Origin of the sequence: Streptomyces sp. NPDC032161 (assembly GCF_040636995.1) — a bacterium.
GTDB lineage: Bacteria > Actinomycetota > Actinomycetes > Streptomycetales > Streptomycetaceae > Streptomyces.
Window position 1 is genome coordinate 1 of sequence record NZ_JBEZVN010000027.1, and the last position, 57,671, is coordinate 57,671.

The window sequence follows — 57,671 nt, forward strand, 5'->3', positions numbered from 1 at the left end:
TCGTACTCACCCCGACCTTCCGGTCCAGGCTTTCCTCCGGGCTTTTCCCTTCGGTCTTGCGTTTCCGACTCTATCAGACTCTTTCGTGTCCGATTTCCCGGTCGAAGCGGGCTTCTGCAGGGCAGAAAAAGATTTCGCCTTCCAGATATACGCTTTCGCGCTTTTCCTTTCCGGCGGACCCGACTCTATCAGGCATTTTCCCTTTCCCTGACCGGCCCTCTGCGGACATGCAGGTGCCCATCCTGAAATGGAATCGTGCGTGAGGAGTCGTCACCGACCCCTCATCCATGTTGCACCGGGGTCAGGCGGAGGTATGACCATACAGGCGGGCCCTGGGCGAGGCAAATCGTTCCCGGTGACCGCTCAGGGTCTCGAACCGTCAACACTCGGGCGGAATCGGAACTTCCTATGACTTACGCTGCTGAGCAGCACGCCGTCGTCCGCCAGCCGTGACGACGCCACCCGAGCTCCACCCTGGGAGGTTCCCCATGACCGCTGTGACGTCGCCTCTTGCCGGACGTGCCATCGGGCTCGCCGCAGTACCGGACCCGGTTTTCGCCGGCGCGATGGTGGGCCCGGGGACCGCGATCGATCCCGTGCGTGAGCCGTCCGAGGTCGTGTCGCCGGTCGAGGGCATCGTCGTCTCCCTCCATCCGCACGCGTTCGTCGTCGTGGACGGGCAGGGGCACGGTGTGCTCGTCCACCTCGGTATCGACACCGTTCAGCTCAACGGCGAGGGCTTCGAACTCCTCGTGAACAAGGGGGACACGGTCGCGCGCGGCCAGGGGATCGTGAGGTGGGATCCCGCGGGTGTGGAGGCGGCGGGCAAGTCTCCCGTGTGCCCGGTCGTCGCACTCGAGGCCACGGCCGATTCCCTTGCCGACGTCCGAGAGGACGGGGACGTGAAGACCGGCGACACACTGTTCGGCTGGCAGTGACGGGCCCGGCGAAGTGACAGCGGACGGGATATCCACAGCGGGGGCAGGGCCCACCGCACGACCGGGGACGGGTGAGATGGAGACAACGCTGCGAGGCGTCGGCGTGAGCCACGGGGTGGCGATCGGCGAGGTGCGTCATATGGGTACGGCGGTGCTCGAACCGCCGGCCAAGCAGATCCCGGCCGAGGAGGCGGAGCGCGAACAGGGGCGCGCCCGCCAGGCGGTGGAGGCCGTGGCGGCGGACCTGATCGCGCGGGGCAACCTGGCCGGGGGCGAGGCGCAGCACGTCCTCGAGGCCCAGGCCATGATGGCGCAGGACCCGGAGCTGATGGCCGACGTGGAGCGGCGCATCGCCGTCGGCAGCTCCGCCGAACGGGGGGTCTACGACGCCTTCGCCTCCTACCGGGCGCTGCTCGCCAATGCCGGGGAGTACCTCGCGGGGCGGGTCGCCGACCTCGACGACGTGCGCAACCGGATCGTGGCCCGGCTGCTCGGTGTGCCGATGCCCGGCGTGCCGGACAGCGACCAGCCGTACGTGCTGATCGCGCGGGACCTGGCGCCCGCCGACACCGCGCTGCTCGACCCCGCGCTGGTGCTCGGTTTCGTCACCGAGGAGGGCGGGCCGACCAGTCACAGCGCGATCCTGGCCCGGGCGCTCGGTGTGCCCGCCGTGGTGGCCCTCCCCGGTGCCACCGAGCTGGCCGAGGGCGCTGTCGTCGCGGTGGACGGCAGCACCGGCGAGGTCTTCGTGGAGCCGGGCGCCGAGAAGCGCGCGGAACTGCGGAGCGCCGCCGCCTCGCGCAAGGCCGCGCTGGCCGCGTCGACCGGTCCGGGGGCGACCTCCGACGGTCACAAGGTCCCGCTGCTCGCCAATGTGGGGGGTCCGGGGGACGTGCCCGCGGCGGTCGAGGCCGGTGCGGAGGGCGTGGGTCTCTTCCGCACCGAGTTCCTGTTCCTGGACGACAGCGGTCGGGCGCCGTCGGAGGAGAAGCAGTTCGCGGCGTACCGGGCGGTGCTCGAGGCGTTTCCCGAAGGGCGTGTCGTGGTGCGGGTGCTGGACGCCGGTGCCGACAAGCCGCTCGCCTTCCTGACGCCCGCGGACGAACCGAACCCGGCGCTGGGTGTGCGCGGGCTGCGGAGCCTGCTGGAACACCCCGAGGTGCTGCGGACCCAGCTCGCCGCGCTGGCGAAGGCGGCCGAGGGTCTGCCCGTCCATCTCGAGGTCATGGCCCCGATGGTGGCGGACCGTACGGACGCGAGGGCCTTCGCCGACGCCTGCCGTGAGGCGGGGCTGGGGGCGAAGTTCGGGGCGATGGTGGAGATCCCGTCCGCCGCGCTGCGGGCACGCTCGATCCTGCAGGAGGTGGAGTTCCTGTCGCTAGGCACCAACGACCTGGCGCAGTACACCTTCGCCGCCGACCGGCAGGTGGGGGCGGTGTCCCGGCTCCAGGACCCCTGGCAGCCGGCGCTGCTCGACCTGGTGGCGCTCTCGGCGGAGGCGGCCCGGGCCGAGGGAAAGAGCTGTGGCGTCTGTGGTGAGGCGGCCTCCGATCCGCTGCTCGCCTGCGTTCTGACGGGTCTGGGCGTGACGTCGTTGTCGATGGGCGCGGCGTCCATTCCGTATGTGCGCGCCGCTCTGGCCAAGCACACGCTGGCGCAGTGCGAGCGCGCCGCCTCCGCCGCACGTGCGGCGGACTCCGCGGAGGAGGCCCGGACGGCCGCTCAGGCCGTGCTGTCGGGCGAGTAGCCCCGTACCGAGGTGAAGGGGCTCCCCGCCCGATGAGTGCGGGGAGCCCCTTCCGTGTCCTCGCGGGGTGTGTCCCCGTCCCGGTGCTCCCTCCGTTGTCAGTGGTGTTCTTCCGGCTCGTCGGCTCCGAGGTCGAAGCCCGCGCAGTAGTCCACATGCGGCTCGGGGGCGACGGGTTCGCCGGTGTCGGCGTCGGTGCAGTAGGCGCTGAAGACCTCGCCCGCGGTGAGCGGGACCAGGCGGGCGCGGTCCAGGCGCCAGCCGTGGACGCGGTCCCGGGCGCCGGGATTGCTGGTGCGGAGCACGACTCCCCCGGGCTTTTCGAGGGCGACGCCGACGGCGAGGACGGTGACGAACTCGACGCCCTCCGCCGATTCGAGGCGGGCGGGGCCCCCGGTGTCACGTTCGACGTGGAGGACCGAGAGCAGGTGCTCGCCCGCCGCGGGGGCCGAGCAGACGAGGTGGTGGGTGCCCGGACCCGCGGTCTCCAGCATGCGCAGCAGGAGATGGGAGGCCCGGTCGAAGGCGGCCCGGCCGATGTCCTGGCCGCAGTCCGCACACTCCCCGAGGCCGGCCAGGGTCATCGTGGCGTACTCCCAGGTGGCCTGGCGGACGGCCCGGTCGACCAGGAGCGGGATCAGATCCTCGATGCGTTGGCCGGTGTACGCGACGGTGGCTCCGGACGCGGCGATCTCCGCGGTGAAGCGGCTGCGGCTGGCGGGGGCGTCGGCCGCGATTCCGGACTCGGCGCAGAACTCCGCGTACTCCTCGGGGTCGAAGAGCGCGACCGTGGCGTGCCTGCCCTGTGCGGCGAGAGACTTGAGCAGGCCCTCGACCTGTTGGAGATAGACCGTGTGGTCATCGAAGGCGAAGGTGCGGTAGCGCCGCATCGCCGCGAAGTCCCGTTCGTCGGCCAGCAGGCCGATGGTGCTCGGGGCTTCGCGGCGCAGCGTGCGGCGCATGGACGTCCCGGTACGGCCGCGGCCGCGGGGCCGGGTGGTGGTGACGGTCCCCTCCCGCCCCGGCCCTTCCTTCGCGGCCCTTTCGCGCGTGGTCCTCCCGGGCTCGGTCCCGCCGGGCCCGGTCCGCCGGATGTTGCCGTGGTGCGCCATGTGACTCCCCCAGTGCGCTGACGATCATTGCTCACTCAGAGTAATAATGGGCACTGACAACGTGGCGCTCAGCGACGTCTGCGGGCGAGGTCCTCGAAGAAGTGGAGGAGTTCGAGGTTGTCGACGGAGCCGGGGTTGACCGCCTTGGCCAGGGCAGTTCCCTGCAGAAGGCGTTTGACCGGAACCTCGATGCGCTTGCCGGTGAGGGTGTGCGGGATGCCGGGGACCTCGATGACCTCGTCCGGGACATGACGCGGCGAGAGGTTCTCGCGGATGGTGCGCTTGATGCTGTCGCGGAGGTCGTCGTCGAGCACGGCGCCCTCGGCGAGGTGGACGAACAGCGGCATCCAGTAGCCGCCACCGGGTTCCTCGATGCCGATGACGAGGGATTCGCGGATCTCGGGAAGCCGCTCGACGGCCTCGTAGATGTCCGACGAGCCCATCCGCACGCCCTGGCGGTTGAGGGTGGAGTCGGATCGGCCGTGGATGACGACCGAGCCCCGTTCGGTGATCGTGATCCAGTCGCCGTGACGCCAGACGCCGGGGTACGTGTCGAAGTAGCTGTCGTGGTAGCGGCTGCCGTCGGGGTCGTTCCAGAAGCGGATCGGCATGGACGGCATGGGCGCGGTGACGACGAGTTCGCCGACCTCGCCGACGAGCGGCTTGCCCGCGGGGTCCCAGGACTGCAGGTCCGTGCCGAGGCACGGGGCCTGGAGCTCGCCGATGTGCACGGGGAGGGTGGGGACCGCACCGGCGAAGCAGCTGCACACGTCCGTTCCGCCGCTGACGGAGGCGATCCACAGGTCGTCGCCGACCTCGTCGTGCAGCCAGCGGAATCCGTCGGGCGGGAGCGGGGATCCGGTGGTGGCGACGCACTGGATCCGGGAGAGGTCGAGGTCGCGCCCGGGGTGGATGCCGGCCTTGCGACAGGCCATCACGTAGGAGGCGGAGGTGCCGAAGAGGGTGGCTCCGGTCTGTTCGGCGATCCGCCACTGGGCGCTGACGTCCGGAAAGCCGGGGCTTCCGTCGTACAGCACGAGCGCGGTGCCGGTGAGCAGGCCGGAGACGAGGAAGTTCCACATCATCCAGCCGGTGGAGGTGTACCAGAAGAACCGGTCCTCGGGGCCGAGGTCGCAGTGCAGGCCGATCTGCTTGAAGTGTTCGAGCAGGATGCCGCCCTGGGACTGGACGATGGCCTTGGGGAGTCCGGTCGTACCGGAGGAGTACAGCACCCACAGCGGATGGTCGAAGGGCACCGGCTCGAAGACGGGTTCCGTGTCCGCGGCGGTGAGGGCGGACCATTCGAGCGCGCCGTCCGGGGCGTCCGTGCCCAGGAGCGGGATGTGGACGACGGCGCGCAGGGTGGGGAGTTCGCGGCGCAGCTCCGCGACCGTGTCGGCGCGGTCGTACTCCTTGCCGCCGTAGCGGTAGCCGTCCACCGTGAACAGGACGACGGGTTCGACCTGTTGGAAGCGGTCGAGGACGCTGCGCGCGCCGAAGTCCGGGGCGCAGGACGTCCAGACCCCGCCGACGGCGGCGGTGGCGAGGAAGGCGACGACGGCCTGGGGAATGTTGGGGAGGTACGCACTGACCCGGTCGCCCGGCCGGACGCCGAGGGCGCGCAGTTCGGCGGCGAGGGAGCCGACCCTGCGGCGGAGTTCGGACCAGGAGACCGCGGCCTGGGTGTGGGTCTCGTCGACGTGGAGCAGCGCGGGGGCGTCCGCGCGCGAGGGGTCCTCGGCGGCGCGCAGGGCGTGTTCGGCGTAGTTGAGGGTGGCGCCCGGGAACCACTGGGCACCGGGCATGCTGCGGTCGCCCATGACGGACTCGTACGGGGTGGAGAACCGTACGTCGAACCAGTCGGCGACGGCCTTCCAGAAGGTGTCGAGTTCCTCGACGGACCAGCGGTGCAGTGCCGGGTAGCCGCCTTCGGCCGGGGCTCCGTAGCGCCCCGCCGCCCAGTTCTGGAAGCGGGTGACGGCCGCGGCGGCGACGCGGTCGGGGCCGGGCTGCCAGAGCGGGGGCTCGTCGGTTGCTGCGGTCATGGGGCTGCTCCCTGACTGTACGGATACGCGGGGTCGGCGTGGGACGCGCACACATGCCGGGGTGTGCGCGTGAGGCGGCCGTTACGGACGATGCCATGTGATCGTCGTTCGCACCAGGGTTCGCCGCCCATGGTCCGCTGTCCGCACATGTGGGCCGACCACGGGTACGCGCGGGCCGACCGTGGGTGAACGGAAGTTGAACGGGGCCCGCCCCCGGTCCGTCGGGTGGCAGGGTGAGCCGCATGGATGGTCGTGACCTGGTGCGCTCGGTGAAGTTGGTCGGTTCGGCGCGGGGGCTGCGCATGGTGCGCTCAGCCGTGCGCAGGCGGAACGCGGACGCGCGGGCGCTGCCGCGCCGTGGTGCGGAGCGGGCGCGGGTGCCGGGACTCGTGGTGGGGGCGGAGCCGGGGCCGGGCGGGGGCGTGGTGCGGTTCGCGCGGTCCGAGCTGCGGGTCCGGGTGACGGTGGGCGGCGCGGTGTTCTGGAGCTGGGACGGGGCCGACCCGCTGCCGTCGTACGCGCTGGCCGGTGCGGCGCCGGAGGCGGATCCGCGGGCCCGGCTGGAGCCGGACACGGCGGACGGCTGGCAGGTGGTCTCGGAGCGGCTGACCCTCGCGGTGTCGCGGCACGGGGCCGTGGAGCTGCGGACACCGGGCGGGGTGATGCTCCGGCGCGAGCTGCCGCCGCGCTGGTGGGAGCCGGTCGCGGGGGGCGCGGCCCGGTGGGTGCAACGGTCCGAGGTGCCCGCGGACGCCCGGTTCTTCGGGCTCGGCGGGCGGGCCTCGGGGCCTCGGCTGCGGGACGGGGTGTACCGGCTGTGGAACACCGATCCCGGGGGGCGGTTCGGGCCGGAGGACGATCCGTTGTCCCTGACCATGCCGGTGCAGCTGGTGGTGTCCGACGCGGGGACGCATCTGGTGTTCCACGACAACAGCTGGTCGGGGCGGGTGACGCTGCGCGAGGGCGAGGAGGGCGCGGGTTCCGGCCATGACCGTCCGGGCACGTGCGAGGTGCGGATGGACGGCGGGCCGCTGCGGTGCTGGGCGACGGCGGGTACGCCGGCCCGGGTGCTGCAGAGCTGGACCGCGCTCACTGGCGCCCCGGCGCTGCCGCCGTCATGGGCGCTCGGTCCGCAGCACGCCCGTTGGGGGTTCGGCGGCGAGCGGGAGGTGCGGCGGATCGTCGCCGGGTACCGGGAGCGGGAGCTGCCGCTGTCCGCTCTGCATCTGGACATCGATCACTTCGACGGAAACCGGGTCTTCACCGTCGACCGGGGGCGCTTCCCGGATCTTCCGGGGCTGGCGGAGGAGTTGCGGGAGAAGGGGGTCCGGCTGGTGTCGATCGTCGATCCCGCGGTGAAGGCGGAGCCCGGGTACGCGGTGTTCGACTCGGGCACGGAGGTCGGGAGTCGGGGGGCGTTCGTGCGGGACGCCCGGGGGCGGGCGGTGCGCGGGGAGGTGTGGCCGGGTGAGTGCGTGTACCCGGACTTCACCGATCCGCTGGTGCGGGAGTGGTGGGGCGGGCTGTACGAGGAACGGCTCGCGCAGGGGTTCTCCGGGGTGTGGCACGACATGAACGAGCCGGTGTCGTTCGCGGCGTTCGGGGATCCGACGCTGCCGCGGTCGGCGCGGCACTGTCTGGAGGGCCGCGGAGGGGATCACCGCGAGGCGCACAACGTGTACGGGCTCGCCATGGCGCGTGCCGGTCACGAGGCGCTGCGCCGGTTGCGGCCGCGGGAGCGTCCTTTCCTGTTCTCGCGTTCGGGCTGGGCGGGGATGCAGAGGTACGGGGGCACCTGGTCCGGTGACGTGGCGACCGGCTGGCCCGGATTGCGGGCGTCGCTGGCACTGGTGCTGGGGCTCGGGCTGTGCGGGGTGCCGTACTCGGGGCCGGACGTGGGCGGGTTCGACGGGTCCCCCTCGCCCGAGTTGTATCTGCGGTGGTTCCAGCTCGGCGCCTATCTGCCGTTGTTCCGGACGCACGCTGCGATCGACGCGGGTCGGCGGGAGCCGTGGGAGTTCGGGCCGCAAGCGCTGGAGCACGCGCGGGCCGCGCTGGTGGAGCGGGAGCGGCTGAGGCCGTACTTCGAGACGCTGGCGGGGCTGGCCGCGCTGACCGGCGCGCCCTACGTGCGGCCGCTGTGGTGGGGGGCGCCCGGGGAGCGGGCGTTGCGGGACTGCGAGGACGCGTTCCTGCTGGGGGACGCGCTGCTGGTGGCGCCGGTGCTGGAGCGGGGTGCGGACCGCCGGGCGGTGCGGCTGCCGCGGGGGCGGTGGTACGACACGGCGACGGGCGGGGTCCACGAGGGGCCGGGACAGGTGTTGCTGGACGCTCCGCTGTCCCGGGTGCCGGTGCTGGCGCGGGCCGGTTCGGTGCTGCCCGTGCGGGGCGCGGACGGGGAGGTGGAACTGGAGGTATGGGCTCCGGCGGCGGGCCACACCGGGGGCGGACTGGTGGTGCCGGACCCGGGCGACGGCCGGGAACGGGCGGAGGTCGAGCGGTACACGACGAGGCTGGTGGACGGAAAGGTCGTGGTGGAGCGGGAGGGGGCGGAGGGACCGGGCCGCCCGGTACGCGTGCGCGGCGCATAGGCCCGGGGCGTGCGACCGGGCGATCTCGCAGTGCCGGGTGCGCGGTCGCGGATGGGTGGTGACGGGGCGCGCGGCAGGACGGCTCGGAGTTGGAGCGCGCGGTCGCGGAAGCGTGGTGCTCGGACGCACGCCGGCGGACGCGGGGCACCGGCCGTGGTGGCGGGCCCGGGGCGCGCGGTGACCGGGCGCCCGCGTGGCCGTCCGGTCAGTGGTAGCCGCCCTCGAACCACGACCGGGCGGCGAGCGTGTGCAGGGGGAAGGCGAGTTCGGTGGGTGCGCCGAGCACGTGGAAGCCCGTGGTCTCGTCGGTCGGTACGGAGGGCGGGAGGGCGGCCGCGGGGCGTGCCGGGAGGAGCCCGAAGAGGAGCAGGTGTCCTTCCGGGTCGCTGAGGGCGTCGGCGAGCCGGACGTCCGCTTCGTCGGCCTCGATACCGGTCTCCTCACGGAGTTCGCGCACCACGGCGTGCTTCCAGTCCTCGTCGTGGTCGATGAAGCCGCCGGGGAGCGCGACCCCGCCGAACTGCGGCGCGATGGTCCGGTTGATCACGACGAGGCCGGTGCCGTCGCGGCCGGTGACGGGGAGCAGGGCCACGGCGACCGGCAACGGGTTGCGGTAGGCCGTGTCGCCGCAGACGGCGCAGGTGCGGGGCCAGCCGGCCGGGGCCGCCGGGACGGCGTAGGGTGCGCCGCACGTGGCGCAGTGGGAGCCCTTGACCGGCTTCTGCGGATGATTCGTGAACGCGGACACGCGCGGACTGTATCCGATCCCCTGTCGCGCTCTCCCCCGTTCCGGGATTATGTGCCCATGACAGGTATGGGTTCCGCCTTCCGTGTCCTGGTGACCGCTGCTGCCGCCCTGCTCGCCGTCACCGCCACCGCCCCGGCGGCCCGCGCCCGGCCCGAGCCGAAGGCCCCCGGCGGATTCGTCGCGCTCCGCTCGGTGGACCCGACGATCATCCAGGAGATGCGCTACCCCACCGCCCACACCTTCATGGGGGTGCCGGTGGACGGCTACCGCGAGCCGCTCTGCATCCTGACGCGCCCCGCGGCCCGGGCCCTCCACCGTGCGCAGACCCGGCTGCTGCGCCGGGGCTACTCCCTGAAGGTGTACGACTGCTACCGGCCGCAGCGGGCAGTCGACCACTTCGTGCGCTGGGCGAAGGACCTCGACGACCAGACGATGAAGGGCGAGTTCTACCCCCGGGTCGACAAGTCGCGGCTGTTCGCGGACGGGTACATCGCGGAGAAGTCCGGACACAGCCGGGGCAGCACAGTGGACCTGACGCTGGTCAAGCTGCCCGCTGCGCCGGCCGGACCGGACGACCCCGGCCGGTGGAACGTGCCCTGCTACGCACCGCAGGACGAGCGCTTCCCGGACAGCTCCGTGGACATGGGCACGGGTTTCGACTGCTTCGACACGCTCGCCCACACCGACGACCCACGGGTCCAGGGGGCGCAGCGGGCCAACCGGCAGTTCCTGAAGCGGACCCTCGCCGAGGCCGGATTCGTGAACCTGGCCGAGGAATGGTGGCACCACACCCTCCGGGCGGAGCCGTTCCCGGACACCTACTTCGACTTCCCGGTCGCGAGAAGGTCCGTGGCGGGGCACTGACACGCGGACGGGAGGGAGCGGCCGGGACCACCCCCGCGGGCTCCGGCCGCCCCTCCTCTCCGCTCCGACGCGTCCGGGCCGTTTCCGGTTGCCGTCCGAGCCATTACGGTGCCCGTATGCCACAACAGGAGTTCGATTCTTACGAGGAATTCTGGCCCTACTACGCCGCGATGCACTCCAGGGCCGCGACCCGCTGGGTCCATCTGACCGGGACCCTCACCGGTCTCGCGGTCGCCGCCTACGGCCTGGCGCGAGGACGCAAGAGGTACGCCGCCGCGCTGCCGCTGATCGGCTACGGGACCGCCTGGCCCGCCCATTTCCTGATCGAGAAGAACAACCCGGCCACGTTCGGCCACCCTGTCTGGTCGCTCCGCGGTGACGTGCGGATGATCCGGACGATGCTGGCGGGGCGCGACCACGAGCTGGCGGAGACCGCCGCCGAGTGGCTCGCCGTCAACCGTCGGCCGTGACCGCGTGCGGCGGTCGTCGCGGGGTACCGGACGCCGCCCGGCCCTCCGGCCGAAGCCCGGGTCACACGCCCAGGGGGGCGCCCCGCCCCCTGTCCACGACGATGCTCGAACCGGGCTTCACGACCACCGGGCAGGAGTTCCACAACTCCGCTCCGGCCGTGATCAGTTCCAGCACGGCGCCTTGCTCGTCGGGCGTCCACGCAGCGCACTCGCCTCCGATCAGCTTCTCGTAGGCGCTGTCATGCACCGCTCCCTGCCGTAGCCGGTGGACTTCGCGGAGCCCTCGGGCCAGATCCTCGAAGAAGTTCCACGCCTCCAGCACCGCACCCGTGGGGACGTATCGGCGCACCGGGTCCTCCAGCCAGTGCTGGACACGGCCGAGCTCCAGCGTGTCGGCCCCGGAAGCGGCCAGTTTCCGCCCCTGTCGGCTCACGTACATCCGCGCCTGCCGAACAGTCCTGAACACCGGCACCTGCCGGCGATCGGCCTGCGGCAACGTCAGCACCCGATCGGGTTCGTCACCTCTGCCACCGATCCACACCACCACCGCGCCACGGCCGAGCCCGCGCACCCGGTACGCGTGGAGACTCCCGCCTCCACCGCGGCGCTCGACCGCGCACACCTCTGCCGTCCCGGTCCTCGTCACGCCCTCACCCTGGCACGGCCTGCGGGAATCGTCGCGGGGATTCCCCGCACCGCCCGGCAGCAGCGGGGCCGCGACGGGGCAGAACACCCAGTGCCGCTCCCGGCACTAGGTCGTCGCGGGCTCGCGGGGGCGCTCCACCCGGTCCACCGCGTGCTCGACGACCGTCACCAGCACGTCCCGCGCGGAGGAGCGGTCCCGCGCGTCGCACATGAGCACGGGCACCTCGGGGTCGAGGTCGAGCGCCGCCCGGACGGTCGTGACGGGGAAGAGGTCGGCGCCCTCGAAGCAGTTCACGGCGACCACGAACGGGATCCGGCGCCGCTCGAAGTAGTCGACCGCCGCGAAACAGTCCTCCAGGCGTCTGGTGTCCGCGAGCACGACCGCCCCCAGCGCTCCCTGGGCCAGTTCGTCCCAGAGGAACCAGAACCGGTCCTGGCCGGGGGTGCCGAACAGGTACAGCACCAGGTCCTCGCGCAGGGTGATGCGGCCGAAGTCCATGGCCACCGTGGTGGTGGTCTTCGCCTCCACTCCCGCCACGTCGTCCACGGGACGGCCCGCCTCGCTGAGCCGTTCCTCCGTCCGCAGCGGCCGGATCTCGCTGACCGCGCCGACCAGAGTCGTCTTGCCCACGCCGAAGCCGCCCGCCACCAGGATTTTCAGGGTGACGGGATCGACGGGCCGCTTGCGGCGGCTAGAGCGCCCGAAGGCCATTGATCACCTCGCGAAGAATGCTCACGTCCGGCAGCTCGGCCGGCGGAACGGGACGGGTCACGTGCACGAGTTCGTCCTCGACGAGGTCCCCGACCAGGACCCGGACCACCCCCACGGGGAGGTCCAGGCCCGCCGCGAGCTCGGCGATCGACTGGGGCATGGCGCTGCACAGCTCGACGATCTCCACGTGTTCCGGGGAGAGCGTCTGGTCACGGACGGGGTCGTCGGCCGCGGGTTCGGGGACGACGACCGCGATCAGGTCGAGCCGATGACGGGAGGCGCTGCTGGTGCGCCCGCGGGTCATCGCGTACGGACGGACCACGGGTCCCGCCTCGGCGTCGTACCAGCGTGACGTCTGTGGGCCCGTGTGCGGTGCCGGGGATCCGGAGGGGGAATCAGCGCTCATGCCGTCCGCTCACCCCCCGGCGGTCTGACCGGTCGTCCGGGGCGCGTTGGCCAGGTGGGCGCCGACGCGCTTGACCATCAGCGTCATCTCGTACGCCACCAGGCCGACGTCGGAGTCGGCGTCGGCGAGCACGGCGAGGCAGCTGCCGTCGCCCGCCGCCGTGACGAAGAGGAACGCCTCGTCGAGTTCGACGACGGTCTGGCGGACCCCGCCGGCGTCGAAGTGGCGTCCGACGCCCTTGGCGAGGCTGTGGAATCCGGAGGCGACGGCTGCCAGGTGTTCGCTGTCCTCGCGGGTGAGTTCCTCGGACGTGCCGGTGGCGAGGCCGTCGCTGGAGAGCACCAGTGCCTTGCGGATGCTGGCGACGCGTCCGACGAGTTCGTCCAGGAGCCAGTTGAGCCGGCCGGAGCCCCGGCGCTCGGTGGTGGTTGCTACGGCGTTCGGTGCGGTCATCGACCGTCCCCTTCGGAAGTGGTTCCTCGTGCTGTGTCACCGGGACCGGTCATGTCCTCGGCGTTCTGCCTGCGGCCGCGCTGCCAGCCGCGTTGGAGCGAGGCCATGCGGTCGCGCACCTCGTCCGCGTCGCGTTCGAAGTCCCGTGCCGGTCCCGTCCGGGCCGGTTCGGCGTCGCGCCCGCCGGTCACCTCGCGCAGTTGGGGGGCGAGGCTCGCCTGTCGGATGCGGCGGGGCAGACCGCCCACGGTCTCGCGGGGCGGTCGGGGGGCCGTCGCGCCCTCGCCCCCGGCCGCTGCGGCCGGGGCGGGCCCGGCGGATTTCCGGGGGCCCGCGGGCTCCCGGGGTCCGGTGGTGTCGTGAGGCGCGGCGGAATCGTCGGCCCCGGCCTCGGGGGGCCACGGTCCGGCGGCGGCCGGCCTGGTCGCGCCGTCGGTACCCGGGCTCCTGACGCCCGGTGCCCCGGCGACCGGTGCGTCGGTGACCCGGCCGCGGTCCTCGCCCCGGCGGGGCGAGGAGCCGTGCTCGGCGGTGACGGGGTGGGCGCGCCCCGCCTCGTCGACCCGGCGCCCGTTGTCGGCGACCAGGGTCGGCGGTTTACGGCGGGGCAGCGGCACCGGTCCGGCGGGGCGCCCCGCCCGGCCGGCGCCCGCGGCGTCGCCGGGGCGTCCGGACGCCTGCCGGTGCGGCTCGCGGTCGCGCCCGAGGTCACGGGCGCGGAAGATGCCGCCGCGCTCGCTGTCGGCGTCGTCGAGGTCGGCCGCTCCGCTCAGCACCGGATCGAGCAGGGGGTCGTTCGCCAGGTCCGCCGTCTCCACCGGGCCCTCGATCTCGACCGGCCCGTCCAGCAGGACCGGGTCCGCGATGCCCGCGGGTACGGGTACGAGGCCCGGGGACCTTCCGGTGGCCCGGCGGTCCGGCGCCCCCTCCGACCGGTCCTTGCCGCCGCCCGGTCCCTGGCGGCCGGACGTCCTCGTGCCCGTGGCCGTCTGCTCGGAGCGCCGGTCGAGACGGAAGCCGGTGCCGTGCGTCTCGGGTGCGTCGGTGAGCAGCGCTCCCGGGATGAAGACGACCGCGGTCGTGCCCCCGTACGGGGAGGTCTGCAGCGAGACACGGACGTTCTGCCGCTGGGCGAGGCGGCTGACCACGAAGAGGCCGAGCCGGTCGGTGTCGGACAGCTCGAACTCGGGGGTCTCGGCGAGCCGCAGGTTCGCGTCGAGGAGGGCGTCGGGGGCCATGCCGAGGCCGCGGTCGTGGATCTCCAGCGTGAAGCCGTTGGAGACCCGTTCCCCCAGTACCTGGACCGCGGTGTGCGGGGGCGAGAACACGGTGGCGTTCTCCAGGAGTTCGGCGATCAGGTGGGTGAGGTCGGCCACGGCGGGGCCGCTCACACCGATGCGGGGCAGTCGGCGGACCTCGATCCGCTCGTAGTCCTCGACCTCGGCGACCGCCGCCCGTACCACGTCCATCAGCTGGATCGGTTTGCGCCACTGGCGGGACGGGGCGGCACCGGAGAGGATCACCAGGCCCTCGGCATGGCGGCGCATGCGCGTGGTCAGGTGGTCGAGGCGGAACAGGTCCGCGAGTTCGTCGGTGTCCTCGGTGCGGCGTTCCATGGCGTCCAGGAGCGTGAGCTGCCGGTGCAGCAGCACCTGGTTGCGGCGGGCGAGGTTGACGAAGACCTCGGACACGCCGCGCCGCATGTCCGCCTGCTTGACGGCGGCTTCGACGGCGGCGCGTTGCAGGGTGTTGAGTGCCTGCCCGACCTGGCCGATCTCGTCCCGCTCGTACTGGAGACGCGGTGCCTCGGTCTCGACGTCGATCTGTTCGCCGGCCGCGAGTCGGCGCATCACGCTCGGCAGCCGGATTCCGGAGACCTCGTGGGCGTCCTTGCGCAGCCGGGAGAGGTCGCGGATGAGCTCGCGGCCGATGCGCACGGAGACGAAAACCGAGGCCAGCAGGGCCAGGAAGCCGAGGACGCCGGCCACCCCGGCCTTGATCAGGACGCTGTAGCCCGCGGGCTTGCCCCGTTCCTGGAAGCGGTCGTTCATCTCGGTGGAGTCGGCGGCCAGTCGGGCCAGGACCGGTGTGGCCACCTCCTGCCAGCGCTCGGCGTCGACCACGCGCGGTTCGTCGGTGGGACCGGCGTCCAGGAGTGCCTTCTCGGCGGTTCGCAGCGCTTCGCTGTCCGGGCTCGCCCAGTACCGCACCACCCGCTGGCGTTCCGCCGACGGGAGCATCTCGGCGTTGATCTCGTAGAGCAGTCCGCGGTTGGCGACGAGATCGGAGACCTGGCGCAGTTCGGTGGCGGTGATCCGTCCGGCGATGAGCGACGAGGCGACCAGCGCGTCTTCGCGGGAGAGCATTTCGCGGGCCCGTGAGATACCGACCAGCGCGCGGACCTGCTTGTCCATCGACACGTTCTCCATCGTGCGAAGACCGGTCAGGAAGCGGTGGCAGGGATCGACGAGTCGCCCGTAGAACTCCATCGCCTTCGAACGGTCGATGGTGCGCCGGTCGACCGATTCGCGGAGCGCGCCGAGGCCCTCGACCGTCCCGAGGAGGGAGTTCAGCCGGGTCTCGTCGTCCGCCCGCAGCGCGTCACGGACGTCCTCGCGTCCCGCGCTGTCCCTGACCTCCGTCAGGGCGCGGTCGGTGGCCTCCCGTTGGCGTCGCAGCAGGGTCAGCCCGTCGGAGGTCCTGGGGTCGGCGAGGAGGACGAGTGTCTGACGGCGCTCCTCCTGGAGGGCGCGGACGGTGTTCTCCAGAGGATGGCCGACCCTTTCCACGACGGTGCTCGCGCGCATGAGATGGCCGGCTTCACGTCCTGTCAGAAACGTGGCGAAACCCCAGAGTCCGGTGAGGGAGAGGAGGGGCACCAGCAGCAGTGCCACGATCTTCCTGCGGATGGACTTCCCGCGAAAGCGCACGGCCTCCCCCAGCCCGACCCCACGGGGCGAGGGGTCGTGTTCCGTCAACAAACGGCGCGAGCCTACTACCGACGGGGAGGCAACTCGAAGGGATGTCTGGGATGTTTTTCAGCCGCGCCCCCGGCGTAGATCACAGGTTCTCCCGGTATTCCGGACCGTGAATTTCGCGAAAGCGGCAGAAGAGTCCCGTCGGGGCATCACACTGTCGAGGAGGGCAGTTGGCTGGAAATCTTCGCTCGATAGCGGATCGGGGGAATTTTCCCACCCTGTCACTCGTCTCCCTGTACGGGGCAGGGGAAACAACGGGAGCACTCGGGACAGGACGGTCCGTTCCACCCGCACATAGAGACAACGCATCCCGGGCAGAAACCCTGAAGTCGGACATCGGTGGGGAGTTGAGAGTTCTTGGATACGGAAGAACGCCGGGGCCGGGGGCCGTCGGCCCCGGCCGCGAGAACGGCCTCGACAGCCGCCCCCGGCGCGCCGCTCCCGCGTCAGCGACGCCGGCAGCTCTGGGTGGAGGAGCCGGCCACCCGTTGGCGGATGCCGGACCCCGTCCGCACGTCCGCCGTGCGTGCCGTGCTCATCATGTCGTTGACGATCATCCAGGCCGTGGTGGCCTTCCTGTGCACGCTGGCGGAGTCCTGGCTGGCCTTCCCGATGGTGCTGAGCAGTGTGGCCAGCACGGTGATCGCGACCTGGGCGGTGCTGGACGTCTGGGTCACCCGACAGGTCTGGAACCAGCGCCACGGCGTGGTGTCCGCGCCGAGCAGTTCGGCACGGCAGCTGCGCCGTGAGCGGCGCGGCGCGCGCCGCGCCGCACGGGCTGCCCGGCGGGAGGAGGCGCGCATACGCCGCCGGGGCGCGAGCGACCTCTCGCGGGCCTGACCGCCCCGTCCGCCCGGCGTCCCGGTCCACGGGGCCGTACGGCCCGTCCGGTCCGCCGGGCCGTACGGCCCCGTGGACCGGGACGCCGGGCGTCTACGCGCCGGACGGGGCCGAGGCCGCGGACCGGGCGGTGTCGGCCGGTGTCGTGGCGGTGCTGCGCCTGAACATGCGGGTGGCCGTGATCTCGCCGTGCACCGTCTCCCCGTTCGGGTCCTGCTGCGGCAGCCCCGGGCGCAGGTGCTCCTCCACGCTGATGTACTTCAGTCCCGCCCGCAGGTCCGCGTCGTTGCGCAACCGGATGACCAGCGGGAACTCGGCGAGCGCCGTGGTGTCGAACAACCCGGTGGTGTAGAGCAGCTGCACACCGAGCGCGTCGGAGACCGCGCGCTGGAGCTCCAGCAGATACGTGGCGTTGGCGCGGCCGATGGGATTGTCCAGGAACAGCGTGCCGGCGTGCCGGTGCTGGATCCGGTCCTGGCCCCGGTCGTTGCTGCGCAGGGCGGCCATCGTGCAGTACAGCGCGATGGCGGCGGTGAGCAGCTGCCCGCCGGAGAACACGTCGCCCATCTGCCCGACCGGGACCCGTTCGGCCCGCAGCACCGCGTCCGGCTTGAGGATCTCCACGGCGACGCCCCTGGGCTCCAGCGCCGCCTGCACCCCGCGCAGCAGGAGGGACATGCCGTCCCTGCGCAGGTCGGAGTTCTTCCTGAGCGCGGCGCGGGTGGCCTCGTCGACGACCTCGCCGAGCCGTTCGGTGAGGGTCGCCTGGTCGGGTTCCTCGAAACGGATCCGGAGGAACTCCTGGCCCGACCACTCCCCCAGCCCCTCGGGGAGCCGGGAGAGGCGCTGGGCGGAACGGAGCGTGGTCAGCGAGGACTCCACGAGTCCGCGCAGCCGGTCCACGATGGAGTCGCGGTTGCGCTCCAGCTGGGTCAGCTCGTCGGTGAGGACACGGAGCCTCGGGGCGAAAGCGGCGGCCCACTTCTCCGCGTGCTCGGGCAGCGCCGCGGCCGGCAGCTCCCGGATCTGCTGACGGGCCGGGGTGCGGACCTGCTCGTACCGGGTCGAGTTGGCGTGCCGGACGAGGATGTCGCTCGCCTCCCGGACCGCGCTCTCGGCGGCCGACAGGTCGGCGGCGCAGCCGCGCAGCGCTCGGCGTGCCTCGGTGGCCGACGTCCGTGCCTCGTCGAGCCCGCCGGGGTACGGCTCGGGGGCCTCGGGGTCGTCCTCCCCGCCGTGGTCCCGCAGCAGGTCGCGCAGGAGCGCCGCGGTCTCGTCGAAGCCGCCCGCCGACTCCTCGGCGATGCGGTGTGCGTGCAGCAGTTCGGCGTGGGCGGCGCGGGCGGTGTCCAGCGTGGCGGTGGCGGACGCCAGTTCGGCCGTGGCGATGCGCAGGAGGATCTGGGCCTGATCGGCGTCGGTGGGGACCAGTTCGGGGGAGAGTTCGGTGTGGTGGGGCTCGCCGTCGGCCGGGGCCAGGCGCTCGGCCTCGCCGCGCAGTCGGCCGAGCTGCTCGCTCGCGGCGGAGGCCCGGCTCTCCAGGGTCTGGACCAGGGATTCGGCGCGGGCGGCGGCGGCCTGCCGGGACGGGCCGTCGGCGCCGTCGGTGCCTTCGAGCAGCTGGGCGGCCCGGGTGCGGACCTTGTTGGTGAGCCGGTCGAGCTCGGCGAGGGCGGCGCTCTCGTCGCCCTCCGCGCGGGCCTGTTCGGCGCGCAGGTCGGCCCCGACACCCACCTTCTCGTACAGCTGCGACGCGGCCCGGTACGCCTCCCGCAGCGCGGGGAGGGCGGGGCGCGGGGCGTCGTCCTCCGGTTCCGGGAGGTGCTCGGGGGCGCCCGCGATCTCGGCGCGCTCGGCACGCAGCGCGCGGGCCGTGCGCCGGGCGTCGTCGGCGGCGCGCTGGGCGGCCCTGCGGTCCTCGTCGGCGGCGCGGGCCCGTTCCAGGCAGACCGTGGCGCGGGCCTCCGACTCGGCGGCCTCGTCGGTGAGTTCGCGCAGCTTCGTCTGCCAGGCGGCGCGTTCGCGGAGCCGGTGCGCGAGTCCCGCGAGGGCGTCGGCGGCGCGGCGGGCGCGCTGGGCGGCCTCCTGGCGTTCGTCGCGCACGCGGGCGGTGTCCGCGGCGGCCTCGTCCGCCTCGGCGCGCACGGTGCGGGCCTCGGCGAGCCCGGCCTCCGCGGTCTCGGCGGCGGTGCGGGCGGTTTCCGCGGCCTCGGCGAGCTCGGCGAGCATGCCGGGCGGGCAGTCGGCGCGCCAGGAGCCGATGCGGGCGGCGAGGGAGCGGTCGGCGGCGAGACGGGCGGCGAGGAAGCGGATGTCCTCGTCCCGGGCGGCGGCCCTGGCCCTGAGGGCCTGCCGTTCCTCGTCGGCCGCGTGTTCGTCGTGCATCGCCGGGTTCGGCGGGACGAGGAACACGCCTTCGGTGTCCGCGGTCGAGCCGGGGGCGGGGACCGGGGCGAGCAGCGCGGCGGCGGTGCCCACGGCGACGGCGGAGCGAGGCAGCAGGGCGGCGGCGCTCAGGACCTCGCGGGCGCGGGCGTGCGAGTCGGGGTCGGTGATGACGACGCCGTCGACGAGTTCGGGCCGGGCGGCGAGCACGGACGCGTGGTCGGCGGGGTCGACGGCCTGGGCGAGGTAGCGCCAGCCGGGCAGGGCCGGGATGCCGTGCTCGCCGAGGTACTCGACGGTGGCCAGGACGTCGGGGCCGGGCGGCAGCAGTCCGCCGTCGCCGAGCGCACCGAGGATCCGGGCGTCGTCGGCGGCGGCGGTGCGCAGGTCGAAGAGGCGCCGCTCGGCGGAGGCGATGGACTGGTCGAGCAGTTCCCGCAACTGGTCGGCGCCGCCGTCGAACTCCCCGACGGTGAGGGGCTGTTCTTGATCGGCGGACCGGTCGGTGCCGTGCGGCCCGCGGGCCGTGCGCTCCGCCGGGCCCGCTTGGCCGTTGTCCGGCCCGTCTCCGTCCGTGCCCCGCCGGGGACCGGGGACGCCGGTGTCCCGCACGGCGGGCAGGCCCAGCAGTTCCGCCAGGCGGGGGGACGCGGCGATGGACTCGGCGGCCCTGCGCTCGGCCTCGTAGGACTGTTCCGCGGCGCGCGCGGCGTCGGCGGCGCGCGCCGCGGCCAGTTCGGCGCGGCTCTCGGCCGCCGCGGCCTCCCTGGCCCGTTCGGACGCCGAGCGGGCGGCTTCCCTGGCCGTGTCCCAGGCGGCGACGGCGGACTTCTCGGCGTCGCTGGCGGCGAGGGCGGCGCGCGCGGGGTCGGCGTCCGGCGCGGTGTCGTCGAGCCAGCCCGCCCGTACCGCCTCGGCCGTCTCCTGCTCGACCTCGGCGAGGCGCTGGCGCAGGTGTCCGGATTCGCTGCGGGCCCGCTGGGCCTCGGTCGCGGCGATGGTGGCGTCGCGGTGGGCGGTCTCGCCCGCGGCCTGGAGGGCGTCCGAGCGGGCCTCCTCCTCGTTGGCCAGCGACTCTCCCGCCTCGGCCGCGGTGTGCAGGGCCCGTACGAGATCGGCGGCGGCCCGGGCGCGGGCGGCGAGCGCCGGTGCGGCGTCCCGCTCGGCCTCACGGATGGCCGCGGCGACGCGGGCCGAGCGGTCGGCGGCGGCGCGGTGGCGCAGGACGGCCTCGGCGGCCTGCCAGGCGGAGTGCAGGGTGCGGGCGTCGCCGAGTTCGCGGCGCTGGGCGGCCGCGCCCTTCTCCGCCGCGGTCAGCGCCAGGGAGGCGTGCCGGTAGGCCAGTTCGGCGGCGATGAGGGCGCTGCGGCCGCGGGACTCCTCGGCGGTGGTGACGGCGTGGGCGGCGGAGGTCACCTGCTGGGCCAGTTCGGCGGTGCGGCCGCGTTCCTCTCCGGCGCGGGCGGAGAGCCTGCGGGCGAGCGTGCGGGTGCGGCGTTCGGCGCCCGCGTGGATGTCGCGGGCGCGGGCGCGGGACTCGGTGGCCTCCACGATCCGTCCGAGCAGATCGACCGAGCCCGCCGTGAAGTCGCGCTCGGCGGTCAGCTCGGCCCGGCGGCCGAGCTTGTTGCCGAAGCCGCTCACCAGGTCGGCGAGGCCGTCCGTGTCCCGGGTGTCGGTGACGGCCCGCAGCAGCAGGTCGGTGAAGTCGGAGTCCTTCTTGACGGCGAAGAGTCCCGCCGCCTCGCCCTCGTCGGCGTTCATCTCGCGCTGGTAGCGGAAGAGTTCGGGGTCCAGGCCGAGTTCCCCGAGGTGTTCGTTCCACCGGTCGTGGATCTCCTCCCAGTGCACGTCGAGGTGCTGGTAGAACTTGCCCGCCTCCGTCAGGGCGTCGCGGAAGCCCTTCATCGTGCGCCGCCGGCCCTTCGCGCCGGAGGCGCCCTCGGCGGGGCGGTGCACGGTGGTGGATTCGGCGACCGGCAGGGAGTCCAGGCTGAGGCCGGGTCCGGGGTGGAAGGAGTACCAGGCCTCGGCGAACTTCCGCGGGTCGTTGGAGACCTGGCGCCCGCGCCACTCGCTGACCTTGCCGACCACCACGCATTCGCCGGTGAGGGTGTGCTGCCATTCGAGGGCGACATGGCCACAGTCGTCGGCGAGCAGGAACTTGCGCAGTACACCGGAGCTGGCGCCGCCGAGGGTGTTGCGGTGGCCGGGCAGCATCACCGAGAAGATCAGCTTCAGCAGCACCGACTTGCCGCCGCCGTTCTCCAGGAACAGCACCCCGGCGGGGGCGGGTCGGCGCGGCGGGCCGACCGGCTCCTCCTCGAAGAACTCCGCCTGGGCCGGGGCGGGGTCGGGCACGGGATCGCCCACTCCGCGCAGGTCGAGCACGGTGTCGGCGTAGCGCGCGCCGGCCGGCCCGATGGAGTAGAGGCGGACCCGGGACAGCTCGTACATTTCGGCGGACTCTCGTCGTTCAGGGAGCGGGAGGGGTTATCGGGAGAAAACGGGGTTTCGGGGAACGGGTGGGGACGTCCGGCGGCGGCAGGGCCGACGGTGCGTGCCGGTGGCGGCGTGTGCCGGTCAGGCGTGGAAGGGCAGTCCGGCGTCGGCGGCCAGCTCCAGGCCGTCCCCCTCGGGCGGCGGCAGCAGCGTCGCCGTTCCGTCGGTGACCGGTACGACGCCGAGTTCCAGGAGCTCGGCCATGGCGGCGCCGCCGGCCATGTCGCGGACCTGGAGCTGGTAGCGGGCGGTGGTGCGGAAGGCGCCCCCGGCGTCGTCGCCCGTGCGCTGGAGGAATCCGGAATCGGTGAGGAAGGCGACCGCCTTGCCGACGATGCCGGTCGTGGAGCCGGCCAGTCTCCGGGCGTCCTTGGTGGCTCCGGTGGCGCTGCGCCGGGCGTAGATCCGCCAGGCCGCCTCCAGTCCGGGGGCGTCGGTGGCCGGGTCGGTGTTGTCGCCGTGCTCCTCGGCGCGTTCCTCCAGGCGGCGGCACGCCTGGCGGACGAACGCGTCGACGCCGTTGACGGTGATCCGGCCGATGTACGCGTCGTCGGCGAGGTCCTCGGGCCGGGGGAAGGCCATCGCCGCGACGGCGAGGTGGGCGAGCCCGTGCAGGAAGCGGTCGGCGGAGTCGGACGAGGCGCGGCGGGCGTAGTCGCCCATGCGGACGGCGAAGACGGAGTCCTCACCGGCGGTGACGGCCATTCCGGCGCGCGGGGACACCTCCAGCACGACGAGGCCGAGGCCGGTCGCGACGGCGTCGGCGAGGCGGGCGAAGCCGGGCTCCTCCCGGTAGCGGCGGAGGAGGTCGGCGTAGGCGAGGTCGCGGGCGGGCAGCAGCTTGGGCTGGAGGCCGAAGGCGACGAGCCGGGCCGCGTCGGCCGCGTCGGCCGGGGTGAGGGAGGCGGGCGCGGGGGTGGCCGGTGCGGCCGGGGCCGTGCTCTCGGCGGCGTACGCGGCGGTCGGCTCGGTCCACGCGTCGGCGTGCTGTGCGTGGTGGTCGCTCACGACGGTCGCTCCTCGTTGCGGTGACTCTGGTGACTCTTCGGTACGGGTCGGTCGGTGCGAGGATTCGCGGCGTCCGCCCCGGGCGGTGCGGTCCGTGTGCCCGGATCCCGTCGGGCCGGCGGGCGGGTCGCGTCCGCTGCGGTCGGTACCGCGCCCGGCGCGGGGTGCACGGCCGGGGCGGACGCCTCTCCCCGGGGCCGGGCGGCGTCGGGGCGGCGGGGTCCGCGGCCGGTGCGCCCGGGGCGGGCCGTCGCCGTTCCCACCGGTGCGCAGGGGGCGCCGGTCATGACGCCTCCGAGCGGTCCGCGGCCATTCCGGCCGCGTCGAGGAGGGCCGTGCCCACTATCAGGTCCGCGCCGCCGAACTCCTGGTCGTCCAGCGGTGTGCCGTCGTCGACGGAGAACAACAGGCGCTCCTCGCCCTGCCGGTAGGCGGTGCCGACGGGCGGGCTCGCGGCGTGCACCGCGAGCAGGGCGACCAGGTAGGGCAGATCGGGGTCGCGGCGCCGGGCCTCCGCGAGGAGACCGGACAGCCGGCGCGGCGCGTCGTGCTCCAGGTCGAGCAGTTCCATGGCGCTCGCGAGCTGTTCCTCGCTGAACCTGCTGTCGTCCGGGGTGGCGATCAGGTCGGGTTCCGGCATCTCGGCACCCAGGTGCTCCCGCTCCTGGGGCGGGGTGAGCAGCATCCCGACGAGGTCGTCCACCCGGACCGCCACGGGTGTGCGCAGCCCGGTGCCGTGGGCGAAGAACGCGTCCGTGACCCTGATGGCCTGTTCGACGGGGAGCGGCAGCAGCGGCGCGACCAGCTGGCCGTACAGATCGAGGCCGGTGCGGACGGCGGGTGTGGCGAACGCCTGCCGGTCCTGCTCGGCACGGAACAGCGGCCCGGCCTCCAGGAGGCGGGACTGGAGCTGGGTGTGACGGCGGATGCAGTCCTTGACTATGTCGACGAGTTCGGCCGCGCGGCGCTTGTGCTCGGGGTCCTCGGCCTCGTCGCGCGCGCGGCGGATGTTGGTGAGGATCGCGTTCTCGTGGCGGTAGCGGTCGGCGACGTGGTCGAGCGCCTCGGCGATCATGTCCGGGACGGCGTTGAGCCAGTCGACCGCGCGGACGTTGCGCCGGGTCGCCTCCAGCGTCTTGCGGAGGGTCTCCGCGTACTGCACGGTGCGGTAGCGGGCCTGTTCGGCGGCGAGCTGGGCATCGGCGAGACGGCCCCGGCTGATGAGGACCTCCAGCTTCACCTCGGCGGCGATCTGGGCGCTGGTGACGTCCGTGTCGAGCGCTCCGACCAGGACGTTGACCGCTTCGTCCGTGGTGCGGAGGTAGACGGTGCCGCCATGCCCGGGAACCTCCTCGATGAGTTTGAAGTCGTAGTCGCGGCGGACGTACAGGCCGTCGGCCCCGAACGTGCCGTACACGGCGCGGAATCCGCGGTCGACGCTGCCGACGTTGATCAGGTTCTCCAGCACCCAGCGGGCGACCCGCTCGTGCTCGGCGACCGGGCGGTCGGGGGCCTGGGCGGCGACGCGGGGAAGGAGCCTGGCCACTATCTGGTCGTGGTCGGCGCCCGTGTCGAAGTCCATGTTGAGGGTGACGAGGTCGATCGCGGCGAGCGCGATCTCCGCCATCGCGTAGACCGTGTACTCGCCGGCCAGATTCGCCTTGCGCGCGTCCAGGTCGTGCAGCGGCGCCGTGCAGGCGAGTGCGCGCAGCCGCCGCGCGAGCCCCTCGTCGGCGGCCGGACCCGGGGCGGGCCGCGGCCCCGCGCCGGGGCGGGACGCGGCGTTGTCCGTGTTGGCAGGCGAAGTCACGGTGCACAGATTAGGTCCTCGCACTGACAACGGTCGAAACGACGCAGACGCGCCCCGTCTCCCGCGCGGCGGACGCCGGTGGTGTCAGGGCCGGTCCCGGGGCGGCCCGTCGCCGCGCCGGTCGCGGTCCTCGGGGCGGGTGCGGCCCGCGGGAGCGCCGGGACGCGGTTCCGGCGTGCCGTACCCGCCGCCGCCCGGCGTACGGATCACCAGGACGTCCCCGCTTTCCAGCTCCGCCGTGTCGCAGCCGCGCAGCGGGGTGACCGTCCGGCCGTCCGCGCGCTCGACGTGCTGTTCGCCCAGGGCGCCCGGTTCGCCGCCGGCCATGCCGTACGGCGGGACCCTGCGGTGCCCGGACAGCAGGGCCACGGTGACGGGTTCGAGGAAGCGGATGCGCCGTTCCACGCCGTTGCCGCCGTGCCGGCGTCCTCGGCCCCCGCTGCCGTCCCGCACCCGGAAGTCCTCCAGCAGCACGGGGTAGCGCCATTCGAGGATCTCGGGGTCGGTGAGGCGTGAGTTGGTCATGTGGGTCTGGACGGCGTCGGCACCGTCGAAGTCCTCACCGGCGCCGGAGCCGCTGGCCACGGTCTCGTAGTACTGCACGCGTTCATTGCCGAAGGTGAGGTTGTTCATGGTGCCCGAGCCCTCGGCCTGGACGCCGAGGGCGGCGTACAGGGCGCCGGTGACGGCCTGGGAGGTCTCCACGTTCCCCGCGACGGTGGCCGCCGGGTGGACGGGGGCCAGCATGGACCCCTCCGGGATCCTGACCTCCAGGGGTTCGAGGCAGCCGCTGTTGAGCGGGATGTCGTCGGCGACCAGGGTCCTGAAGACGTACAGGACGGCGGCCATGACCACGGATCTCGGGGCGTTGAAGTTCCCCGGCTGCTGGGGCGAGGTGCCGGTGAAGTCGACGACGGCGCTGCGGGTGGTCCGGTCCACGGTGAGGGCGACCTCGATGACCGCCCCGTTGTCGGTCTCGTACCGGTAGTGGCCGTCGCGCAGTCCGGCGATGATCCGGCGGACGGACTCCTCGGCGTTGTCCTTCACGTGCCGCATGTACGCGGCGACGGTCTCGGGCCCGAACCGGTCGACCATGCGCCGCAGTTCCGCGATGCCCTTCTCGTTCGCGGCGATCTGGGCGCGGAGGTCGGCGAGGTTGGTGTCCGGGTCGCGGGAGGGGTGGGCGGCGGTGGTGAGCAGTTCGCGCGTCTCCGTCTCGCGGAACCGGCCGTCGCGCACCAGCAGCCAGTTGTCGAACAGCACGCCCTCCTCGTCGACCGTGCGGCTGAAGGCGGGCATGGAGCCGGGCGTGATGCCGCCGATCTCGGCGTGGTGGCCGCGCGAGGCGACCAGGAAGCGGGGTTCGGGGCCGTCGGTCCCGGTCTCGTCGAACACGGGCGTCACCACGGTCACGTCGGGCAGATGCGTGCCGCCGTGGTACGGGTCGTTGATGGCGTACACGTCGCCGGGCCGCATCGTGTCCGTGTTGCGGCGCAGCACCTCCTTGATGGACTCCCCCATGGAGCCGAGGTGGACGGGGATGTGCGGGGCGTTGGCGATCAGGTCGCCGTCCGCGTCGAAGAGCGCGCAGGAGAAGTCGAGCCGTTCCTTGATGTTGACGGAGTGGGCGGTGTTCTCCAGGCGCACGCCCATCTGTTCGGCGATGGACATGAAGAGGTTGTTGAAGATCTCCAGCATCACTGGGTCGACTCGGGTCCCGACGGCCGTGCGCTCCGGGCGCGGGCGTGCCCGGGTCAGCAGCAGATGGCCGGTACCGGCGAGGACGGCCCGCCAGCCGGGGTCGACGACGGTGGTGGCGTCCGCCTCGGCGATGACGGCGGGGCCGGTGACGGTGTCGCCGGTGCGCAGGTCCTCGCGCCGGTGGAGCGGGGTGTCCTGCCACCGGCCCTCGGCGAACATCCGCACGGTGTCGTACGGCTGCGGCGGCTCTCCCGGGCGGGCGGCGCGACCGGCCGGGCGGGGGCGGTGCCTACCGGACGTTCCGGTCGCCTCGACCGACACCGCCTCGACGACGAGGGGCTTGTCCATGGTGAATCCGTAGCGTGCGCGGTGCCGGGCGGTGAACGCCCCGGTCATGGCGGGGACGTCGCCCAGATCGACGGGCAGGCTCGCGTCCGTGCCGGCGTAGCGCAGGAGTACCCGGGCGCGGGTGCCGATCGCGTCGTCGGGGATGCCGTCGGCGCGCAGTTCGGCGCGGGTGCGCCGGGCGAGGGCGTCGCAGAGCGCGCCGGCCTCGGTGCGGGTTCCCTCGTCGAGTTCCGCCTCGACGGACTGTTCGCGCATCGCGGTGGCGTCGGCGAGGCCGATGCCGTACGCCGACAGCACCCCGGCCAGCGGCGGTACGAGGACCGTGTCGACGCCCAGGGCGTCGGCGACGGCGCAGACGTGCTGGCCCCCGGCGCCGCCGAACCCGGTCAGGGCGTAGCGGGTGATGTCGTGGCCGCGCTCCACGGAGATCTTCTTGACCGCGTTCGCCATGTTGAGCACGGCGATCTCCAGGTACCCGGCGGCGACCTCGGCGGCCGTGGGCCGCGTCGAGGTGGCGTGCGCCACCTCCTCGGCGAGCGCCTCGAAGCGGCCGCGGACGAGGTCCGCGTCGAGCGGGAGGTCGCCGTCGGGTCCGAAGACGGCCGGGAAGTGCGCGGGCTGGATCCGGCCGAGCATCACGTTGGCGTCGGTGACGGTCAGCGGCCCGCCGCGCCGGTAGCAGGCGGGGCCGGGGGCGGCGCCCGCCGAATCGGGGCCGACGCGTTGGCGCCGGCCGTCGAAGTGCAGGATCGAGCCGCCGCCGGCCGCGACGGTGTGGATGTTCATCATGGGGGCGCGCATGCGCACTCCGGCGACCCGGGTGCCGAGTTCGCGTTCGAACTCGCCGGCGTAGTGCGACACGTCGGTGGAGGTGCCGCCCATGTCGAAGCCGATGACCCGTTCGTGTCCGGCCTGTTCGGAGGTACGGGCCATGCCGACCACGCCACCGGCGGGTCCGGAGAGCACCGCGTCCTTCCCCCGGAAGTGGGAGGCCTCCCGCAGCCCGCCGTTGGACTGCATGAACATCAGCCGGATGCCGGGGAGTTCGGCGGCGATGCCGTCGACGTAGCGGCGCAGCACGGGTGAGAGGTAGGCGTCGACGACGGTGGTGTCGCCGCGCGGCACGAGCTTGATCAGCGGGCTCACCTCGTGCGAGCAGCTGACCTGGGTGAAGCCCGCGGCGCGGGCCTCGGCGGCCACGGCGTTCTCGTGTTCGGGGTGGCGGTAGCCGTGCATCAGGACGACGGCCGCGCTGCGCAGTCCGTCGGCGCGGGCGGCGCGCAGCCGCTCGGCCACCGCGGCCCGGTCCAGCGGTGTCACGACCCGGCCGCGGGCGTCGATCCGTTCGGGGACCTCGATCACCCGGTCGTACACGGCCTCGGGCAGCAGGATGCGGCGGTCGAAGAGCCGGGGGCGGTTCTGGTACGCGATGCGCAGGGCGTCCCGGAAACCGCGCGTGATGACGAGGACGGTCGGCTCGCCGCGCCGCTCCAGCAGGGCGTTGGTGGCGACCGTGGTGCCCATCCGGACCGTGCCGACCCGGTCGGCGGGGACCGGGTCGGTGGGGCCGAGGCCCAGGATCGCCCGGATGCCGGCCACGGCGGCGTCGCGGTAGCGGTCCGGGTCGTGGGAGAGCAGTTTGCGGGTGACGAGGCGCCCGTCGGGGTCGCGGGCCACGACGTCGGTGAACGTTCCGCCACGGTCGATCCAGAAGTCCCAGCGTCCGGTCATTCCCCCATACTGGCGCGCGGCGCGGGCGGCGGACAGGGCGGCGCGGCGGGCCGTGCGCGGCGCCCGTACCGAGGAACCCGCCCCGCGCGGTGCGGAGGGTGCTCGGTACGGGCGGTGGCGGCCGTCCGGGTCAGGCCGTGGGGGTGTCGGGGCCGATCCTGCTGCGTACCGCCGTCTGCACCTCGGCCTCCTCGGCCGGGTCGGCGGCGAGCCTGCGCAGCCGCTCGGCGACCCTGAGGTCGCCGGTCTCGGCATGCAGCGCGGCGAGTTCGCGGGTGGTCTCCTCGCAGTCCCACAGGCATTCGACGGCGAATCCGGTGGCGAAGGAGGGGTCGGTGGCGGCCAGGGCGCGGGCCGCCCGGCCGCGCAGGTGCGAGGAGGACGTCTCGCGGTAGACGTGGCGCAGTACGGGTGCGGCACAGGCGATGCCCAGTCGGCCGACGCCGTCGACGAGGGTCCACAGGCGCGGGGCGTCCGGGCCCTCGCCCCGGACCGCTTCCCGGAGCGCGCCGAGGACCAGGGGGGCGTCCTGCGCCCCGCCACGGCAGGCGAGGACTCCGGCCGCGGACGCGCCCAGGGCGTCCGGTCGGCGGGCCCAGCGCCTGGCGCGTTCCACGGCCGCGCCGCCGCACATCCGCTCGAAGGCGGCGACGGCCGCGTCGGCGACGGTGCGCGAGGGGTCGTCGGCGGCACGTGCGATCAGGTCGAGGGCGGCCGGGTCGGCGGCCTCGGCCAGGTAGTGCAGGGCGGCGCAGCGGGCGGCCTCCGGGCCGTCTGCTGCGGCGTCGAGGATCGTGGGGCGGTCCTCCGGTCCGGCGACGGCGGTGAGGCAGCGGGCGGCCGGGACGTGCAGTGAGCTGCCGCGTTCGAATCCTTGCTGGGCCCAGTCGAGGACGGCGCGGACGCTCCAGCCGGGGCGTGGTCCGCCGGGCCGCAGCTGGCGCTGCCAGCGGTCGAAGGAGCCCCGTTCGGAGGCGGCCCTGATTCTGGCACCGATCTCGTCGCGCGGGTCGTCGGCCCACAGCCGCCAGGGACGCGGTTCGAAGGCGTCGCGTACGGCGGCGGCCAGCTCGGCGTCGCCCTCCTCGGTGGCCGGGAAGCGGCCGAGCACGGGTTCGGCCAGGGCGCGGAGCCCCGCGTCGTCGTCGCGCAGCGCGAGCTCGTCGAGCGCCCAGGCCCAGTTGGCGCCGGTCGCGGCGTAGCGCCGGAGCAGGGCCAGGGCGTCGTCGCGTCCGTACGAGGCGAGGTGGCCGAGCACGGCGAGGGCCAGCCCGGTGCGCGCGTCGTCGGTGTCGAGGTGGTCCTCGGGGTCGCACAGGTGCCGCTCGATCTCCTCGACGCCGCCGTCGAGGTCGAGGTACAGACGTGCGTAGTACAGGGAGCGGTTCTCCACCTGCCAGTCGTGGCGGGGGTCGCTCAGGACGCAGTGGTTGAGAGCCGCCAGGGCCTCGGGGCGCGGTGCGGCGAGCGCGTGGAGTGTGCCGTCGCCGCGGCCTCTCTGCAGCAGGCCGAGCAGAGTGCCGCTCGGCGCTATGAACGGATCAAACATGGGAGGGCCTCACATCAAGCTGTCGACGCAACCGGGACTGTGCAGTTCCAAGTGCCTGATGGGGCACTACGCCGCGCAGCAACATGATCGTCCGACCGCCGTCTTCCGCTTGGTGTAGAGCATCTTCCTCTGCCTCTCGTCGTCGGCCCTGAGCGGGCCCGCGACGTCATGATGACCCAGCCATTTCGCCACCGCGACCACATTTACGGCGTACCCCGTCAGCGGGTGCCGAAGAGTTCCAGCAGGTCGGACTTGCCGAACATGCGTGCGGTGTCCACGGCGGAGGGGGTCCCGGCGGCCGGATCGGCCCCTGCCGCGAGCAGCGCCTCGATCACCTCGTTCTCGCCCTTGAAGACGGCTCCCGCGAGCGGCGTCTGGCCGCGGTCGTTGGCCCGGTCCGGGTCGGCGCCGCGCCGGACGAGGGCGGTGACCGCGGCGGCGTGCCCGTGGTAGGCGGCCAGCATCAGCAGCGAATCGCCCCGGTCGTTGGTGAGGTCGGCGGGCACACCCGCGTCGACGTAGGCGGCGAGGGTGTCCGTCTCGCCCCGGCGGGCCAGGTCGAACACCTTCGTCGCCAGCTCGATCACCTCGGGATCGGGGGTTTCGCTCATCGTTCGGACCGCCTTCCATGAACCGCTTGCACCGCTGTTGACCTGCTGTGGCGTGCGCCGGGGGCGCACGAGTGAACCGACAGAGTACTGCCCGTGCGGGCGGATGGCCCGGCCCGTGCGCGAGGGTGTGATCCCGCCCCCGCACATACCCCGGATCACGTGGGCCACACGGGCCCCTCCCTCGCACCCACGACCCCGCCCGGACGGGCGGCGCGCGGTGCCGGGCCCCCGGGCGGCGGGCGGGTGCCGACGACGCCCGGTGACCGTGTCCCTGCGATCCCGGCGATCCCGGATCCCGGCCACGGCCGCCCCGGCCACACCCCAGGGGCGACCATTCGGGTGAAAATACTGACTTTTCACCCGAATGCGACTTTCATCGCATAGATACTTCCGGTGAATCTGGAAGGACTCATGGTGACCGTCCCACCCGAACCAGGAGAGCTCCCATGGTCCTGTCCATGTCAGGCGTCGTCATTCTCGGCATCATCGTCTTCCTCTTCTTCAGGAAGGACGGCCTCAAGGCGTCGCACGCCCTCGTCACCGCCCTGTTCGGCTTCTATCTGGCGGGCACCGCCATCGCACCGAGCATCACCGCGGGGGGCGCGAGCCTCGCCAGCCTCCTGGGCGGGATCAAGTTCTGACCCTCCGCGACCGCTTCCACCCCCCTCAGGCTCAGGAGACCGACGTGGCCCGGCGACCACTCCCCCGCATCCTCAGCAGCGGCAGCGTCTCGCTCACCCGCGGCCGCGAGTTCGCGCGCACGGCCACCGACAACGCCACGGACGTCCTCCAGCCGCTGATCACGGTCACCCGTGGTCTGCGGCTGCTGGTCGGCGCCGCCCGGCGCAGATGGGCCTCGACGCCCAAGGACAAGCGCGGTCCCGTGCTGTTCACCGTCGCGGTCTGCGTGTTCGGGCTCGCGGTCCTCCCGTACGGATCCGTCATCGCCCTGGTCTCGGTGATGGGCGCCGCCGCCTGGGCGGGGCGGGAGCGGACACCCGTGCGGACCGGGCCGGACGAGACGGAGACGGCACGGCTGCGTTCCCTGTACGAGGCGCTCGTGCCGTACTTCTCCGTGGCCGACGACCCCGCCCCTCTCTACGCGCACGGCGGCGACTGGCAGAAGGTCCTGGGGGACCACGCGTTCGACGGCGACGGCCGTCCGACACGGCTGCGGATCTCCTACCCCGCCTACTTCACCGACGGCGAGGCCGCCGCCCGCGCCCGGATCGAGGAACTGCTGCACGCCAAGTCGGGACGCGGACGCGAGTACCGCTTCGACTGGGACGAGGAGGGCAACCAGCTCGTGATGAGCGTGCTCGACGCCCTGCCCACCACGATCGGCGCCCAGAGGTTCGTCACCGCGCCCGGCGAGACGGTGCTGGGGTTCACCGACGGCGACGCGGTCCCACGCACGGTCCCCGTGACGGACGGGGACACCACCAGGGACGCGCCCCCGGTCGTCTGGCGGACCGGCGCCCGTTCCACCGAACCGCACCTGCTCGTCGTCGGGCAGCCCGGCAGCGGCGTCACGACCCTGCTGCGCTCCGTCGCGCTCCAGGCGCTCCAGCACGGCGACGTCCTGGTCGTCGAGGGCAACGGGACGGGCGAGTACGCCTGCCTGGCCGGACGCGACGGCGTGCTGGCCGTGGAGTGCGGCCCGGCGGGCGCCCTGACGACCCTGGAGTGGGCGGCCAACGAGACCGAGCGGCGGCTGATCACCGCGAACCGCGCCCGACAGGCCGGCCACCCCGTGCCCGACGACGTCCGGCGTCCGCTCTGGATCCTGCTGGACCGGCCGGGCGTCCTCGGCCATCTGGCGGCCACCGACGGCCGGCCCGATCCCCGGGACCTGCTCCAGTTGCCGCTGCGGCACGGCAGGGCGGCCAACGTCACGGTGGTCCTGGCCGACCAGCTCGACGACCTGGACGGCCTCGGCGAGAACGTACGGACCCACACCCGGGCCCGCGTCGTGCTCGGCCGCTGCTCCCGCGAGCAGATCGCGTCGGTGCTGGGCGCGGAGCCGCACACCACCCCGGCACCGGACGTCCCGCCCGGCCGGGGGTACGCGCGCCTGGGCACCGGCCCGGTGCTGCGCCTCCAGGTCCCGGCCACGCCCGATCCGTACGACGAGGCGACCGGCGAGAGCCAGCGGCAGGCGGTCCTCGGACTGCTGCCCGCCCTGCGGGAGGCGGCCGAACCCGCCGGGGCGGCCGTCGCCGAGCCCGCCGGTACGGCCGTCCCGATCGACACGGCCCCGCCCGTCGCAGCGGCCGTCCCGGACCCGGCGGCACCATCCGGCCCGACCGCCGCCCTGGCCGGCGACGGCGCGAAGGCACGTGGCTGAGCGGCGCCGTCCCGTGGGCCGACGGGCGGTGACGACGGGCCCGCCCGCCCTGGGCCGCCCCCTGCCCCGGCACCCCGACGCCGCGCACGACGGGCGCCCGGGGCCGCCCCGGCCCTCAGGCCACGAACGTCCGCGGCGACTCGGTCTCCCCGGCCGCCCCCGAGCCCACCAGGCGCGCCGCCGCCGCCAGCCGCACCGCCGCCTCGTCCGCGACCGGACCCGACACCGTGAACGGCAACCGCACATACCCCTCGAAGGCACCGTCGACCCCGAACCGGGGCCCGGACGGCACGCGCACCCCGACCCTCTCCCCGGCCACCGCCAGCCGGGAGCCGGAGAGCCCTCCGGTGCGCACCCAAAGGGTCAGCCCGCCGCCCGGCACCGAGAACTCCCAGTCGGGCAGCTCCCGGCGGACCGCGGCGACCAGCGAGTCCCGGTTCTCCCTTGCCTGTTCGCGCCGCAGCCCCACCGCCTGCTCCCAGCCGCCCGTGCGCATCAGCCAGTTGACGGCCAGCTGCTCCAGGACGGGGGTGCCCATGTCCGCGTAGGCACGGGCGGCCACCAGGCTGCGGATCACGTCCGGTGCGGCGCGCACCCAGCCGATCCGCATGCCGGCCCAGAACGCCTTGCTCGCCGATCCGACGGTGAGCACGGTGGAGCCCGCCGGATCGAAGGCGCACACCCGGCGCGGCATCCGTACGCCCGGGTCGAGGTACAGCTCGTTCATGGTCTCGTCGACGACCAGGACCGTGCCGGCGGAACGGGCGGCGTCCACCAGGGCGCGGCGCCGGTCCTCGTCGGCCAGCGCGCCGGTGGGATTGTGGAAGTCGGCGACGACGTAGGCGAGGCGCGGCGCCGCCTCGCGCAGCACCTGTCGCCAACGGTTCATGTCCCAGCCCCCGAGCCCCTCCTCCATCGCCACCGGTACCAGCCGGGCACCCGCCTCCCGCATCAGTTGCAGGATGTTGGCGTAGCTCGGGGACTCCACCGCGATCCGTTCCCCGCGCCCCGCGAAGAGATGGCAGATGGCGTCGATCGCGCCCATCGCCCCGGTGGTGACCATGATCTGCTCGGGCATGGTCGGGATGCCGAGACCGGTGTAGCGGTCGGCGATCATCTGCCGCAGCGCGGGCAGGCCCGCCGGGTAGTCGCCGTGGGTGTGGGCGTACGGCGGCAGCTCCTCCAGGGCGCCCTGGACCGCGCGGGTCAGCCACGGCTCGGGGGCGGGCAGCGAGGCGCAGCCGAGGTCGATCATCGAGCCGAGCGATTCCGGGGGCAGCGGTTCCAGCCCACGGGCGGGCAGCGGGTTGCCGGCCGGCACGGCGGTCCAGCTGCCGGCCCCGCGACGGGATTCCAGGAACCCCTCGGCGCGCAACGCCTCGTACGCGGCGGCGACGGTGGTCCGGCTGACGGACAGCGCGAGCGCCAGTTCGCGTTCGGCGGGGAGCCGGGCGGCCACCGGCACCCGGCCCTCCAGCACGAGCAGCCGCACCCCGTCGGCCAGCGCGCGGTAGGCGGGCGGCTTGCGCGCGCCCGGCCCGGAGGGCCGGGTGTGCTGGGCCTGGAGCTGCCGGGCGAGCTGCGCCGCACCGACCGCCGAAGTCCATTGCGCCATGGAAATCAGTCCACCTTCCTCGGATTGGCCATAGTTGGTGGCCGAACCCCTGCCACAGAGTGACATGCGGCAATCCACTTCCACCACTCCAGGGGGCACCCTTGTCCGTCACCTCCGTCCCTCGCAGGGCGCGCCTCGCCCGAAGGCTGGTCCAGCTCTACGTCGGTCTCGCGCTGTACGGGGCGAGTTCGGCGCTCCTGGTCCGCGCCGGTCTCGGTCTCGAACCGTGGGGGGTTCTGCACCAGGGGCTCTCGGAGCGCAGCGGGCTCTCCATCGGAGTCGTGTCGATCGTCGTCGGCGCCGTCGTGCTGCTGCTGTGGATCCCGATCAGGCAGCGCCCCGGTCTCGGCACCGTCTCCAACGTCTTCGTCGTCGGCATCGCCATGGACGGCACGCTCGCGCTCGTGCCCGCCGTGCACGGCGTCGCGGCCCGGATCGCGCTGATGGCCGCGGGGGTGGTGCTCAACGGGGTCGCGACCGGCCTGTACATAGCGGCGCGGTTCGGCCCGGGTCCGCGGGACGGGCTCATGACCGGTCTGCACCGGTGCACCGGTCGCTCGATCCGACTCGTCCGCACCCTGATCGAGGTGGCGGTGGTGGTGACCGGTTTCGCGCTGGGCGGCTCCCTCGGTGCCGGCACCGTCGTCTACGCCCTCGCCATCGGCCCGCTGGCCCAGTTCTTCCTCCGCCTCTTCGCGGTCGGCGGGGAGCCGACCCACGAGGGCGCGTCCGGGAGCGGGCCCGCGGCCGGGGCCGACGGGCCGGCGGGCGAGGACGAAAGGACGGTCGGGGACGGACCGAGGGGCGGGGAGGCGTCGGTGCCCGGGGAGGCGTCGGTGCCCGCCCGCGGCCGGTCCGTCGCGTCCGGCTCGCTCTCCCGCGGCACCCGTGTCACCGGCCGGACACCGGGACGGGCCATACTGCCGCGGTGACCTCCGTACGCCATCCCTACCTGGACCACCCCACGACGATCCCCTTCGCCCACCGGGGCGGCGCCGCCGACGGGATCGAGAACACCACGGCCGCGTTCCGCCGCGCCGCCGACGCCGGGTACCGCTACTTCGAGACCGATGTGCACACCACGGCGGACGGCCGGCTGGTCGCCTTCCACGACACGACCCTGGACCGGGTCACGGACGGCCGGGGCCGGATAGCCGGGCTGCCGTGGAGCGAGGTGCGGCGGGCCAGGGTGGCCGGGCGCGAGCCGCTGCCGCTGTTCGAGGAGCTTCTGGAGACGTTTCCGCAGGCGCGCTGGAACGTCGACATCAAGGCCGGATCCGCGCTGGTCCCGCTGGTCGAGCTGATCCGCCGGACGAACTCCTGGGACCGGGTGTGCGTGGGCTCGTTCTCCGAGGCCAGGGTGGCCCGGGCCCACCGCCTCGCGGGTCCCCGGCTGGCCACGTCCTACGGCGTGCGCGGGGTGCTGGGCCTGCGGCTGCGCTCCCTCGGCATCCCGGCGGCGCTGCGTTCCGGCGCGGTGTGCGCGCAGGTGCCGGAGAGCCAGAACGGGATCAGGGTCGTCGACCGGCGCTTCGTGCGCGAGGCCCACGCCCGCGGGCTCCAGGTGCACGTGTGGACGGTGAACGAGCCCGAGCGGATGGCCGCGCTCCTCGATCTCGGCGTGGATGGCATCATGACCGATCACATCGAGACGCTGCGCACGGTGCTGAGCGACCGCGGGGCCTGGGCCTGACGCCGCTCGTGCGCGCGGCTCACGGGGAGAGACGAGGGGGAACGGCTTGAGCGCCGAAGCCACGGACACCACCGGGCCGGTGGAACGCTCGTCGGGGCGCGACGACGCCGCGGACCGCATACGCGAACAACGCGGCTGGTATTTCTACGACTTCGCCTGCTCCGTCTATTCGACGAGCGTCCTGACGGTGTTCCTCGGCCCGTACCTGACGTCGGTGGCGAAGGCGGCGGCCGACACCGACGGTTTCGTGCACCCGCTCGGCATACCGGTGCGCGCCGGATCGCTCTTCGCCTACGCGGTCTCGGTGTCCGTCGTGGTCGCGGTGATCGCGATGCCGGTCGCGGGCGCCGCGGCGGACCGCACGGGCCGCAAGAAGCCGCTGCTCGCGGCCGCCGCCTACGTGGGGGCCGCCGCCACGACCGGCATGTTCTTCCTGGAGGGCCACCGCTATCTGCTGGGCGCGTTCCTGCTCATCGTGGCGAACGCGGCGTTCTCGGTGTCGATGGTCCTCTACAACGCCTATCTGCCGCAGATCTCCGAACCGGACGAACGGGACGCGGTCTCCTCGCGCGGCTGGGCGTTCGGCTACACCTCGGGGGCGTTCGTCCTGGTCCTCGACCTGGTGCTGTACACGGCCCACGACTCGTTCGGGCTCTCCGAGGGGGACGCGGTACGGATCTGCCTCGCGTCGGCCGGCGTCTGGTGGGGCGTCTTCACCCTGGTTCCGCTGCGGCGGCTGCGCGACCGCCGGACGCCCCGGAGCGCCGCCGGACCGGGCGCGGGCGCGGCGGGCCCGGGGTGGCGGCAACTGGTCGCGACGCTGCGCGACATGCGCCGCCATCCGCTGACGCTCTCCTTCCTGCTGGCGTACCTGGTCTACAACGACGGCGTGCAGACGGTGATCTCCCAGGCATCGGTGTACGGCTCCGAGGAGCTGGGGCTCGACCAGACGACGCTGATCACGGCCGTGCTGCTGGTCCAGGTGCTCGCGGTGGCGGGGGCACTGGGGATGGGCCGGCTGGCACGGCGTTACGGCGCGAAGCGCACGATCCTCGGCTCGCTCGTCGTCTGGACCCTGATCCTTCTCGCGGGCTACGTCCTGCCCGCGGACGCGCCGCTCTTCTTCTACGTGCTGGCCTCGGCGATCGGCATGGTGCTCGGCGGCAGCCAGGCGCTGTCGCGCTCCCTGTTCTCGCATCTGGTGCCGGAGGGCAAGGAGGCCGAGTACTTCTCCGCGTACGAGATGAGCGACCGCGGACTGAGCTGGTTGGGGCCGCTGGTGTTCGGTCTTGCATATCAGCTGACCGGAAGCTATCGAGATGCGATCATGTCACTGGTGATCTTTTTCGTGATCGGTTCCGTACTGCTCGCGAGGGTGCCGATTCGCCGGGCCGTGGCGGCTGCGGGGAACCCTGTCCCGGAACGGATTTAGACGTTGAAGTGAAAGGCCGGTAGTGTACGCCTTTGGCCTGCCCGGAGGACCGTTACTGCGAGTGGAAGAAGCAAAACCGTTGGGTGACAACTTCCGCCAGATGTGACAAACCGGGCATTGGCGGGTACCCCAACCCTGAAGAAGCAGCGGCACGACGGGCGACGCATGACCGGCAACGGGAATCTTTACCGCCGACCGGACGTTGACCGGATGACGACGACAGCGACACCTGTCCTGTGGGCGACAAGCCCGGGAGGCACGATTCATGAGTGAGCGAGCTCTCCGCGGCACGCGACTCGTGGTTACCAGCTACGAGACGGACCGCGGCATCGATCTGGCCCCGCGCCAGGCGGTGGAGTACGCATGCCAGAACGGACATCGATTCGAGATGCCCTTCTCGGTAGAGGCGGAGATTCCGCCGGAGTGGGAGTGCAAGGCGTGCGGCGCCATGGCGCTCCTGGTGGACGGGGATGGCCCCGAGGAGAAGAAGGGCAAGCCCGCGCGCACGCACTGGGACATGCTCATGGAGCGGCGCACGCGCGAGGAGCTGGAAGAGGTGCTGGCCGAGAGGCTGGCGGTTCTGCGCTCCGGAGCCATGAACATCGCCGTGCACCCGCGGGACAGCCGGAAGTCCGCCTGACCGCAGGGCACCGCAGTACGACAGAGCCGCGGGCCGTGGCACACCCGGTGTGTGCACCACGGCCCGCGGCTCTGTCGCGTCCGGACACGGGCACGGCCGCGCACGGCCGTCCGTGAACGGGCCGGGCCGGCGGAACCGGCGCCGGCCCGTACGGGATCAGGGGGTCAGCGGCGGCCGGGGGCCGTCGTCGGTGCGGGAGCCCGGCTGCGGCGCGTCGTGGCGGACGACCTCACCCTGCACGATCTTTCCGTCCGGCCGGTGAATGCGGGCCTGCTGGAAGGCGTCGGAGATGCTGCCGGGGGATGCGGTGCGCATCCGGCGCTCCAGCGAGCGCTCGGCGTATCGCCCGAGCATCGAGCGGACCCGCGGCACCAGCAGCAGGAGCCCCGCCACGTCGGAGACCGGCCCCGGGACCATCAGCAGCAGTCCGCCGAGCATCAGGAAGCCGTTGCCCCCGCCGCCCGCGGGGGCCGTCTGCCCGGTGGTGTCGGCGCCGGGCTGCCCCGGCATCCGCTGGAGGGTCTCGGTGAGATTGCGGAAGGCCCGGCGGCCGGCCCGCTTCACCACCGCCGCCCCGAGGACGATCCCGGCCACCAGGAGCAGCAGCACGGTGAACCCGCCGGCCGCGTCGGCCACGACGGTGAGCAGCCAGATCTCCAGCACCGCCCAGGCGGCGACGGCGAGCGGGACGAAGGTGCGGGCGCGTGAACGCCTCGGTGCGGTCGGGGGCGGTGTGCCTGTACCGGTCGTCATGGTCCCCAGTGTGCCCGTACGCGCGTCCGAACGGCGTAGGGGGGTGAGCCTCGGCCGGTCGCCGGGGTGGGGCGGCCGGATCCGGCCGCCGCCCCGGCTCAGACGGCCTTGCGGCCCAGGGCCCGGTTCGTGCGGGTGGTGACCCCCCAGGAGGTGACCCGCCACAGCGCCTCGACGAGGATGTCGCGGCTCATCTTGGAGTCGCCGATCTCCCGGTCCACGAACGTGATCGGGACCTCGACGACGTGGTACCCGGCCTCGACGGCGCGACGGGCCAGGTCGACCTGGAAGCAGTAGCCCTGGGAGGCGACCCGGTCCAGGCCGATGCCCTTCAGGGTCTCGGTACGGAAGGCCCGGTAGCCGCCCGTGACGTCCCTGGTCCGCAGTCCGAGGAGGATCCGGGAGTAGGTGCTGCCGCCGCGCGAGATCATCTCGCGGGACTTCGGCCAGTTGACCACACGGCCACCCGGCACCCAGCGGGAGCCGAGCACCAGGTCGGCGCCCTTGAGCGCGGTGAGCAGCCGGGGCAGCTCCTCGGGCTGGTGGGAACCGTCGGCGTCCATCTCCACGAGCACGCCGTAGCCGCGCTCCATGCCCCAGCGGAAGCCCGCGAGATAGGCGGCGCCCAGCCCTTCCTTGCCCTCGCGGTGCAGCACCCGGACCTGCTCGTCCTCGGAGGCGATCTCGTCGGCGACCTTGCCGGTGCCGTCGGGGCTGTTGTCGTCGGCGACCAGGATGTCGGCCTCCGGCACGGCGGCGCGCACCCGGCTGACGATCGGCTTGATGTTCTCGGCCTCGTTGTAGGTCGGAATGATCACCAAGGTTCTGCCGAGCGGGCCGTATCGTCTCTGACCGCCGTCGTTCACTTACTGCCCCTTCAGTCCGTACGCAGATGCACACCATATCCAGCGTCCGGGGGCCGTACGCCGCCACGGTCGGGCACCCGCGGGGGACAGAAGCGGGGAAGTGCGGACAGAAAAGCACGGACGGGACCAGGAGATGGGCGCGACCGCACGAGGAGACTACGGATGGGGGCCCGGCGCCCTTCGGGCCGGCCTGGGACCCGCTGGCTGCGGGTCGACCGAGAGCCGTTGTCTACTGAACGTCCGGGCCCCACCCGGGTCGCACCCCCGTCCGGCGATGCCTTCCCTCGCCACCGAGGCGCGGGCGCTGAACCTGGCTGTCAGTGGTGGGGCGCCGGTAGGGCACACCACCCCGTGACCCAGCGGCGTTCGACGACTGCGTGGAGGTTCGACCGGTCGGGCGTCCTGTGGTGGACCCGGCCGAACCTACCGGCCGGTGGGCGCGTTCTGTCAATACCCATCTGACCTGCGACGTTCATGGAACCTGCCTGGTCAGTGGCGAAGATCCGCAGGTCGTGGCGGAACGTCGGAACCCTCGATCGACGGTGCGAAATGTCCGCACGTCACTCGTTCGGCCGTACGTAGACCGTTTGTCCGAAGACCACCGTCCGCAGGCAGACCGGGAGTTCGGCGCCGGGGGTGAGATCCGGCAGTCCGGGGGTGCCCGACCTGGGGTCGGTCGACCAGCGGGCGACCCGGTCGTCCGGCGCCTGGACCACGAGGCCGCCGGTGCGCCAGACCGCGTAGTCGGCCGGGGCGCCGGGCACGAGCGTGCCCGCGTCGTCGCGGCCGACGGCCCGCCAGCCGCCCCGGGTGTGGGCGGTGAAGCCCGCGCGCACGGAGATCCGGTGCTCGGGCGTGCGGTGGAAGGCGGCGGCCCGTACGGTCCCCCAGGGGTCCAGCGGGGTCACCGGGCTGTCCGAGCCGAACGCCAGCGGCACACCGCCCCGCAGGAGCGCCGCGTACGGGTTGAGGGTCCTGGCCCGCTCGGCGCCCAGCCGCCGCGCGTACATGCCCTCCTCCCCGCCCCATGCGGCGTCGAAGGCGGGCTGCACCGAGGCGGTCAGGCCCAGTTCCGCGAAGGCGGCGACGGTCTCGGGGGTGAGCATCTCGGCGTGCTCGACGCGGTGCCGGGCGGCCCGGATCCGGGCGAGGCCGAGCTTCTCGGAGGCGGCCCGGACACCCTCCACCACGGCGGAGACCGCCGCGTCGCCGATGGCGTGGAAACCGGCCTGGAGTCCGGCCTCGGTGCAGGCTGTGACGTGGGCGGCGATCCGTGCCGCGTCGAGATGGGCGGCGCCCGTGTGCCCGGACGGGCCGTCGGCGTACGGCTCGTGCAGGCAGGCGGTGTGCGAGCCGAGCGAGCCGTCGGCGAACAGGTCCCCCGCCGCGCCGACCGCGCCGAGTTCCCTGACGCGGCGGGCGTCCTTCTCGTCGGCGACCTCCTCGGCCCAGTAGCCGAAGACCCGCGGGCCGCTCTCCTCTGCCGCGAGCCTCAGCAGTCCGGTGAAGTCCTCCTCGTCGGAGATGTCAGGGCCGCCGCACTCGTGGACGGTGCCGATGCCCAGGGAGGCGGCGCGGCGCAGGGCGGCCCGCTGGGCGTCCGCGCGCTGGCGCGGGGAGACGGCTCCGTGGGCCGCGGCGCGCACCGCGTGGTGGGCGGCGTCGGTGAGCGGGGCGTCCGGGTGGTGGCCGGTCAGCCCGGTGACACCGGGGACCAGGTCCAGCAGGGCGGTGGTGACGACCGCGGAGTGCACGTCGACGCGGGGCAGGTAGACCGCCCGCCCGCCCGCGGCGGCGTCGAGTTCGGCGCGCGACGGGGGACGCTGCTCCGGCCAGCGCGTGGCGTCCCAGCCGTGACCGAGGACGACCCGGTCGGCGGGGTGCGCGGCCACGTACGCGCGCAGCAGGCCGAGTGCCTCGTCGAGGGTCCGGGCGGCGGAGAGGTCGAGTCCGGTGAGCGCCAGACCGGTCGCCGTGGTGTGCACATGGGCGTCGGTGAACGCCGGGGTGACCAGGGCGCCGTCGAGGTCGATCACCTCGTCGACGCCGCTCGCGAAGGCGTCGGCGGCCCCTTCCGAACCCACCCAGGCGACATGGCCGCGTTCGACGACCATGGCGGTGGCGAAGGGGTCGGCGGGGCTGTGGACGTCTCCACCGCGCAGCAGCACGGTGCGGTGTTCGCTCTGGTGGGCGGTGCTCTCGGTCATGGGACCAGTCTCGCGCCTGTCCGCGGCCGCCCCGTCCGCGCCCCCCTCGGAGACTGTCGGGCGGCCTCCGGCCGGGCGGCCACGCCCCGGCTCGCACGCTTCCGGCGTTGCCGGAACGCCCGTGCGGCTCCTCTACGAGGGCGTCCGGGCGCCTTGGAATCGCACGCACCGTGCCGCGTCCGCCTTCCGGTCGAAGACCACCCGACAGGCTCTCAGATCTTCGGGGGACGGGCCTCGTACGGCGTGGACAGGACGACGGTGGTACGGGTGGAGACGCCGGCCAGCGAACGGATCCGGGTGAGCAGGTGCTCCAGCTCCAGGGGCGCCGCGACCCGCACCTTGAGGATGTAGTTCTCGTCGCCCGCGACGCTGTGGCACGCCTCCAGTTCGGGGACGTCGGCGAGCCGTTCGGCGATGTCGTCCGGCGCGCTCGGGTCGAAGGGTTTCACCGAGATGAACGCGGTGAGCGGCAGACCCACCGCCTCCGGGTCGACGACCGCGGCGTAGCCCCGGATCACTCCGCGCTGCTCCAGTCTGCGGACGCGCTGATGAACGGCCGATGTGGACAGGCCCGTGGCCTTGCCCAGGTCGGTGTAGCTCATCCGCCCGTCCTTGACGAGCAGCTCAACGATCTGTCGGTCCAGCTCCTCCATGCGGTCAACCTATTGCCCGGGCGTCTCCAGGAACAGCGGCGAGGGCCCCGGAGTGGCACCTGCGCCCGGCATGTGACGAACGCCACAGGATTACGGCTGGGTAGCGCGCCACCTCGTGGTTACGGCCGACGCGCGCCGGGAAGTGCTTGCTGTGGTCCAGGCCACGGCGCCGGACCGGGTCCACCCGAGGGGGGAAATTCCCATGCAGAGCTTGAAGCTCACCGAACGCTTCGAACCGGATTCCGTCGATCCGGACGACGACGCGGTCGCCGATCCGTACGACATGTTCGAGATGTACCGGGTGATCTGCCCGGACTGCGCGCAGCCGATCGCGCTGCTGGCCGACGAGGACGTGCTGCCGGAGCACGCGCTGTGCCCGACTCCGTGGAACCCGTTCGTCCTGCAGGTCTGCTCCGGAACGGGCCGCGCGGTCTCCCGGACGCGGCCCGCGGACGACTCGCCCGATCTCCAGGAGCAGGACAGCGGACTGCTGTTGACGCTCCCTCAGGGGCTCGACTGGAGGATGCAGCCGTTCTCGCACGCCGGCGGTCCCGGCTCGCGCCCGATGCGGGCGCCACGGATGCGGCGCGAGGCCGCCTGAGCCGGTCCCCGCGCCCCGCGGCACGGCCCGGTGACCGTCCGGGCCCGTCCGCCCGGCGGGCGCGCGTCCGGCCCGAGGCCGGGAACCGCACGACGACGCGGTCCGGCGGCGCGCCGCCCGAGGGACCGCCGCCCCGGGGAACAGCCCCTGGAGAAACCGCCCGGGGAAGGGGCGAACGGGCTCTCGAATCGCTCGGACAGTGACCCGTTCCCGCCCCGCACCGTTGGCCGGGTATGACCCCGCCGCACACGACGGCCGGTACCGGTCGTCGCCGTCTCGCCGTCCCCGCTTCCGAAGAATCGGTTCCGCAGCCCGGTGCGCGGCCGGCGCCCCGGACGCCGCCGCACTCCGCCGATCCGCCCATCTTCCGGGCCCTGCTGCGTCATTGGGAGCGGCACGGGCGGACCCTGCCGGGCCGCCGGGACCAGGAGTGGAACCGGATCATGACGACGCCCGTGTGGTCGGAGCGCCCGCTTCGGCTCAGCGGGTCTCGGGACCCGCGAGATGGCGGGCGATGACCATCCGCTGGATCTGGTTGGTGCCCTCGACGATCTGGAGCACCTTGGCCTCGCGCATCAGCCGCTCCACGGGGAAGTCGGCGGTGTAGCCGTAGCCGCCGAGGACCTGGACGGCGTCGGTGGTGACCTGCATCGCCGCGTCCGTGCAGAACAGCTTGGCCATCGCCGCCTGGCGCGAGAACGGCTTGCCCTCGTCGCGCAGCCGGGCCGCTTCCAGGTACAGCGCCCGGCCCGCCTCGATGCGGGTGGCCATGTCGGCGAGCATGAAGCGCAGGCCCTGGAAGTCCGCGATGGGGCGGCCGAACTGCTGCCGCCCGGTGGCGTAGGAGACGGCCTCGGTCAGAGCCGCCTGGGCGACACCGATCGCGCAGGCGGCGATACCCAGGCGTCCGGAGTCCAGCGCGGACAGGGCGATCGCGAAGCCCTGGCCCTCGTCGCCGATGCGGCGCGCGTCGGGGATCCGTACGCCGTCGAAGTTCAGCTGGGCGGTGGGCGAGCCCTTCATGCCCATCTTCTTCTCCGGCGCGGCGGCGTTCAGCCCCTCGGCGTCGCCGGGCACCAGGAAGGCGGTGATGCCGCGGGCCCCCTCGCCGCCGGTGCGCGCCAGGACCGTGTAGAAGTCCGCGATCCCGCCGTGGGTGATCCACGCCTTGGTGCCGGTGACGACCCAGTCGTCGCCGTCCCGCACGGCCTTGGTGCGCAGCGATGCGGCGTCGGATCCGGAGGCGGGCTCGGAGAGGCAGTAGGCCCCCAGCAGGCCCCCGCCCAGCATCGCCGGGAGGTGCGCGTCCCGCTGCTCCTCGGTGCCGTATCCGGCGAGCGCGTGGCAGGCGAGGGAGTGGACGCTGACGCCGAGGCCGACGGTGAGCCGGGCCGCCGCGAGCTCCTCCAGGACCTGGAGGTAGACCTCGTAGGGCTGGTCGCCGCCACCGTGGCCGGAATCGTAGGGCAGTCCGAGCAGTCCGGACTCGGAGAGGAGGGTGAAGACCTCGCGCGGGAACCGGCCCGCTTCCTCCTCCTCGGCCGCCCGCGGCGCGATCTCCCGCTGGGCGATGTCGCGGACGAGGGCGAGCAGTTGCCCGGCCTCCTCGGTCGGCAGACGACGTTCCACCGAGAACGGGGCACGGTCGGACATGATGCGCTCTCCTCCCTGTCGGGCGTGGCGGCGGTCGCGCGCGCGGGGTGTGGGCGGCACCGCCGGGGGCTTTCGGACAGCACCCGGAAGAGCACTGCCACCCAACCGATGCCGGTCCCCCGGATTACGAGAGCTGCTGGCCAGCGGCTGTGGCGGCTTGAGTATGCCCGATCGGACGATATCCGTCACGGGGTCGGCGGGCGACTCGGAGACAGCGGGAACGATCACCGGAATTGGTCCGAACCATTGACCCAACTGGTCTAGTCCATCTACGGTTTCACCCGGACCGGCATTTCCGCGTTCATGCCAAGTTCGCGGAAGGGCCGGACTCCCCCCACCACGTTCCCTCCCCCACGAGGAGACAAGATGTCCGGACAGCACCGCGCCCGCACCCGCGTACGGGGCTTCGCCGCGGCCGCCTGCACTACGGCCCTCGGCGCCGCCCTCCTGGGCGTGGCCGGCACCGCCCCCGCCGGCGCGACCCCCGCCGCACCGGCCGCCTCCCCCACGGCGGCCGGCGACAAGGTGGTCGGCTACTTCACCAACTGGGGTGTCTACCAGCGCAATTACCACGTCAAGAACATCGAGACCTCGGGCTCAGCCGACAAGCTCACCCACATCAACTACGCCTTCGGCAACGTCACCGGAGGCAAGTGCGCGATCGGCGACTCGTACGCCGACTACGAGAAGGCGTACACCGCCGACCAGTCGGTCGACGGGGTCGCCGACACCTGGGACCAGGACCTGCGCGGCAACTTCAACCAGCTGCGCAAGCTCAAGAAGCTGCACCCGGACCTCAAGGTGATCTGGTCGTTCGGCGGCTGGACCTGGTCCGGCGGCTTCGGCGAGGCGGCGAAGAACCCGGCCGCGTTCGCCGAGTCCTGCTACAACCTGGTCGAGGACCCGCGCTGGGCCGATGTCTTCGACGGCATCGACATCGACTGGGAGTACCCCAACGCCTGCGGTCTCACCTGCGACACCAGCGGGCGCGAGGCGTACGGCAACCTGCTGGCCGCGCTGCGCTCCAAGTTCGGCGCGGACAACCTGGTCACCGCGGCGATCCCCGCCGACGCCTCCGACGGCGGCAAGCTCGACGCGGTCGACTACGGCGGCGCCTCGAAGCACGTCGACTGGTACAACCCGATGACGTACGACTACTTCGGCGCCTGGGACGCGCAGGGACCGACCGCCCCGCACTCCCCGCTGAGCTCCTACGAGGGCATCCCGCAGGACGGGTACAACAGCGAGGCCACCATCGCCAAGCTGAAGGAGGCGGGTGTCCCCGCGTCCAAGCTGCTGCTCGGCGTCGGCTTCTACGGCCGCGGCTGGACCGGCGTCACCCAGGACGCGCCCGGGGGCACCGCCACCGGCGCCGCCCCCGGCACGTACGAGGCGGGCATCGAGGACTACAAGGTCCTCAAGAACAGCTGCCCGGCGACCGGCACGGTGGCCGGCACGGCGTACGCGCGCTGCGGCGACAACTGGTGGAGCTACGACACCCCGGCCACCATCGCCGGCAAGATGGACTACAAGGACCAGCAGGGTCTGGGCGGCACCTTCTTCTGGGAGCTGAGCGGCGACACCACCGACGGGGAGCTGATCAAGGCTCTCCGCTGAGCGCCTGTCGGGTGACCTCCGGCCGGAGGTCACCCGACACGCTCCGAGAGACGTCCGGCCGCTCGGAGGGCCGGACACGAGCCGCGCGGCCGGGTGACCCCACCCCCGGCCGCGCGGTGCGCCCCGGCCAGTTCGCCGGGGCGGGCCACCTGCGCCAACAGGCATGATGGGCACATCGGTTCCACACGCCCCAGCATGCCGCGCGTCCCCGTCACGCCCCACGGGCACCGGGGTCCGGGAGGTAAGAACGTGTCACGCCAGGTGCTCACCGTCGCAGCCGACGGGACGGGCGACTGCCGCACCGTCGCACAGGCCGTCGCCCGGGCCCGCACCGGAGCGGTCGTCAGCATCGCCCCGGGACGGTACGAGGAGAGCGTGACCGTGGCGGTCTCCATCACCCTGAGCGCCGCCGAGGGGCGGGGGTCGCCCGCGTCGGCGTCGGCAGCGGCGACCGCCGTCGCGGCCGGGTCCGCCGCACGGTCCGCCGCCGGGCCGGGGGACGGCCCCGGTGGCGAGCCCACCGGGAAGAGGACCCCGGCGGGCGAGGAGAGCACGTCGGGGAAGGAGCCGCGGCCGGCCACGGCCGGGAACGACGCCCCGAAGCCCGGTACGACAGCGGCGGCGGAAGCGGTGGAAGGGAGCACCGCCGAGGGCAGCGCGGCAGAAGGAGGCGCTCAGGCGCGGACAAAGACGGAAGCGGAGGCGAAGGCGGGGACGGACACGGACGCGGAGGCCGGGCTCGCGGCTGCCGCGCCCGCCGCCACCGCCTCGCCGCCGCGCCGCCGGTCTGCCCATCGGGCGGCCCGGCAAGCCCATGATCGCCGCGGCCGTGGTCGGCGGACTCGTCCTGATCGGGGTGCCGTTCCTGATTTCGGGGCCGGACGACAAGAACGGCCCTGCTGCCGCCAACGCCCCGGTCGGCAGCCCCATGGGCCCGGAGAGCACCGGCCCCGGCATCGTGCCGGGCGAGCAACGTGCCCCCGACTCCGGCTCGCTGAAGGAGGGCGGCAAGCACGCGGGCGCGCCTGGAACGGCGGACAAGGGCTCCACCAAGGTCACCGGCGGCATCCACGAGGGCGGTGCGGTGGAGGCGAAGGGCGAGGCCGGATCCGGCGCGGCGCCCGGAACGAAGCACGCGTCCCGAACCGGGACGGGCGGCTCCCCCGACAGCGACACCAACACCAACACCGGCACCGGCAGGACGACCACGGAGAAGAGCGGCACGGGCGGCAGCACCGCCTCGTCCGGGTCCGGCGACACGCAGAAGTCCGTCGCGCAGTCGGCCGTCGTGTACACCGGCATCACCGGGCGCGGCTGTCCCACCCCCTCCGGCGGCGGCTACCAGCGGGACAACTTCTACACCGACGGCAGCAACGGCTGGTACGGCCGGTCCTCCGGCGGCTGGACGGGCGACGGATGCAACGGGAGCTACGACTCCGTCCCGATGTCCGGCGACACGAGCACCGACATGCGGAACCGTGTCAAGTGGTGGTGGAACCCCGGCACCAAGGCCCGTACCTGTCAGATCTCCGTGTACATCCCGAACAGCGGCAACGTCCTGTACGTGGGCGGGCATCCCACCACGTACCACGTGCTCGTGAACGCCAACGACCGTACGACCAAGTACGACAGCTTCACGATCAACCAGGTGAACCACCGGGGCCAGTGGGTCGACGCGGGCACTTTCGCCATGAAGGGCCCGACGATCGGGGTGAAGCTCCTGGACCGGGGTGACGACTGGTCCAAGGGCTGGGAGAAGGCGCACCACGCCGCCGCCCAGATGAAGGCGACCTGCCGCTCCTGACCGCCGCCGTCCGGTGACCGGACAGGACTGGTCACCGGACGGGACTCACCCGCTTCAGCGCACCCCGACGGCGGGCAACCCGTTGAGGACATCGGCGTGGGTTCGTACCGTCGCCTCCGGAGGGGTTCGCCACTTGGGACGATTTCGGTCGCTCGCCGCCGCCTGAGGACCGGGGTTCGTGGTCCGCCTGCGTCGATCCCTCGGGTGTGGACCCGCGGTTGTACTTCCAGCGCGTTGCCGAAGGCAAGGCCGTCGAGAATCGGCTGTATCTCGACGTGCGGGTCGCACCGGACTCGTGGGATCGGACCGTCAGGCGACTCGGTCCGCCTGGACACGATCCGCACGACGTGCGACACGAGTGGACCACCGTGACCCTGACGAGCGGCCTGTCCGTCCACGAGAGTTCTCGCCGGCTCGGACATCGTTCGATCAGGGTCACGGTGGACCGGTGCGGCCACCTCGCGCAGGACGGCCAGGAGCGCTGCCGTCAGGTCGCCGAGACGACCGTGGGGCCGTACATGCTCACAGCAGGCCGAGCGACCTCAGTGCGCGGTGCTGGCTCGGTGCTGGCTTAGCTGGCCAGTAGATGTAGCAGACACCGCCCGTGCCGCTTCTGACCTTGCCGTTCGCGTCGTAGCGCTTGGTGCGCAGCCAGATGTTCTCCCATTCGCGGCGCCGGTAGACCCGGCGGACCGCCTCGTTGTCCGGTGAGGCCGGATCGTTGGCGATCACGTCACCGTCCGCGGTGAACCCGATCACGGTCATCAGGTGGCCGGACGTCCCGTATCCGGCGCCGGTCAGTTCCTCCTTGAGGAAGGACTGCGACGTGATGACCGGGATGCCCACCCGGATCAGGTTCTCCACGTCCGTGAGCGAACCGAGCCTGGTCACCGCGGCGCCCATGTCGTCGTAGGTCGCGGCGTAGGCGGCGTTGAACGGCCAGTTGCCGCAGCCCTCGTACTGGTAGTCGTACGTGAACCGGGCGGCGTGGCAGACCTGCGGGTCGGCCAGACCGGGCTCGACCCAGGCGAGGTCCTCGGCGGTGGGGCGGCGGCCCCAGTACTCGATGATCATCTGCGAGGACGTGGGGCTGCACCACGCCTCGCCCCCGTTGTCGTACTCCGGGTACTGCCCCACGTGGATGTTCTGCGAGTAGCGCGGCACCGGCAGTTCCCCGACGAGACCGGGAACGCTGGCGGGCACCGTGAAGCGGTCCGGGACGTCGGACGCCATGGTGCCGAGCCGCCACACGGTGGGCGTGCCGCGGGTGCCCGGGGCGCGGTGGAGGGTCAGCCGCATGCGGTGGGCGGCCAGCCGCAGCCCGCTCGCCGGGTCGTCCACCGAGAAGGTGTCGGTCCAGACGGAACTCCTGCCGTCGCCCTGGTCGTCGACGGAGGTCCTGCGGATGTCGCCGTCTCCGGAGGCCCAGCGGCCCATCACGTACCACGGCGTCCAGGTGCCGTCCGAGTAGCGGCCCTGGAGCTCGATCTGGATCCAGGTGCCCTCGGGAGTGTGCGCGTTCCAGGAGGCGATCACCTCGGTCGCCGGGACGGCCGACCGGTGGAGCGGCGAGGTCCAGGTCGCGTACTCCCAGGCGGAGGTCCGCCCGGTGTGCGGGTCGGTGTAGTCGGTGCGCCCCTCGGGACGGCCGATCACCAGACCGGGGCTGCGGCCCGCGACGGCCCGGGTACCGGCGCGGAAGCCGCCGCGCCAGTCGGCGTACGTGTGCCAGGACCGGTTGTCCACGGAAGAAGCGGCTGCCGAGGGGGTCGAGGGAGCGGTGGACGAAGCGGTGGCGGCGTGCGCGGAGGCGGCGGAGGGCACCGTACCCGCGGCGGCCACCGCGAGCGCGGCGGTCAGCACGGTCCTGCGCGAGGTCGGTCTGTTCATGGGCGAGACCCCCGGTCGTGAACTCGTGGGCGGAATGCGGTTACGGGTGTGCGACAGTGCGCCAACTATCGCGGTTCGCGGCCGGATCCGGCCAGCGTTACGACACCCCGCCGAGCCACCAATATTGGTCTGAACCACTGGCATGACCTGCGGCGGACCGGACACGCCCGGCGAACGCCCCGGACCGGCCCGTAGGCTGGAACACATGAACGACCTCTCGGCCCCCGCCGCGCGGCTGCGCGCCCTGACACCGTCCTGCGGACCGGTGCGACTGGTCGCCGTGGACGGTCACGCGGGATCGGGGAAGAGCACCTTCGCGACCCGTCTGGCCGCGGCGCTCGGTGACGCCCCGGTGCTGCGCCTGGACGACCTGGCCACCCACATGTCCTTCTTCACCTGGACGGACAGGCTGCGGGAGCAGGTGATCGAGCCGCTGTCGCGCGGGGAGCGCGCCCATTACGCGCCGTACGACTGGACCGCCCGGACGTTCGGGGCGCCGCGCGCCCTGGACCCCGCGCCGGTGGTCCTGATCGAGGGCGTCGGCGCGGGGCGCCGCGCGCTGCGCCCGCACCTGGCACGGCTGCTGTGGATGGACCTGCCCGCCGCGGAGTCCTGGGCGCGGGGCCGGCGCCGGGACGGGCCCGCGCTGTCCGCCTTCTGGGACGGGTGGACGGCCGCCGAGGAGGGGCACTTCTCGGCCGATCCCTCGCACCCCCACGCGGACACGCTGATACGGCAGTTGCCGGTGGGCTACGCGTGGGTGGAGGGCCCTCGCCCGGCGGCGGGGTCGAACCACTGAGTAACGGACGGTGAGCAGGGCGCACCCCCGTATCAACTGCTGAGAAATCAGCCCGGATGACCCCAACTCGGCTTGACCGGAGGGCGGTACAGGTCTTACGTTCTCAATGTGCGGCTTTTCGAAGCCCTCACAGACACGAAGCCCCCGGTTGTTCCCCCGTGATCGGGGGCTTCGTTCTGCTCGCGCGCGCCCTCTCCCCCACGGCCTCCGCGCGCTTCGTTCACCCTCGGTCACGGCCTCCCTTCTGCCTGCGGCGCCCTTATTCGAGTACTCCCCGCGCAGGTACGATGCCTCTCGGTGCGGTCAATTCCCGCTCTCGGCACAGTGGTTCGGCGCGCCTCGGCGGGTGGGTCGTGCGGCGGGACATCCTGGGGGCACGGTTTGTGGGGGACCAGATGGACATCGGCACACAGGGCGCACAGACCCCCGCCGACCTGGCCTGGCTGCGCGGCGTGGACGCCTACACGATGGGCGCCTACCCCCAGGCCGAGGAGGAGTTCAGAGCGGCGGTGCGCAGCGACCCCGGTATGGCGGACGGCTGGCTGGGACTCCACGCGCTGAGGGTCGACACCACGACGGCGCTGCTGCGCATGCACCGGCACCGCGAACGCTTCGGCGAGCAGCGCACCCGCCATCGGCGCACCCTCAATTCGTGGTACTGGCTGGGCTGGTGGGTGCAGCCGGTGCTGGAGAGCCCGCGCGACCTGCTCCTCGCGCACGCCTCGCACTGGCTGGACGGGCGGCACGTCGCCGAACTGGACCGGGCCCTGGCCGACCTGCCGCCGGTGGACGCGGACCCGCAGGTGCGCTTCCTGCACGCCTGCCGCGCCTACCTGGCCAAGGACTGGGACCAGCTCGTGCGCCATACCGAACAGCTGATCGACGACCCGGTGCTCGGCATCGAGGCGGGGCTGTTCGGCGGGATGGCGCGGGTGCGGCTGGAGATGTACGGGCAGGCCGAGCCACTGCTCGCCACTGCGCTGATGCGCTGCCGCAGCGAGCAGCCGCAGCGCAAGGAGCTGCGCTACTGGCTGGCCCGGGCGCACGAGGGAACGGGCCGCAGCGCCGCCGCCCTGCCGCTGTACCGGGCGGTGCACCGGATCGACCCGGCGTTCATGGACACCTCGGCCCGGCTCGCCGCCATCGCGGACTACGACGGTCTCGACGGCCCGGACGAGGCGGCCGGCATCACCGCGGTGTCCCTGGCCGGGCCGGGCACGGACACCGCGGCCGACCCCCAGCCGGAACCGGACGCGGTACCCGGCAGTGGCCTGGTGGACGCCCGGGAGCCGCGGCCGGGCGACGACGTCCCCGGGCCCGGCGGTCTCGGGCTGCCCCCGCCGCCCGACGGGGCGCGGCACCGGGCCCCGGTGTCCGGATCGCCGTCGTCCCCCTTCCCGGCCGGTCCCAGCGACCCGGTGCTGCTCGCCGAGGCGCTGGCCCAGCTGGAGCGGATGGTCGGCCTGGACCCCGTCAAACGCCAGGTGAAGGCGTTGTCCGCGCAGCTGAACATGGCGCGGCTGCGGGCGGGCCTGGGGCTGCCGGTGCAGCCGCCGAAGCGCCATTTCGTCTTCTCGGGCCCGTCCGGCACCGGCAAGACCACGGTGGCCCGCATCCTGGGCCGGGTCTTCTACGCGCTCGGTCTGCTCGGCGGCGACCATCTGGTCGAGGCCCAACGGGCGGACCTGGTCGGCGAGTTCCTCGGGCAGACCGCGGTCAAGGCGAACGAGCTGATCGACTCGGCCCTGGGCGGGGTGCTCTTCGTCGACGAGGCGTACAGCCTCTCGAACACCGGCTACAGCAAGGGGGACGCCTACGGCGACGAGGCCCTCCAGGTCCTCCTGAAGCGGGCCGAGGACAACCGGGACCATCTCGTCGTCATCCTCGCGGGCTATCCGGAGGGCATGGACCGTCTGCTGGCCGCCAATCCGGGGCTCTCCTCGCGCTTCACCACCCGGGTGGACTTCCCCAGTTACCGGCCCGCCGAGCTCACCTCGATCGGTGAGGTGCTGGCCGCGGAGAACGGCGACGTGTGGGACGAGGAGGCGCTGGAGGAACTGCGCTCGATCAGCACGCACGTGGTGGGTCAGGGCTGGATCGACGAACTGGGCAACGGGCGGTTCCTGCGCACCCTGTACGAGAAGAGCTGTGCCTACCGCGATCTGCGGCTCTCCGCGTACCCGACGGCGCCGGGCCGGGACGATCTGGCGACGCTGCGGCTGCCCGATCTGATGCAGGCGTACGGCGAGGTGCTGTCCGGCCGGGGGCCGGTGGAGCGCGGGCCGCAGGAGCCGCCGACGCCGTGAGGAGGCCCGGCTGACGAGCCGGGCACCGGGCTCCGGAAGGCCGGAGAAGCCCCGCGGGCCGGAGGGGCCGGGACGACCGGCCCCTCCGGCGTTCGCGGGCGGGGTCCGGTCAGCGGACCGACGCGGTGAGTTCGCCGTAGCCGGTCGTGGTCTCCGCCGCCCGGCGCGGCACCGAGATCCGGTGGGCCGGGTCGCGCACCTCGCCGACCAGCATCTCCAGCACGTCCTCCATGGCGACGAGGCCGAGGACCCGACCGGAGGCGTCGGCGACCTGGGCCAGATGCGTCGCGGCGCGCCGCATCACGGTCAGGGCGTCGTCGAGGGGCAGCTCGGCCCGTACGGTCGCCATCGGTCGCCAGACGTGCTGGGGGACGGCCCGGTCGACGTCCTCCAGGTCCAGCACGTCCTTGACGTGCAGATAGCCCATGAACGCGCCGCCGCCCTCCGCGCACACGGGGAAGCGCGAGAAGCCGGTCCGCACGGTCAGCTCCTCGATCCGGCGCGGGGTGACGGACGGGTCCACCGTGACCAGGGACGCCCGCTTCAGCAGGACGTCGGTGACGGGCCTGCTGCCGAGCTCCAGTGCGTCCCCCAGCCGCTCCTGCGCGTCGGGCTCCAGGAGACCGGCCTGACCGGAGTCCTCGACCAGCCGGTTGAGCTGTTCGCTGGTGAAGACCGCCTCGACCTCGTCCTTCGGTTCGACGCCGAAGATCCTCAGCACCAGCCGGGAGCAGGCGCCCAGCGCCGAGGTGACCGGGCGGCAGAGGCGGGCGAAGCCCACGAGACCGGGGCTGAACCACAGCGCGGTCTTCTCCGGTGCCGCCATGGCGAGGTTCTTCGGGACCATCTCGCCGATGACGAGGTGCAGGAAGACCACGGAGGCGAGGGCCAGGACGTAGCCGAGCGGGTGGACGAGTCCCTCGGGCAGCCGGACCGCTTCGAAGACCGGCTCCAGCAGACGGGCGACGGTCGGTTCGGCGACGGCACCGAGGGTCAGGGAGCAGACGGTGATGCCGAACTGGGCGGCGGCCATCATCTGCGGCAGGTTCTCCAGGCCGTACAGCACCTGGCGGGCGCGGCCCGAACCGGCCGCGGCGAGGGGTTCGATCTGGCTGCGCCGTACGGAGACGAGGGCGAACTCGGCGCCGACGAAAAAACCGTTCGCCAGCACGAGGAGACCGGCGAACAGCAGGTGGACCAGGCTCATCGCGCGGCCTCCAGGACCGGCCGGTCCACCGGGGCGCCGTCGGGACCGACGGGATCCGCCAGGCGCACGAAGCGGACCTTCTCGGCCCGGTAGTGGCCGACCTGGCGGACAGAGATCCGCCAGCCGGGCAGTTCGGCGCGGTCGCCGGGGGCCGGGATGCGTCCCAGCAGGTCGGCGACGAGTCCGGCGACGGTCTCGTACGGGCCGTCGGGCACGTCGAGGCCTATCCGGCGCAGGGTCTGGACCCGGCAGCTGCCTTCGGCGTCCCAGGCGGGGCGGCCGTCCTCGGGAGCGGCGGCGGCCAGCTCGGGCCGGTCGGCGCCCTCGGCGTCGTGCTCGTCCCTGACCTCGCCGACGAGCTCCTCGATGATGTCCTCCAGGGTGACCACCCCGGCGGTGCCGCCGTACTCGTCGACCACGACGGCTATCGGCTGCTCCTTGCGGAGCCGCTGGAGCAGCTGCTCGACGGGCAGGGTCTCGGGGACCAGCAGCGGCGGGACGGCGATCCGGCCGGCCGGGGTGCGCAGCCGCTCCTGGGCGGGAACGGCGAGGGCGTCCTTGAGGTGGACCATGCCGACGACCTCGTCGATGCGCTCCCGGTAGACCGGGAAGCGGGACAGGCCGGTGGCCCGGGTCAGGTTGAGGACGTCCTGGGCGGTCGCCGACGTCTGGAGGGCGCTGACCCTGACCCGCGGGGTCATGACGTGCTGCGCGGTGAGTCCGGCGAGCGACAGGGTCCGTACGAAGAGGTCGGCGGTGTCCTGTTCGAGGGTGCCGGCCTCGGCGGAGTGACGGGCCAGAGAGACCAGTTCGCCGGGGGTGCGGGCGGAGGCCAGTTCGTCGGTGGGTTCGACGCCCAGGAGGCGTACCAGCCGGTTGGCGACCGTGTTCAGCAGACTGATCACCGGCCGGAACGCGGCGGAGAAGCGGTGCTGGGGGCCTGCGACGAACCGGGCGACCTGGAGCGGCCGGGAGACCGCCCAGTTCTTGGGCACGAGTTCGCCGATCACCATCTGGACCGCGGAGGCGAGCAGCATCCCGGTCACCACGCCGATGCCGGACACGGCGCCTGCGGGCAGGCCCATCGCGGTGAGGGGGCCGTCCAGCAGCTGGGCGAGGGCCGGTTCGGCGAGCATGCCCACGACCAGTGAGGTGATGGTGATGCCGAGCTGGGTGCCGGAGAGCTGGAAGGAGAGTTCGCGCAGGGCCCGGACGACGGTGCGGGCCCGTCGGTCGCCCTCGGCCGCGGCGCGCTCGGCGTCCGGCCGCTCCACCGTGACGAGCCCGAACTCGGCCGCCACGAAGAAGCCGTTGGCGAGGATGAGAAGGAATGCCGCGCTCAGAAGCAGCAGGGGGATGGTCATGCCGCCGCCTCCTGGGAGGGGGCGGCGCAGGTACTACCGGACGGTCCGTCCATTGCTGGAAGGAGTCACTCCTCGGGTCGCAGGAAAAGCCCCGCCGGTCTCGGGGACCGTTCGTGCGGGGCGGGGCGCACCGGGGCGCCGCCGTTCTCCAGAGTAACGACCCGGGGGCCGATCGCGAGCCCCGCTCCCGATCGGCCCCCGGGTCGTCATCGGGAGCGGCCCCTGCCGGGAGGGATCAGCCGTTGTCCGCGCCGGTACCGGTGCCGTGGCGCTCGGCGAGGGCGCGGAGCGCGCGGGCGTCCCGGATGGCCTGCTGCCGGCCGATCCCCGGCTGGATGCCGAGCGCGGGCATGCTGGTGCCGTCGCTCAGGTCCAGGAAGACCCAGGGGTCGCCGGGGCGGAGGTTGACACGGAGGATCTCCGGCCAGGACAGCCGACGCGTCCGGGTGAGGTTGACCACGGTCACGCCGCTCGTGTCCGCGACGACCTTCGGGCGGCTGAGGAGCGCGAGCACGCCGAAGAACAGCAGCGCGGTGAAGACGAAGCTGGACCGCTCCCCCGGGCTCAGCTGTTCGAGGGTCAGGGCGACGACGGTGATGACGACGAACATCGCCGCCCCCACGGTCAGCAGGACCACCCGGGTGCGGGTCGGCCGGAAGGTGACCGGGAGTGCGGGGAGTTCGGACGCGGGGGCGGACATGGTGTTCTGCGTCTCCGGGTGGTGGCCCGGCCGTCAGAGGCGGCAGGCGTGGATGGCGGTGGTGAGGATGGCACGGGCGCCGAGGGCGTACAGGTCGTCCATGATCCGCTGGGCCTCGCGGGCGGCGACCATGGAGCGGACGGCGACCCAGCCCTCGTGGTGGAGCGGGGAGATGGTCGGCGACTCCAGGCCCGGGGTGAGGGCGACCGCGCGCTCCAGGTGCTCGACGCGGCAGTCGTAGTCCATCATCACGTAGCTGCGGGCGACCAGGACGCCTTGGAGGCGGCGGAGGAACTGCTGGACCTTGGGGTCGTCGGCCGGGGCTCCGGTGCGGCGGATGACGACGGCCTCCGACGTCATGATCGGCTCGCCGATCACCTCGAGTCCCGCGTTGCGCAGGCTGGTGCCGGTCTCCACGACGTCGGCGATGACCTGGGCGACTCCGAGCTCGATGGCGGTCTCGACCGCGCCGTCGAGGTGGACGACGGAGGCGTTGACGCCGATGTCGGCGAGGTGCTTGGCGACGATGCCCTCGTAGGAGGTGGCGACCGTCTTGCCGTCGAAGTCCTGCGGGCCCTCGGCGATGCCGGGCTTGGTGGCGTAGCGGAAGGTGGAGCGGGCGAAGCCGAGCTGGAGGATCTCCTCGGCGTCGGCGCCCGAGTCCAGCAGCAGGTCGCGGCCGGTGATGCCGATGTCGAGACGGCCGGAGCTGACGTAGATCGCGATGTCGCGGGGCCGCAGGTAGAAGAACTCGACCTGGTTCTCGGGGTCGACGAGGACGAGTTCCTTGGACTCCTTGCGCTGCTGGTAGCCGGCCTCATGGAGCATCGCCATCGCAGGCCCGGAGAGTGATCCCTTGTTGGGGACGGCGATGCGCAGCATGAGGTCTGGTTCCTTTGCGAGGAGGGGTCTTGTCCGGAGTATGCGAATGTGCGGGATGCGGGGGTGCGGGGCGGTGCCCCGCTCGTGCTCAGAGGTGGGCGTAGACGTCGTCGAGGGAGATCCCGCGGGCGACCATCATCACCTGCACGTGGTACAGGAGCTGGGAGATCTCCTCGGCGGCGGCGTCCTTGCTCTCGTGCTCGGCGGCCATCCAGACCTCGGCGGCCTCCTCGACGACCTTCTTGCCGATGGCATGGACGCCCTTGTCCACCAGCTCGGCGGTGCGGGAGGTGGAGGGGTCGCCGTTGGCGGCCTTGAGCTGGAGCTCGGCGAAGAGCTCTTCAAAGGTTTTGTTCGCCATGATGGTCCTTAGCCTACGGGGTCCGGCCCCCTCGATCAGCGCCAGGGCTCGCTGACGGTGCGCAGCGTGGTGGCGGTGGCGACGGCC

Annotated in this window: 46 protein-coding genes and 1 pseudogene (1 of these 47 running past the window's edge); 19 read left to right on the forward strand and 28 right to left on the reverse strand. The window is 73.1% G+C overall.

Translation table 11 applies throughout. The annotated features are described in order from the left end of the window. The 3 genes from AB0E67_RS28695 to ptsP form a co-directional block, all read left to right on the forward strand. Positions 1-211 (forward strand): hypothetical protein (locus AB0E67_RS28695; RefSeq protein WP_362031933.1); only part of this gene is annotated, 211 nt, incomplete at its 5' end. 277 nt (positions 212-488) lie between these two features. Continuing rightward, positions 489-938, forward strand: a complete 450-nt coding sequence (locus tag AB0E67_RS28700; protein WP_073790249.1) for a PTS glucose transporter subunit IIA — start codon at positions 489-491, stop codon at positions 936-938. A 76-nt stretch (positions 939-1,014) separates the two neighbouring features. Beyond that, complete coding sequence (ptsP, locus tag AB0E67_RS28705; protein WP_362031935.1) at positions 1,015-2,685, forward strand: phosphoenolpyruvate--protein phosphotransferase; 1,671 nt, start codon at positions 1,015-1,017, stop codon at positions 2,683-2,685. Positions 2,686-2,783: 98 nt separating this feature from the next. Here the strand turns inward: ptsP and AB0E67_RS28710 are convergent, their stop codons facing one another. Next, positions 2,784-3,647: a hypothetical protein gene (locus tag AB0E67_RS28710; protein WP_362031937.1), complete on the reverse strand. Its 864-nt coding sequence runs from the start codon at positions 3,645-3,647 to the stop codon at positions 2,784-2,786. A gap of 218 nt (positions 3,648-3,865) precedes the next feature. Continuing rightward, positions 3,866-5,842 carry an acetoacetate--CoA ligase gene (locus AB0E67_RS28715; RefSeq protein WP_362031939.1) on the reverse strand — a complete coding sequence of 659 codons (1,977 nt, stop codon included), beginning with the start codon at positions 5,840-5,842 and terminating at the stop codon, positions 3,866-3,868. A gap of 242 nt (positions 5,843-6,084) precedes the next feature. Here AB0E67_RS28715 and AB0E67_RS28720 point away from each other — a divergent pair, with 242 nt between their 5' ends. Beyond that, entirely contained in the window at positions 6,085-8,433 is a 2,349-nt protein-coding gene (locus AB0E67_RS28720; protein WP_362031941.1) for a glycoside hydrolase family 31 protein, read from the forward strand. A 205-nt stretch (positions 8,434-8,638) separates the two neighbouring features. Here AB0E67_RS28720 and AB0E67_RS28725 read toward each other — a convergent pair whose 3' ends face one another. Continuing rightward, complete coding sequence (locus AB0E67_RS28725) at positions 8,639-9,181, reverse strand: NUDIX domain-containing protein (protein ID WP_362031942.1); 543 nt, start codon at positions 9,179-9,181, stop codon at positions 8,639-8,641. A 57-nt stretch (positions 9,182-9,238) separates the two neighbouring features. On the opposite strand from AB0E67_RS28725, the gene AB0E67_RS28730 reads away from it, so the two are divergent. Beyond that, the gene (locus tag AB0E67_RS28730) at positions 9,239-10,045 is read left to right on the forward strand and encodes a M15 family metallopeptidase (protein WP_362031944.1); all 807 of its coding nucleotides are present in this window, start codon (positions 9,239-9,241) and stop codon (positions 10,043-10,045) included. A 116-nt stretch (positions 10,046-10,161) separates the two neighbouring features. Beyond that, complete coding sequence (locus tag AB0E67_RS28735; protein WP_362031946.1) at positions 10,162-10,515, forward strand: DUF962 domain-containing protein; 354 nt, start codon at positions 10,162-10,164, stop codon at positions 10,513-10,515. 61 nt (positions 10,516-10,576) lie between these two features. On the opposite strand, the gene AB0E67_RS28740 is transcribed toward AB0E67_RS28735, so the two are convergent. The 5 genes from AB0E67_RS28740 to AB0E67_RS28760 form a co-directional block, all read right to left on the reverse strand. Next, on the reverse strand, positions 10,577-11,161 hold the full coding sequence (locus tag AB0E67_RS28740; RefSeq protein ID WP_362031948.1) for a hypothetical protein: 585 nt from the start codon (positions 11,159-11,161) through the stop codon (positions 10,577-10,579). A 105-nt stretch (positions 11,162-11,266) separates the two neighbouring features. Then, positions 11,267-11,872 (reverse strand): ATP/GTP-binding protein, encoded by a 606-nt coding sequence (locus AB0E67_RS28745; RefSeq protein WP_351522243.1) that lies wholly within the window; start codon positions 11,870-11,872, stop codon positions 11,267-11,269. Continuing rightward, positions 11,853-12,278, reverse strand: coding sequence for a DUF742 domain-containing protein (locus AB0E67_RS28750; RefSeq protein WP_362031950.1), 426 nt, complete (start codon positions 12,276-12,278; stop codon positions 11,853-11,855). The genes AB0E67_RS28745 and AB0E67_RS28750 overlap by 20 nt, the downstream gene beginning before the upstream one ends. A 9-nt stretch (positions 12,279-12,287) precedes the next feature. Continuing rightward, positions 12,288-12,731 (reverse strand): roadblock/LC7 domain-containing protein, encoded by a 444-nt coding sequence (locus AB0E67_RS28755; protein WP_073790261.1) that lies wholly within the window; start codon positions 12,729-12,731, stop codon positions 12,288-12,290. Continuing rightward, a complete protein-coding gene (locus AB0E67_RS28760) occupies positions 12,728-15,661 on the reverse strand; it encodes a nitrate- and nitrite sensing domain-containing protein (protein WP_362031952.1) in 2,934 nt (977 codons plus the stop codon). Before AB0E67_RS28760 ends, AB0E67_RS28755 begins: the two co-directional genes overlap by 4 nt. 516 nt (positions 15,662-16,177) lie before the next feature. On the opposite strand from AB0E67_RS28760, the gene AB0E67_RS28765 reads away from it, so the two are divergent. After that, the gene (locus AB0E67_RS28765; protein WP_362032020.1) at positions 16,178-16,549 is read left to right on the forward strand and encodes a hypothetical protein; all 372 of its coding nucleotides are present in this window, start codon (positions 16,178-16,180) and stop codon (positions 16,547-16,549) included. A 93-nt stretch (positions 16,550-16,642) separates the two neighbouring features. Here the strand turns inward: AB0E67_RS28765 and AB0E67_RS28770 are convergent, their stop codons facing one another. The 6 genes from AB0E67_RS28770 to AB0E67_RS28795 all read right to left on the reverse strand — a co-directional run bounded on the left by AB0E67_RS28770 (position 16,643) and on the right by AB0E67_RS28795 (position 30,194). After that, the gene (locus AB0E67_RS28770; protein ID WP_362031954.1) at positions 16,643-21,391 is read right to left on the reverse strand and encodes a hypothetical protein; all 4,749 of its coding nucleotides are present in this window, start codon (positions 21,389-21,391) and stop codon (positions 16,643-16,645) included. Between the two features lie 126 nt (positions 21,392-21,517). Further along, positions 21,518-22,444, reverse strand: coding sequence for a hypothetical protein (locus tag AB0E67_RS28775; protein WP_362031956.1), 927 nt, complete (start codon positions 22,442-22,444; stop codon positions 21,518-21,520). 283 nt (positions 22,445-22,727) lie between these two features. Continuing rightward, on the reverse strand, positions 22,728-24,254 hold the full coding sequence (locus tag AB0E67_RS28780; RefSeq protein WP_362031957.1) for a hypothetical protein: 1,527 nt from the start codon (positions 24,252-24,254) through the stop codon (positions 22,728-22,730). Between the two features lie 84 nt (positions 24,255-24,338). Continuing rightward, the gene (locus AB0E67_RS28785) at positions 24,339-28,034 is read right to left on the reverse strand and encodes a hydantoinase B/oxoprolinase family protein (protein WP_362031958.1); all 3,696 of its coding nucleotides are present in this window, start codon (positions 28,032-28,034) and stop codon (positions 24,339-24,341) included. A 130-nt stretch (positions 28,035-28,164) separates the two neighbouring features. Next, positions 28,165-29,583: a HEAT repeat domain-containing protein gene (locus AB0E67_RS28790; RefSeq protein WP_362031960.1), complete on the reverse strand. Its 1,419-nt coding sequence runs from the start codon at positions 29,581-29,583 to the stop codon at positions 28,165-28,167. Between the two features lie 218 nt (positions 29,584-29,801). Further along, positions 29,802-30,194, reverse strand: coding sequence for an ankyrin repeat domain-containing protein (locus tag AB0E67_RS28795; protein WP_073790270.1), 393 nt, complete (start codon positions 30,192-30,194; stop codon positions 29,802-29,804). Between the two features lie 446 nt (positions 30,195-30,640). Here AB0E67_RS28795 and AB0E67_RS28800 point away from each other — a divergent pair, with 446 nt between their 5' ends. Both AB0E67_RS28800 and AB0E67_RS28805 read left to right on the forward strand, forming a co-directional pair. Next, complete coding sequence (locus tag AB0E67_RS28800; protein WP_362031962.1) at positions 30,641-30,835, forward strand: hypothetical protein; 195 nt, start codon at positions 30,641-30,643, stop codon at positions 30,833-30,835. 44 nt (positions 30,836-30,879) lie between these two features. Continuing rightward, positions 30,880-32,541 carry a hypothetical protein gene (locus tag AB0E67_RS28805; protein WP_362031964.1) on the forward strand — a complete coding sequence of 554 codons (1,662 nt, stop codon included), beginning with the start codon at positions 30,880-30,882 and terminating at the stop codon, positions 32,539-32,541. A gap of 115 nt (positions 32,542-32,656) precedes the next feature. On the opposite strand, the gene AB0E67_RS28810 is transcribed toward AB0E67_RS28805, so the two are convergent. Beyond that, positions 32,657-34,156: a PLP-dependent aminotransferase family protein gene (locus tag AB0E67_RS28810; protein ID WP_362031966.1), complete on the reverse strand. Its 1,500-nt coding sequence runs from the start codon at positions 34,154-34,156 to the stop codon at positions 32,657-32,659. Positions 34,157-34,257: 101 nt separating this feature from the next. Between AB0E67_RS28810 and AB0E67_RS28815 the strand changes: the two genes are divergently transcribed. From AB0E67_RS28815 to AB0E67_RS28830, 4 genes are all read left to right on the forward strand, one after another. Then, positions 34,258-35,088 carry a hypothetical protein gene (locus AB0E67_RS28815; RefSeq protein ID WP_362031968.1) on the forward strand — a complete coding sequence of 277 codons (831 nt, stop codon included), beginning with the start codon at positions 34,258-34,260 and terminating at the stop codon, positions 35,086-35,088. After that, positions 35,085-35,849, forward strand: a complete 765-nt coding sequence (locus AB0E67_RS28820) for a glycerophosphodiester phosphodiesterase (protein WP_362031970.1) — start codon at positions 35,085-35,087, stop codon at positions 35,847-35,849. The genes AB0E67_RS28815 and AB0E67_RS28820 overlap by 4 nt, the downstream gene beginning before the upstream one ends. A 79-nt stretch (positions 35,850-35,928) precedes the next feature. After that, positions 35,929-37,281, forward strand: coding sequence for an MFS transporter (locus AB0E67_RS28825; protein WP_362032022.1), 1,353 nt, complete (start codon positions 35,929-35,931; stop codon positions 37,279-37,281). Between the two features lie 265 nt (positions 37,282-37,546). Next, entirely contained in the window at positions 37,547-37,921 is a 375-nt protein-coding gene (locus AB0E67_RS28830) for an RNA polymerase-binding protein RbpA (RefSeq protein WP_007262928.1), read from the forward strand. A 156-nt stretch (positions 37,922-38,077) separates the two neighbouring features. Here AB0E67_RS28830 and fxsA read toward each other — a convergent pair whose 3' ends face one another. From fxsA to AB0E67_RS28850, 4 genes are all read right to left on the reverse strand, one after another. Beyond that, complete coding sequence (fxsA, locus tag AB0E67_RS28835; protein WP_362031972.1) at positions 38,078-38,674, reverse strand: FxsA family membrane protein; 597 nt, start codon at positions 38,672-38,674, stop codon at positions 38,078-38,080. 98 nt (positions 38,675-38,772) lie between these two features. Then, a complete protein-coding gene (locus tag AB0E67_RS28840; RefSeq protein WP_362031974.1) occupies positions 38,773-39,540 on the reverse strand; it encodes a polyprenol monophosphomannose synthase in 768 nt (255 codons plus the stop codon). A gap of 560 nt (positions 39,541-40,100) precedes the next feature. Then, a complete protein-coding gene (locus AB0E67_RS28845) occupies positions 40,101-41,747 on the reverse strand; it encodes an amidohydrolase (protein ID WP_362031976.1) in 1,647 nt (548 codons plus the stop codon). A 212-nt stretch (positions 41,748-41,959) separates the two neighbouring features. Beyond that, positions 41,960-42,400: an Lrp/AsnC family transcriptional regulator gene (locus AB0E67_RS28850; protein ID WP_073790285.1), complete on the reverse strand. Its 441-nt coding sequence runs from the start codon at positions 42,398-42,400 to the stop codon at positions 41,960-41,962. A gap of 202 nt (positions 42,401-42,602) precedes the next feature. Between AB0E67_RS28850 and AB0E67_RS28855 the strand changes: the two genes are divergently transcribed. Then, the gene (locus AB0E67_RS28855) at positions 42,603-43,001 is read left to right on the forward strand and encodes a hypothetical protein (RefSeq protein WP_362031978.1); all 399 of its coding nucleotides are present in this window, start codon (positions 42,603-42,605) and stop codon (positions 42,999-43,001) included. 480 nt (positions 43,002-43,481) lie between these two features. On the opposite strand, the gene AB0E67_RS28860 is transcribed toward AB0E67_RS28855, so the two are convergent. Next, complete coding sequence (locus AB0E67_RS28860; protein ID WP_360113606.1) at positions 43,482-44,654, reverse strand: acyl-CoA dehydrogenase family protein; 1,173 nt, start codon at positions 44,652-44,654, stop codon at positions 43,482-43,484. A gap of 366 nt (positions 44,655-45,020) precedes the next feature. On the opposite strand from AB0E67_RS28860, the gene AB0E67_RS28865 reads away from it, so the two are divergent. Next, a complete protein-coding gene (locus AB0E67_RS28865) occupies positions 45,021-46,271 on the forward strand; it encodes a glycoside hydrolase family 18 protein (protein WP_362031980.1) in 1,251 nt (416 codons plus the stop codon). A 29-nt stretch (positions 46,272-46,300) separates the two neighbouring features. On the opposite strand, the gene AB0E67_RS28870 is transcribed toward AB0E67_RS28865, so the two are convergent. Next, a complete protein-coding gene (locus tag AB0E67_RS28870) occupies positions 46,301-46,915 on the reverse strand; it encodes a hypothetical protein (RefSeq protein WP_362031982.1) in 615 nt (204 codons plus the stop codon). Between the two features lie 170 nt (positions 46,916-47,085). On the opposite strand from AB0E67_RS28870, the gene AB0E67_RS28875 reads away from it, so the two are divergent. Both AB0E67_RS28875 and AB0E67_RS28880 read left to right on the forward strand, forming a co-directional pair. Beyond that, positions 47,086-48,075 (forward strand): hypothetical protein, encoded by a 990-nt coding sequence (locus AB0E67_RS28875; RefSeq protein ID WP_362031984.1) that lies wholly within the window; start codon positions 47,086-47,088, stop codon positions 48,073-48,075. 98 nt (positions 48,076-48,173) lie between these two features. Then, positions 48,174-48,391: pseudogene (locus tag AB0E67_RS28880) on the forward strand (VOC family protein); the annotation flags it as partial. Positions 48,392-48,597: 206 nt separating this feature from the next. Here the strand turns inward: AB0E67_RS28880 and AB0E67_RS28885 are convergent. Continuing rightward, positions 48,598-49,965: a peptidase C39 family protein gene (locus AB0E67_RS28885; protein ID WP_362031986.1), complete on the reverse strand. Its 1,368-nt coding sequence runs from the start codon at positions 49,963-49,965 to the stop codon at positions 48,598-48,600. Between the two features lie 205 nt (positions 49,966-50,170). On the opposite strand from AB0E67_RS28885, the gene AB0E67_RS28890 reads away from it, so the two are divergent. Continuing rightward, positions 50,171-50,764: a hypothetical protein gene (locus tag AB0E67_RS28890; RefSeq protein ID WP_362031988.1), complete on the forward strand. Its 594-nt coding sequence runs from the start codon at positions 50,171-50,173 to the stop codon at positions 50,762-50,764. Positions 50,765-51,159: 395 nt separating this feature from the next. Continuing rightward, complete coding sequence (locus AB0E67_RS28895) at positions 51,160-53,070, forward strand: AAA family ATPase (protein WP_362031990.1); 1,911 nt, start codon at positions 51,160-51,162, stop codon at positions 53,068-53,070. Between the two features lie 109 nt (positions 53,071-53,179). Here AB0E67_RS28895 and AB0E67_RS28900 read toward each other — a convergent pair whose 3' ends face one another. The 6 genes from AB0E67_RS28900 to ribH form a co-directional block, all read right to left on the reverse strand. Then, entirely contained in the window at positions 53,180-54,277 is a 1,098-nt protein-coding gene (locus tag AB0E67_RS28900; protein ID WP_362031992.1) for a hemolysin family protein, read from the reverse strand. Next, positions 54,274-55,641: a hemolysin family protein gene (locus AB0E67_RS28905; protein ID WP_362031994.1), complete on the reverse strand. Its 1,368-nt coding sequence runs from the start codon at positions 55,639-55,641 to the stop codon at positions 54,274-54,276. Before AB0E67_RS28905 ends, AB0E67_RS28900 begins: the two co-directional genes overlap by 4 nt. A gap of 235 nt (positions 55,642-55,876) precedes the next feature. Beyond that, complete coding sequence (locus AB0E67_RS28910) at positions 55,877-56,341, reverse strand: PH domain-containing protein (protein ID WP_362031996.1); 465 nt, start codon at positions 56,339-56,341, stop codon at positions 55,877-55,879. Positions 56,342-56,374: 33 nt separating this feature from the next. Then, positions 56,375-57,223: an ATP phosphoribosyltransferase gene (hisG, locus tag AB0E67_RS28915; protein WP_073790302.1), complete on the reverse strand. Its 849-nt coding sequence runs from the start codon at positions 57,221-57,223 to the stop codon at positions 56,375-56,377. Positions 57,224-57,311: 88 nt separating this feature from the next. After that, complete coding sequence (locus AB0E67_RS28920; protein WP_018524273.1) at positions 57,312-57,584, reverse strand: phosphoribosyl-ATP diphosphatase; 273 nt, start codon at positions 57,582-57,584, stop codon at positions 57,312-57,314. A 35-nt stretch (positions 57,585-57,619) separates the two neighbouring features. Continuing rightward, positions 57,620-57,671: the 3' end of a 6,7-dimethyl-8-ribityllumazine synthase gene (gene ribH / locus AB0E67_RS28925; protein ID WP_362031998.1), read on the reverse strand. 434 nt of this gene lie beyond the right edge of the window; only the last 52 of its 486 coding nucleotides appear in the window; its start codon lies beyond the right edge, outside the window; it ends in the stop codon at positions 57,620-57,622.

Bases quoted from the DNA above. Each gene is read 5' to 3' on its own strand.
- AB0E67_RS28755 (WP_073790261.1), bottom strand. From the start codon at position 12,731: ATGACCGCACCGAACGCCGTAGCAACCACCACCGAGCGCCGGGGCTCC.
- AB0E67_RS28735 (WP_362031946.1), top strand. From the start codon at position 10,162: ATGCCACAACAGGAGTTCGATTCTTACGAGGAATTCTGGCCCTACTAC.
- AB0E67_RS28860 (WP_360113606.1), bottom strand. From the start codon at position 44,654: ATGTCCGACCGTGCCCCGTTCTCGGTGGAACGTCGTCTGCCGACCGAG.
- AB0E67_RS28855 (WP_362031978.1), top strand. From the start codon at position 42,603: ATGCAGAGCTTGAAGCTCACCGAACGCTTCGAACCGGATTCCGTCGAT.
- AB0E67_RS28715 (WP_362031939.1), bottom strand. From the start codon at position 5,842: ATGACCGCAGCAACCGACGAGCCCCCGCTCTGGCAGCCCGGCCCCGAC.
- AB0E67_RS28885 (WP_362031986.1), bottom strand. From the start codon at position 49,965: ATGAACAGACCGACCTCGCGCAGGACCGTGCTGACCGCCGCGCTCGCG.
- fxsA (WP_362031972.1), bottom strand. From the start codon at position 38,674: ATGACGACCGGTACAGGCACACCGCCCCCGACCGCACCGAGGCGTTCA.
- AB0E67_RS28785 (WP_362031958.1), bottom strand. From the start codon at position 28,034: ATGACCGGACGCTGGGACTTCTGGATCGACCGTGGCGGAACGTTCACC.
- AB0E67_RS28920 (WP_018524273.1), bottom strand. From the start codon at position 57,584: ATGGCGAACAAAACCTTTGAAGAGCTCTTCGCCGAGCTCCAGCTCAAG.
- hisG (WP_073790302.1), bottom strand. From the start codon at position 57,223: ATGCTGCGCATCGCCGTCCCCAACAAGGGATCACTCTCCGGGCCTGCG.
- AB0E67_RS28865 (WP_362031980.1), top strand. From the start codon at position 45,021: ATGTCCGGACAGCACCGCGCCCGCACCCGCGTACGGGGCTTCGCCGCG.
- AB0E67_RS28895 (WP_362031990.1), top strand. From the start codon at position 51,160: ATGGACATCGGCACACAGGGCGCACAGACCCCCGCCGACCTGGCCTGG.
- AB0E67_RS28810 (WP_362031966.1), bottom strand. From the start codon at position 34,156: ATGGCGCAATGGACTTCGGCGGTCGGTGCGGCGCAGCTCGCCCGGCAG.
- AB0E67_RS28745 (WP_351522243.1), bottom strand. From the start codon at position 11,872: ATGGCCTTCGGGCGCTCTAGCCGCCGCAAGCGGCCCGTCGATCCCGTC.
- AB0E67_RS28720 (WP_362031941.1), top strand. From the start codon at position 6,085: ATGGATGGTCGTGACCTGGTGCGCTCGGTGAAGTTGGTCGGTTCGGCG.
- AB0E67_RS28910 (WP_362031996.1), bottom strand. From the start codon at position 56,341: ATGTCCGCCCCCGCGTCCGAACTCCCCGCACTCCCGGTCACCTTCCGG.
- AB0E67_RS28845 (WP_362031976.1), bottom strand. From the start codon at position 41,747: ATGACCGAGAGCACCGCCCACCAGAGCGAACACCGCACCGTGCTGCTG.
- AB0E67_RS28800 (WP_362031962.1), top strand. From the start codon at position 30,641: ATGGTCCTGTCCATGTCAGGCGTCGTCATTCTCGGCATCATCGTCTTC.
- AB0E67_RS28905 (WP_362031994.1), bottom strand. From the start codon at position 55,641: ATGACCATCCCCCTGCTGCTTCTGAGCGCGGCATTCCTTCTCATCCTC.
- AB0E67_RS28750 (WP_362031950.1), bottom strand. From the start codon at position 12,278: ATGAGCGCTGATTCCCCCTCCGGATCCCCGGCACCGCACACGGGCCCA.
- AB0E67_RS28770 (WP_362031954.1), bottom strand. From the start codon at position 21,391: ATGTACGAGCTGTCCCGGGTCCGCCTCTACTCCATCGGGCCGGCCGGC.
- AB0E67_RS28700 (WP_073790249.1), top strand. From the start codon at position 489: ATGACCGCTGTGACGTCGCCTCTTGCCGGACGTGCCATCGGGCTCGCC.
- AB0E67_RS28900 (WP_362031992.1), bottom strand. From the start codon at position 54,277: ATGAGCCTGGTCCACCTGCTGTTCGCCGGTCTCCTCGTGCTGGCGAAC.
- AB0E67_RS28790 (WP_362031960.1), bottom strand. From the start codon at position 29,583: ATGTTTGATCCGTTCATAGCGCCGAGCGGCACTCTGCTCGGCCTGCTG.
- AB0E67_RS28875 (WP_362031984.1), top strand. From the start codon at position 47,086: ATGATCGCCGCGGCCGTGGTCGGCGGACTCGTCCTGATCGGGGTGCCG.
- AB0E67_RS28710 (WP_362031937.1), bottom strand. From the start codon at position 3,647: ATGCGCCGCACGCTGCGCCGCGAAGCCCCGAGCACCATCGGCCTGCTG.
- AB0E67_RS28795 (WP_073790270.1), bottom strand. From the start codon at position 30,194: ATGAGCGAAACCCCCGATCCCGAGGTGATCGAGCTGGCGACGAAGGTG.
- AB0E67_RS28850 (WP_073790285.1), bottom strand. From the start codon at position 42,400: ATGGAGGAGCTGGACCGACAGATCGTTGAGCTGCTCGTCAAGGACGGG.
- ptsP (WP_362031935.1), top strand. From the start codon at position 1,015: ATGGAGACAACGCTGCGAGGCGTCGGCGTGAGCCACGGGGTGGCGATC.
- AB0E67_RS28830 (WP_007262928.1), top strand. From the start codon at position 37,547: ATGAGTGAGCGAGCTCTCCGCGGCACGCGACTCGTGGTTACCAGCTAC.
- AB0E67_RS28890 (WP_362031988.1), top strand. From the start codon at position 50,171: ATGAACGACCTCTCGGCCCCCGCCGCGCGGCTGCGCGCCCTGACACCG.
- AB0E67_RS28730 (WP_362031944.1), top strand. From the start codon at position 9,239: ATGACAGGTATGGGTTCCGCCTTCCGTGTCCTGGTGACCGCTGCTGCC.